Raw genomic sequence first — 57,671 nt, forward strand, 5'->3', positions numbered from 1 at the left:
TCCGAAAAACGGGCCGGGCGGCCAGGGCGGCCACATGGCGCCGACAGCCACTGCATCTCCGGATCAAACCAAATATCCAAAGAACCACGCCGCTTCAGCGCCGCGTTGTACGCGCTCCAGTTCGTCGTGCGATATTTTGGTGGGGTAGGCTTGGGCATCGCTGCCCCCTAACGCACTCGATTCGCCCAAGGAATCCCCCAAGCATAATTGCGCAACAAAGCCGCCTCCATGTCTGCATGGCCCGGATTGGACAGGACCGATTCGTAGCAACAACGCCGCCGGCTGCGGAACTTTCGGCCGGGCGAGGGCGCATCGCCGCGCCATTTATGCATACTTACAACGATTTTTTGTATATAAATTTCAGTCGGGTAGTGCCGTCCCAGCACCGCGCCGGGGGCACTTGTGTTTTTTCGCTGGATTATCCGAGGCATGGATATAACATATGCATAACCAAATGGATGGTTGGTAGTATCATTGGCCCCAATCATCCAAGCGGGAACAGTGAGGGCTGGGCCTGGACCGGCAAAATCTTCGGCGTGTTGGGCGCCGAACCATCGGGGGAAAACACATGACCTTGCGTCGCATTCTGTTGATTACCACTGCGGCAATCGCCGTGACGCCTGTCACGGCGCAGGCGCAGGATTCCATCTCCGGTACTGAGAGCAGTTCCGACATCGTGGTTACCGGTATCCGCGCCAGCTTGCGCGATGCAATCGAAGTCAAGCGCAAGGCGAACTCGATCGTCGACGTCATCAGCGCCGAAGATGTCGGCAAGTTCCCCGACGCGAACGTGGCCGACTCGCTGGCGCGCCTTCCGGGCGTGACGGTCGACCGCCAGTTCGGTGAAGGCGAGCAGCTTTCGATCGCCGGCGTCGAACCCGCGCTGAACCGCCTGACCATCGACGGCCACTCGGTCGCCTCGGCCGACTGGGGCGGCAACCCCTCCGACCGTTCAAGCCGCTCCTTCAACTACTCGCTGCTTTCGCCCGCGATCATCAGCCAGGCGATCGTCTACAAAAGCCCCGAAGCCCGTCTGCAAGAGGGCGCGATCGGCGCCAGCGTCGACGTCGTGACCCGCAAGCCGCTCGATCTCGACGCCAATACCATCCGCCTGAACCTGGGCGGCGAATACAACGACCGCGCCAACCGCGGCAGCGTTCGCGGCGCCGCGCTCTACAGCTGGAAGAACGAAGACGAAACGATCGGCTTCCTCGGCGCGGTGAACTACGACAAGGAACAGCTGAGCCGCGCTGGCGTCGCGGTCTACTGGTATCGCACCGGTCAGGCCCTCCTCGACAACGCTCCGACAACCGCGACGGTCAACGGCAAGGCGATCTCGGACCTGTCCTCCTCCGAACGTGCGGAATTCGCCAGTTCCCGCTTTGCCTCGTTCCTTGCGCGCGAATACTTTCAGCAGGAGCGCGAGCGCCTGGGCTTCAATGGCGCCTTGCAGTTCCGCCCCGCCGACAATCTGACCCTGACCGCCACCGCGCTGGTCATTCGGGGCAATTATGACAACGTCTCGAACTCGATGTACACTTATGGGTACGAAGGTTCGCGCTTGCAGTCGGCGACTTACGGCGATGGTCTCGTGACCAGCGCAACCTTCTCCGGCATCGCCGAAGGCAGCACCGGCTCGACCGGCCAGCTCGATACGCTCTATCGCCGCACCCGCGTGAAGAACGATACCTATTCGCTCGCTTACGAATGGAATCCGGATGGCTGGTTGATCACCGGCAACGCCGGCTATACCCGCGCTTCCGGCGGCAAGGATCCCGAATACCTGCTCGATTTCCGCACGCAGCAGGGCTTCACCTCCGGCGCCAACGGCAAGAGCACGACCGTCGATTGGGACAATCCGGCAAGCGACGCCAGCCAGTGGCTGAGCAACTACACCGCGAACGGCGGCGAGAACATCACCGCGACCGACGGCAGCACCTTCTTCGGCCGTCAGATCGGCGGCATTCCGGCCAAGTCGGGTTTCACGCTCGACAAGGAACGGTTCGGCGAAGCGAACTTCGCGCGCGATATCAATGCCGGCCCGTTCAAGCAGTTGCTGTTCGGCGCGCGTTTCACTGCGCATGAAAACAGCAACGTCTCCTACAGCAACGCGATCTACACCAACCAGAACTTCACCCTGGCCGATCTCGACTATACCGTTCGCAATGCAAGCCTCTACTCCGGTCTCGGCACCTCGGGCAACGGCGTGCCCTTCGTCGGCATGAACCAGGCAGGCATCATCGCCGCGCTCGAGCAGTATGGCGATTTCACCGACGATCGCGGTTTCGTGAAGAACGAGTACTGGCTGGTCAAGGAGAAGATCGCCGCCGGGTATATCCAGGCGAACTTCGAAATAGGCAAGGTGCGCGGCAACATCGGTGGCCGTTTCGTCAGCACCAAGACGGAATCGAACTTCTACCTGCAGAGCAACAGCCAGTACGTCCTCACCCAGGTCAACAAGACCGACAACCGCTTCCTGCCCTCGGTCAACGTGATCTACGACGCGGGCGAAGACGTGGTGCTGCGCGCTTCGGCAGCCAAGGTGATCGCGCGGCCGCGCTACTCCGACCTTGCCGGCTCGCTCACGCTCGACGATGCCTCGCTCAGCGGCAGTGGCGGCAACCCGGACCTCAAGCCCTACGCCGCAACCAACTTCGGTTTCTCGGCCGAATGGTACTTCGCGCCGGGCAGCTACCTGTCGGGTGAAGTGTTCTATCGTGACGTGTCGAACTATGTCGGCAACGAAGTAACCGATGGGGTCCAGTACACCAATCCGATCAGCGGCCAGACGCTCGAATACTCGATCTCGCGCCCGGTCAATGGCGGCAAGGCCAAAGTCACCGGGTTCTCGATCTCAGGCAACACCAACCTGGTGTGGGGCTTCGGCATCCAGGCGTCCTACACTTTCGCCGACGCGGATACCGGGTTCTCGACGGGCCTGCCCTTCCTGTCGCGCAACACGGTCCAGATCTCGCCCTATTACGAGAATGGTCCGTTCCAGGCGCGCGTCAGCTACAACCGACGCTCGAAGTACTTCTATCGCTATGGCCGCCAGCAGTCGCAGGACTACACCGACGCTTACCGCCAGCTTGACGCGCAGGCTTCCTATTCGATCAACGAGGCGATCCAGTTGACCGTGTCGGCTTCGAACCTGCTCGATGAGACATACTACCAGTACAGCTCGACCCCCTCCGCCCCGACCTCGATCTACAAGAACGGTCGTGTCTACTCGGCGTCGGTGACCGCACGCTTCTGACCACCACTCCCCTCCCTCCCAGACGTGGTGGTAGGCCCGCTCCCCGAAAGGGGGGCGGGCCTTTTCTTGTGCGGTAGCCATCCATAATTCGCGGCCGATAGGATCGGCTGCTGCCCGCAACCGGGCATGCCAAATCGTTTGGAGCGAGACTTAGACCAAGTCTCTTTGAGTGAGACTCATATCCTCCTTCTCTTCCTCTTCGACAATTGCGAGGCAGCGAAGCCGCCGAAGCATCAAACCGCTCTGGATTGCCGCGCCGCCTTCGGCGGCTCGCGGGCGATGAAGGCGGGCGACGAAGGGAAGGGGAACAGAAGTTCCGATCAATGAGTTTAGACGGCCCTGACGACCATCTTCTCCGCCGACTGCCAGTTCTCCCGGGCATGTCTCGTCCCAGCGCGGTGTCGCGCATGTCCGCTGATCCGGCGCCCGGCACGCGCGCGAAGGCGGGCCACGGCGTTCGGCCGGGCCCGCCTTCATGAGGTCCGAAGGATCAGACGGTCAGGTCTTGTCCGATCAGGTGGAAAGTGCGCGCGTCGATCGTGGCCACGCAGCGCAGGCCCTCGATGGCGGCGAGACCGGCCGGATCGATCGCCACGCGCAGCCTTACGCGGACACGCCCGGCCACCAGCGAGACCTGTTCCAGCGCATCGCTGCCACCAAGAGCGGCAAGCAGGTCCGCACGAAGCGTCACCGGGCCGGCGCTTGCGGTTGGCGCGGCCTGGAGCAACGGGCTTGCGGAAGACGGGGGCGGAGCGACCTTCGCCGCCTCCACCATTTCCGCGCAGATACGATCGGCGATCGGGCCGATGATGACCTGCACCGCATCCGGCGCGGGACGAAGCACGGCGACCGCGCCCAGCGCCTTGAGCGCGCCGTCATCGACTTGCGCGGGATCGCGCACGACAAGGCGCAGGCGCGTGGTGCAGGCGCCGATGCTCGAAAGATTTGCCGCACCGCCGAGCGCATCGAGATAGGCACCGCCGCGCGCGGGCACGCCGGCACCATCCCCCTCGCCATCGGCAGCAGCCTGGCGTCCGGGCGTGGCAAGATCGAAGCGGCGGATCGCAAAGCTGAACACCGCATAGTAGATCGCGAAATAGGCAAGGCCGACCGGTATCAACAGCAGCGGGCGGGTCGAGCGGCCGAAGTTCAGCACATAGTCGAACAGGCCCGCCGAAAAGCCGAAGCCCATCCTGACGCCGAGCAGATCCATCAGCACCATCGCTGCACCGGTAAGCAAGGCGTGGATGCCGTAGAGCACCGGGGCGAGGAACATGAAGCTGAACTCGATCGGTTCGGTCACGCCGGTCAGGAACGAGGTCAACGCGAGGCTGAGCAGCATGCCGGCAGTCGCCTTGCGCTGCTCGGGCCGGGCCGTGCGGTACATGGCAAGGCAGGCTGCGGGCAGGCCGAACATCATGACCGGGAAGAACCCGGACATGAAGACTCCCGCCCCTGGATCCCCGGCGAAGAAGCGCCTGAGATCACCGGTGGTGCCATTGAAATCGCCCAGCACGAACCACGCGATATTGTTCAGGATATGGTGCAGCCCGGTGACCAGCAGGAGGCGGTTGAGCACGCCGAAGGCGAACAGGCCAACCGGCCCAGCCGCGACCAGACCACGACCGGCATGGTCCAACCCGGCGTCAAGCACGGGGAACAGCAGGCCGACACCCGCTGCCAGCACCACGCCGACACCGCCCGCCACGATCGGCACGAAGCGGCGGCCGCCGAAGAACGCGAGGTAAGCGGGCACGGCGATCGTCGAAAAGCGGTTGTAGAGAGATCCGCCGAACAGGCCCGCAACGATGCCGACAGGCACGTCGAGCCGGGCGAAAGCCTTGCTCTTCCACGCCTCGCCAACGGTCTGCGCAAGGGAATCGGCAAGGCCGGCCGTCACTTCGGGCGGGACCGGAAGCAGCGCCTTGCCGCCATGCATCGTCACCAGATAGCAGACCACCCCGGCAAGGCTGGCGGCGCCATTGCCGTCGCGCGCGATGCCGGTGGCGACGCCGACCGCGAAGAGCAGCCCGAGGCTGGAAAACAGCGCGTCACCGGCGGCGGCGAGCAGGTTGATATCGAGCAGGTCCGGCTGGCCGAGACGAAGCAGCAGGCCCGCTACGGGCAGCACCGCGATCGGCAGCATCAGCGCCCGGCCGATCGGCTGGAGCAGGCCGAGAATGTTTCTCATGACGGCAATCCCTCCACGAACCGGCGCGACAAGGCGCGGACATCCCCGGCCGATTCCTGCACGATGGCCTGCATGGCGAGCGACTTGCACGCGCCGATCGACAGCCGCCGCACCAGCGCCTTGATATCGGGCAACTGCCGTGCGGGGGCGGAAAGCTCGGTCACGCCAAGGCCCAGCAGCACCGGCACGGCGAGGCGGTCGGCGGCCAGGCCGCCGCATACGCCGATCCAGCGTCCCGCCGCCTGCGCCCCGCGTGCGGCCTGGGCGATCATGGCGAGCACGGCCGGGTGCAGCCCGTCGATCCCGCCCGCGACCGCCGGATTGTCGCGGTCCATCGCCAGCACGTATTGCGTGAGATCGTTGGTGCCCACCGAGAAGAAATCGGCGTGCTGCGCCAGCATGGGTGCGGTGACGGCGGCCGCCGGCGTTTCCACCATGATCCCAAGTTCGACGGGTTCGGCGATGTCCAGTTCGGCGCGCAAAGCTTCGACCCGGCGGCGGACTTCCCGCAGTTCGGAAAGGCCCGTGACCATCGGCACCATGATCTTGAGCTGACCGCGCCCGCGCGCCGAGAGGATCGCGCGCAGTTGCTGGTCGAGCAGATCCGGCCGCGAAAGTCCGACGCGGATGCCGCGCAGGCCCAGCGCCGGATTTGGCTCGACCGGCATCGGCAGATAGGGCGCGGGCTTGTCACCGCCGATATCCATCAGGCGCACGATCAGCGGACGCCCTTCGAGCGTTTCGGCAATGGCGCCATAAAGTTCCGCCTGCTCTTCGACCGATGGCGCGGCCATGCGGTCGAGAAAGAGGAATTCGGTGCGCAGCAGGCCGCAACCCTCGGCGCCGAAGGTCATGGCTTCCACCGCATCGCCAAGCGAGCCGAGATTGACGAAAACCTCGATGCGCACGCCGTCGCGGCTGCGGCAGGGTTCGGCGGCGGCGGCAAGCATTCGCGCCCTTGCGGCGGCGCGCGCGGCGAGTTCGGCTTCGGCCTCGCCGATCTGCGCATCGCTCGGCGCGAGGCGGATGAAGCCGCGATCGGCGTCCACGACCGCCGTGACGCCATCGGCAACCGCCGCGAGATCCGGCCCGAGCGCGACGAGCATGGGAATTCCCATGCTGGCCGCGAGAATGGCGACATGCGAGGTCGGCCCGCCCTGCTCCAGCACGATCCCGACGACGTTGCCGTCAAGCTGCGTGACCTGCGACGGCAGCAGTTCCTCGGCAATCAGCACGGTGCCAGGCGGAAACGGCTCGATCTCTTCGGCGGCGCCGGTGATGACCGAGACAAGCTGGCGCCCAAGATCGAGCAGGTCATCGGCGCGCTCGGCAAAGCGGGCATCGCCGCTCTGGCGTAGAATCGCGGCGTTGCACCGGCATGCCTCACGCCAGGCGAGGGCCGCGCCCTGCCCCGCCGCGATGCCTGAGCGAGCCAGGCCGATAAGTTCCGGATCATCGAGCAAGGCGCGATGCGCCCGCAGGATCGCGGCGCCGGGCCCTTCAAGGGCGTCTGCCTCAAGCCGTGCGGAGAGCTTGGCCAACGCCGCGTCGAGACGCGCGTTTTCGGCATCCGGCCCGTCGCCCTCGGCCGGAAGTTCGGGTTCGGCCATGCGCAAGCGGCGGACGGTTCCGATGCAGAAACCCGGTGAAGCCAGGGTTCCACCCCATGTTCCCTCGGGCACTTCCGCCGCGCGGGGCGAAGCCGGCGGCGTGGCCGCATCGCGCGGCGCCTGGGCATCGGCATGCCGGGCCTCGCCCATGCCGCCGGCAATCAGCGCTTCGAGCGCCGCGACGGCGGCATCGGCATCGTCGCCGCTGGCCTCGATCACGATTTCGTCATCCAGCTTCACCGCAAGCCGGAGCAAGCCGATCGGGGACCGCGTGGAAGCCGCAAGCCCATCCTTGACGATCCGGGTGTCCGCCTGGAATCCGCGCGCAACTTCGCCGATGCGCGCGGCCGGCCGGGCGTGAATGCCATGGGCAAGCGGCACGCGCAGGGTGGTCCGCACGGCCGGGCCAGCAGCAGCGGCGGCGGGCGCGTCAGCAGCGAGCGGCTCGAGCCACAGCAAGTTGTCGCCCGGCGTGACCAGCCTATCAACCGTGCGGCGCACCAGCCTGAAGCGATTGCCGTTGGTGACGATCACCGGCGTCAGCAGCGAAGGCGCGGCACCCGCCACCGCATCGAGATCGAAACGCACCAGCGGCTGACCACGACCGACCCGGTCACCCGGCGCAACAAGGCTTTCAAAACCCCGACCGCCAAGGGCGACGGTATCGACGCCGATATGCATCAGCAGTTCCACCCCGCCCTCACCGCACAGGGTCACCGCGTGGCCCGCTGCATGGACGGTCAGGACTTCACCGTCGCAGGGCGCGTGCAGAACCCCGGACACCGGATCGATCGCAACGCCGTCGCCTAGCAGGCGCCCGGAAAATACGGCATCGGGCACCGTCTCGAGCCCGGACGCCCATCCCTTCAATGGTGCACTCAGGATGATCGAAGCCATGGTTTTCTTTCCTGCTCCCGGGCGCGTGCATCCGGGCTGAAGTTCTTGGCAAATCCTGTCGTCAGCAGACCCGCTGGCCGCCGATCCATGTCGCTTGCGGACGGAAATCGGCGTCCAGCCAGACGAAATCGGCGCGCTTGCCCACGGCAATCCGGCCATGGCTGGCCTCGATCCCGAGGAACCGGGCGGGATTGGTGGAGGCCATGGCAAATGCGCGATGAGGCGCGACGCCCAGTCGAACCGTGTTGCGCACGGCGGTCGCCATGTCGAGATCCGATCCCGCCAGCGTGCCGCGCGCGTTGACGCAGACGCCATCGCGAACGGTGATCTCCTCGCCGTTCAGCATGAAGCGCTTGCGCTCGCTGCCCACGGTCGGCATCGCATCGGTGACCAGCATGAAGCGGTCTTCCGGCCGGGCCGCCAGCGCGACACGGATGGCCGCCGGATGGACATGCGCTCCGTCGACGATCAGCCCGCACCACAACGAGCGATCTTCAAGGACCGCACCGGTCACCCCCGGATTGCGGTGATGGAACGGCGACATTGCGTTGAACAGGTGGGTGACGCCGCGCGCGCCGTTGGCGATCGCCAGGCGGACATCGGCATAAGTGGCGTTGCTGTGGCCGATGCTGACGATCACCCCGGCCTCGACCAGGGCGCGCACCGCCTCGGGCGAATTGCATTCCGGCGCCAGCGTGACCATGACCGCGCCGCGCCTGGGCTTCGTCAGCAGCGCGATCAGTTCCCCTTCCAGCGGACGGAACTGCCCGGCGTCGTGAATGCCCCGCCGCGCCTCGTTCAGGAAAGGGCCTTCGACATGAATGCCGACGACGCCGGGCACGCCGGTTTCGATGGCCTCGTCAACCGCATCGAGGGCGCGCGCGATGATATCGCGCGGCGCGCTGATGAGCGTGGGCAGAAGTGCGGTCGTGCCGAAACGGGCATGGGCGGCGCTGATCCGGGCGATACCGGCCACGTCGGGACAATCATTGAACAGCACGTCCCGGCCGCCGTTGACTTGCGTATCGACGAAGCCGGGCACCAGCCAGCCGCCCGCCAGATCGATCGAAGGGCCCGTCGCGCCCTCGACCCCAGCCCCGGCCCCGGCGTCGGACAGCACGGCTTCGATCCGGTCATCGCCGCTCTCGATCCGCACATTTTCGGCCATGCCATCTTCAAGCAGAATGCGCCCGTTGCGAAAGGCAAGCACGGTCATCGCGTTTCAGTGACCTTGCGCAGGAACGGGGGACTGTCAGGCTCCAGGCCGCGCGCGCGGGCAAGGCGTTCGGCCGCGCCGTAGAACGACTGGATCAGCACGATCGGCTCGATCACCGGATGCGCCGGGAAGGCAGGCAGCTGCCCCGCGCCGCCGCTGCAATCGGCCAGAATGACCCGCGCCCCGCGCCCGGCGAACTCGTCGGCAAGCGTGCGCACATCGTCGCCCGAATTGTCGGAAGTGGCCAGCGCCAGGACCGGAAAGTCCTTGCCGACGATGGCCATCGGCCCGTGCCGGACTTCCGCACTGCTGAAAGCCTCGGCATGAAGGCCGCAGGTCTCCTTGAGCTTCAGCGCGGCTTCCTGCGCAACGGCGAGACCGTAGCCGCGGCCCACCACCAGCAAGTTGCGCGCATCGACAAGGGCTTCGACCATGGCGCTCCAATCAAGGTCATGGGCACGATCGAGCAAAGCAGGCAGATCAGCCAGCGCAAGCTTCAGCGCGGCGTCGTCGGACCACCACGCGGTGATCGCCGCCAGCGCCGACAGCGAGACCACGAAGGACTTGGTTGCCGCAACCGAGAGTTCCGGCCCCGCGCACAGCGGCATGAAGCAATCGGCCAGCGCTTCCATCGGCGAATCCGGCTGGTTGACGATGGCCACGACGAAGGCCCCGGCCGCCTTGTAGCGTTCGACCGTGGCGACAAGATCGGGACTGCGCCCGGACTGCGAGACCGCGATGAGCAAAGCCCCGGTCTGGCGCATCTCGGACGAGAATACCGAGGCGACGGAGGGCGCGGCCGAGGATACCGGCACGCCAAGTCGCGTCTCGATCAGATATTTGCCGAAGGTTGCGGCGTGATCGGACGATCCCCGCGCGCAAGTGACCACCACATTCGGCGGCGAGGCGCGCAGGCGGTCCGCCAGTTGCTTCAGGTTTGCTTCGTTGTGCGCCAGGAAACGGATGACGGCCTTGCCGGCTTCCGCTGCTTCGCGCCGCATTGCCGATTGCCCGGCATGCAGCTCAACACTCGTCATCAGCCCTCCTTACGCACAGCCGAAACTCCTAGCTGGCGTTCAATTCAGCGACGAGATCGTAAGCATCGCCGCGATAGTACGATTGCGTGAACTCCACGGCCTCACCATCGGCGAGGAACCCGCGACGCTCGATAAACAGCCCCGCATGCCCCACCTCGACGCCAAGGCGCTTGGCCTGTTCAGCGGGGAAGTGCATCGCGCGAAGCCGCTGAAGCGCGCGGACCGGGCGATTGCCGACAGCTTCGAGCGCCGCGTAGAGCGAATCCCCGACCGCATCGATACCGGCCAGGCAATGGGCGGCGATGGTCGAATATTCGACCGCCATCGGCACCTGGTCGGCAAAGCGCAGGCGCTGAAACCGGTATACTTCACCGCCCGGCGAAAGGCCCAGCGAGAGCGATTCCTCGGGCGTGACCAGCCCGCGCGATTTCGACAGCCACTCGCTGCTCGGCGCACGCCCCCGGGCGATCATGTCTTCCGAGAACGAGGACAGCTTCGAAAAGCTCTTTTCGACGCGCGCGGCAACGAAAGTGCCGGAACCGCGCCGACGCACGACCAGTCCCTCTTGCGCCAGGCCGTCGATCGCCTTGCGCACGGTGATGCGGGAGACGCCGTATTCGACCGCAAGATCGCGCTCTGCGGGAATGATGTCGTCCTGCACCAGGACACGGCTTTCGATCGCCTGCCTGACCAGTTGCTGCAGTTGCAGGTACAGCGGTGTGCGCAGATCCTCACGCAAGGTCCCCACACGCTCGACAAAAGAGTCCATTTCTTCCCCTTCGAAAACCGAAGATGCGATTGCGTCGCAACGGTAGAGGACAGAGTCGGTCAACACAACTAGAGCCATAGGTTATATATTGGTTCTGTACAAGTCATGAGTTCCGCCGCTCATCGCAATCGGCTTTCGGCGCCCATCGGTGCTCGGCACACCGGGAGCGATCGAGGCGATGCGCAAACAGGCAAAGCCGAAGCCCCGAGAGTCCCCGACCAACCCAGATCAACTCGATCCATGCGATAAATTCACGGATTACCGCGACTTGAAGGCAATGACCGGGAAGCGCCAAACATGCATCGAGGCGCGTTCAGCCGCAAACTTTTCCTGCTCGTCCAGCAGTTTAGCCATGAAACGGAGGCGCGATTCCGGGCTTGGCACTTTTGTGTGGATTTTGGCGATTCTATATATAACATACTCCATACCAATTACGGAATTGGATATGGCAGAGCCGCGTGTATTCGCCGAACCGGATCGGTCTGGCGATTCGCATCCGGCTCGGGCCGATGTCCAGCCCCGGGGAGACACGATGAAGCGCCTACGCCCGATTTCCGCCGCGACGATTGCCGCGCTTGGCCTGCTCGGCATGCTTGCCAGCGGCGGCGCGGCGCAGGCGCGCCCTGCCGATGCCGCGCTTCTGCCGCTGATCCCGCAACCGGCGGAAGTGCGGCTAGAGCAAGGCGCGCTCGGCATCGCTGCGGGAGCCGCGATCGAAGTTCCCGGCGGTGACCACGCCGCCCGCGCGGCCGCGCAGTTCCTTGTCGACCGCGTCCGTGCCGAACGCGGCATCGCGCTGGTGGTCGGCGCGGGGGGGCGGGAGGGCGCGCGACCGCGCATCCGCTTTGTGCGAGAGGCCGGAATATCGGGCGACGAAGCCTACCGCCTGACGGTGACCGCCAAGGGAGCAACGGTCGCCGCAAGCGGCGATCGCGGCCTGATGTGGGGCGCGGCCACGCTGGCGCAGCTGCTTTCGCCCGATGCGCGCTTCGGCCAGCCCGTGCGCGTGCCCGCGCTGACCATCACCGACACCCCGCGCTTTTCGTGGCGGGGGTTGATGGTCGACGTGGCGCGGCACTTCCAGCCGATCGAGACGCTCTATCCCGTGGTAGACGCCATGGCGGCGCAGAAGCTCAACGTGCTCCACCTGCACCTGACCGACGACCAGGGCTGGCGCGTGGAGATCAAGCGCTATCCCAAGCTGACCGAAGTCGGCGGCTGGCGCGTGCCGCCCAGCGCGGGCGGGGCCCCGGCGGACAAGGTCGGGGGGTTCTACACGCAGGAACAGCTCAAGGCGCTGGTCGCCTATGCCGGCACGCGCGGGATCACCGTCGTGCCGGAGATCGATCTGCCCGGCCATGCGCAGGCCGCCGTTGCCGCCTATCCCGAAGAGCTCAGCGTACTGGGCGACCAGCCGCGGACCGGACACGACTGGGGCATCAACCCCTGGCTGTTCTCTCCCTCCGAACGCGGCATGACCTTCATCCGCAACGTGCTCGACGAACTGGTCGAGATATTCCCCTCGCCGGTGATCCACATCGGCGGTGACGAGGCGGTCAAGGACCAGTGGCAACGCTCGCCGCAAGTGCAGGCCCAGATGAAGGCGCTGGGCCTCAAGACCGAAAACCAGCTTCAGGGCTGGATGATCGCCGAACTGGGCAAGCACCTCGAAAGCAAGGGCCGTCGCCTGATGGGGTGGGACGAGATCCTCGAAGGCGACGTGCCGACGAGCGCCTCGGTCATGTCCTGGCGCGGCGAGAAGGGCGCGGTCGAAGCGGCCAACAAGGGGCACGACGTGGTGCTTTCCCCCGCGCCAGACCTCTATCTCGACAATCTTCAGTCCTTCCGCGCGGACGAGCCGCCAGGACGGTTGGCGGTCCGCACTCTGGAGCAGGTCTATCGCTACGAGCCCGCGCCGGCCGGCATCACCCCCGATGCCATGAAACACGTGCTGGGCGCGCAGGCCAATGCCTGGTCGGAATATCTCGCAACGGCGAAGCAGAAGGAACACGCCATCTTCCCGCGCCTGTCGGCGGTGGCGGAAATGACCTGGTCGGCGCCGCGACAGCGCGACTGGACCAGCTTCGTCACCCGGCTCGAACCGCAGATGCTGCGCTATGCGCGCGACGGCATCGCGGCGGCGGACAGCGCCTTCGCGATCAATTTCCACATGAAGGAAACCCGGGGCGAGGCCTTGCGCGGCGGCAGACTCACGCTGGCGATGGATACGCAGACTGGTGCGGGCACGATACGCTACGGCGCGCCTGGCAAGACCCGGACAGCCTATCACGCGCCGGTCTCGGTCAAGGTCGGCACCACGATAGAGGCGGCGGCCTTCCTTCCCGACGGGAGAACCACCGCCACGCCGCGCCGGTTCGACGCGGCGCGCACCGCGCTGCTCACCGCCACCGCTTCCGACCTGGCCGCCTGTCCCCAGGGCGCGCTCGGCCTGCGCGTGCCGCTGGTGGCCGGACAGCAGGCGGAGGCACCCGCCTTCAACGTCAACATCTTCGATACCTGCACGCAGTGGAACGACGCGCCCCTGGGCGAAGCGAAGTCGGCGACCTTCGAGGTCGCCCGCCTGCCGCGCGCCTATGGCCTCGCGCATGAAGCCTCGGCGCTGCGCGAGCACTATGCGGTGACCGAGCACGGCGAACTGGTTGTACGCGGCGGGGGATGCGACGGCACGCTCGTCGCCACGTTCCCGCTGCCCGATCCCAGGACCGCGCCCAATCGCATGCGCTTCACCGCGCCGCTCGATCCCGCAGCGGGCGACGGCGTGCTGTGCATGCAATTCACCTCGCCGCTGTCCGATCCGTTCTACGCGGTCGAGCGGGTCGTGCTGGAGGAGCACAAGTGATCCGCCCGTTCGTTGCCGGTCTGCTTGCCGCCCTCCCCACCGCCGCGCTGGCCGCGCCAAGGACCGACATCGTACTCGATCAGAACTGGCAGCTGCGGCTCGACCCCGCCGACACGGCGGCGGCGCGCGAACACCCCAAGGCCGCCAAGTGGCTGGCCGCGAGCGTGCCGGGCGCGGTCCAGGCCGATCTGGTCACGCACAAGATCATGCCCGATCCGTTCATCGGCCACAACGAGGCGGCGGTGCAATGGGCCGGGCGCAGCGACTGGGTCTATCGCCTGCCGCTCGATGCGACGCCTGAACTGCTCGCGCGCGGACATCTCGAACTCGTGTTCGACGGGCTCGATACTTTCGCGCAAGTGAGCGTCAACGGACGGGACGTGCTATCCGCCGACAACGCCCACCGCCGCTGGCGGGTGGACCTGCGCGGTCTTCTGAGGCCCGGCGCCAATGAAGTGCTGATCCGCTTCCGCTCGCCGCTCAAGGTACTCCAGCCCAAGATCCTGCCGCTCGAAAACCCGCTGCCCGGCGAATACGACAGCATGTTCGGCGACGAGCCCGAAGGCCGCCAGACCTCGCCCTATATTCGCAAGCCCAAATACCACTACGGCTGGGACTGGGGCCCGCGCATTCTCAACATCGGCCCCAACGGCCCGGTGAGGCTCGAAGCCTGGGACGAGGCCCGGATCGAGACCGTCCGCGTGGCGCAGGAGGCCGTATCTCCCGCCGAGGCCCGCCTTGCCGCCGAACTGGAGATCATGGCCGGCCGCGAAGGCATTGCCGAGATCGCCGCGAACGTCACCGGACCGGACGGTGCCGACGCTGCCAGCGCCGCGCGCACCGTCCACCTCAGCCCCGGTCTCAACCGCGTTTCGGTCCCGCTCACGCTCGCCGCGCCGCGCCTGTGGTTCCCGGCGGGCTATGGCGTGCAGCCGCTCTACACGGTGCGCGCGAGCATCAAGGTGGGCGGCGAGGAGGTCGACAGCGCCGCGCGCTCCACCGGGCTGCGCACGGTCGAACTGGTGCGCGAGGCCGATGCCGATGCCGATGCCGGTAAAAAGGGACGCGGCTTCCTACTGAAGATCAACGGCTTGCCGATCTTCATGAAGGGCGCGAACGTGATCCCCTTCGACAGCTTCCAGACCCGCGTTACGCCCGCGCGCATGGCCGCGATCCTCACCGACGCGCGCGACGCCAACATGAACATGGTCCGCGTCTGGGGCGGCGGACACTACATGCCCGATTCCTTCTATGACGCGGCGGACCGGCTGGGCCTGATGGTCTGGCAGGACTTCATGTTCGGCGGCGCGGTGACGCCCTATGACCGCGATTTCCGCGAAAGCGTGCGGATCGAGGCGGAAGAGCAGGTCGACCGGGTCCAGGCCCATCCTTCCATCGTGATCTGGTCGGGCAACAACGAAGTCCTGTCCGGCTGGGAGACGTGGAGCGACCGCGTCGCCTTCAAGAAGCGGGTCGGCCCCGACGAGCAGGAACGTGTCGGCGTGGGCATGGCGGTGCTGTTCAACCAGGTTCTGCGCGACGCGGCCGAGCGGCGCGATGCCGACGTGCCCTATTGGCCCGGCTCGCCCAGCACCAATTACGAAGGCAAGCCTGACGTCGATGGCGACGGCGACCGCCACTACTGGGACGTCTGGGGCGGCAAGAAGCCGGTGGAAAGCTATCTCGACTCCTGCCCGCGCTTCATGTCGGAATACGGGCTTCAGGCCATGCCGGTCATGCCGACGGTCCACGCCTACGCCGCGCCGCAAGATCTTTCGATCACATCGCCGGTGATGCGCGCGCACCAGAAGTTCATGAAGGGCGCGGGGCAGGAACGGCTGCTCTACTACATCGAGCAGCGCTACCGAACCCCTCGCGATTTCGCGGACTTCGCCTATCTTTCGCAGGCCATGCAGGCCGATGGCATCGCGCTTGGCGCGCTGCACCATCGCGCCTGCCGTCCGGTCACGTCGGGCTCGCTCTACTGGCAGCTCAACGATGTCTGGCCTGGTGCTTCGTGGTCGAGCCTGGACTATTACGGCCGTTGGAAGGCCCTGCACTATGCCGCGCGCCGCTTCTTCGCGCCGCTTGCCGTGGCGGCGGGGCGCCGGGCGGACGGCACGACCGAGGTAAGCCTGATCTCCGACGCCGCTGCGCCCGAACCCGTAAGCTGGCGGCTGCGCGTGGTCGGCGTCGACGGCAAGCAGCGGCTGGTCGGCGGCGGCGAGACCACGCTGGCGCCGCTTTCGGCCACGAAGATCGGCGCTTATGACGACGCCGCGCTGTTCGGCGATGACGACCGCCGCACCAGCTTCGCCGTGGCAGAGCTGATCGAGGGCGGCAAAGTCGTCTCGCGCGCGCTGCTCTCGGCGCTGCCCGAAAAGGCCATGGCGCTGCCCGATCCCGGCCTGAAGACCACCTGGACCACCGCGCCCGGCGGCAAGCCGCGCCTGACGGTTACCGCAACTCGCCTTGCACGCGGACTGTGGATCGGCTTCGGTGCCCTCGACGCGCAGGCCTCGGACAACTATCTCGACCTGCTGCCGGGCGAAAGCGCGAGCGTGGACATCACTTCCGCCGCGAGCCCGGCGGCGCTGCGCAAGGCGCTGGAACTGCGCCATCTGGGAGATACCGCCCCAGGGAGTATCGCCAGGTGAGCGCGCTTCTGCTTCTGCTGGCCGCCGGCGCGGCCCAGCCCGACGCCCGCCCCGAAGCCCGGGTCACCGCCGATATCGCCGCCAAGATCGCGGGGATGAGCGATGCGGAAAAGGCGGCGCAGCTGCAATCGGGCGCGGCCGCCAGCCCGCCCGAACTGCCCGCCTACGACTATTGGAACGAGGCGCTGCACGGCCTTGCCCGCAACGGCGTGGCGACGGTGTTTCCGCAGGCGATCGGCCTTGCGGCGACCTGGGACGCACCGCTGATCGAACGTGTCGGCACGGCCGTCTCGACCGAGGCCCGGGCCAAGTACAACGGCCTTACCGGCAAGGACCGCCGCCGCTACCAGGGGCTGACGATCTGGTCGCCCAACATCAACATCTTCCGCGATCCGCGCTGGGGACGCGGGCAGGAAACCTATGGCGAGGACCCGGTGCTGACCGGCGCCCTTGCGACCGCCTATGTGCGGGGCCTGCAGGGACCGGATCCGGCCCAGCCGCGCGTGATCGCAACGCCCAAGCATCTCGTCGCCCACAGCGGCCCCGAAGCCGGGCGCGACAGCTTCGACGTGCAGGCCAGCGCCTATGACTTGGAGGCGACCTACCTCCCCGCGTTCCGCAAGGTCCTGACCGACGGCAAGGCGCAATCCGTCATGTGCGCGTACAATGCGGTCCACGGCGTGCCCGTCTGCGGCGCCGAGTGGCTGCTCGACCAGCGGCTGCGCAAGGACTGGGGATTTGACGGACTGGTCGTTTCCGATTGCGACGCCGTCGGCAACATCAACCACTACCAGCGCTATCGCCGGACCAACGCCGCCGCCGCCGCCGCCGCGATCAACGCCGGGATGGATCTCAATTGCGGCCGCACTTATGCCGCGCTCGCCGAAGCGCTCGCCAAAGGCCTGACCGCGCCCGCGACGGTCGACCGCGCGCTTGCCCGCACGTTCACCGTCCGCAAGATGCTGGGCGACGCATTCGGCGCGAAAAGCCGCTGGGACGCGATTCCTCCCAGTGCCGTCGATACGCCCGGGAATCGCGCGCTGGCGCTCGAAGCGGCGCGCAAGTCGCTGGTCCTGCTCCAGAACAATGGCATCCTGCCGCTGCGTCGGGGCGCGCGCATCGCGGTCGTCGGCCCGAACGCCGACAGTCTCGATACGCTGGAGGCGAACTACCATGGCACCGCCGCGCGGCCGGTGACCCCGCTCGACGGGCTCTCCACCCGCTACGCGGTGCGCTATTCGCAAGGCGCGACCCTTGGTGAAGGCGTACCCGTGGTCATCCCGCGCACCGCGTTCGGCGCGGGCCTGAAGGCAGAATTCTTCGCCGATCCGGCGATGACCGGTGCACCGGTATCCACGCGGACGGATGCCAGGATCGATTTCGACTGGAACCGCACCTCGCCCGCCCCCGGCATTCCGGCCGGGCGCTATGGCGTGCGCTGGACCGGGACGCTGACCCCGGAAGGCCCCGGCGAGCATATGCTGCGCGTGGACGTGCCACGCTGCTTCGATTGCAATGGCCACGATGGGGTGCGCCTGTGGATCGACGACCAGCAAGTGATCGCCGATACCGGCGACAACACGGCGGTCGAAGCTGGCGTCACCTTCGCCGATACGCGGCCCAGGGCGATCCGGCTCGAGCTTGCCCATGCCAGCGAGGACGAAGGCATCCGCCTGACGTGGGTCGCTCCGCCCGGGCCCCAGCGCGAACGCGCGGCCGCCGCCGCGCGGGGCGCCGATGCGATCATCGCCTTCGTCGGCCTTTCCCCGGCGGTCGAGGGCGAGGCGTTGCAGGTGGAGGTCCCCGGCTTCTCCGGCGGCGACCGCACCGACATCGCCCTGCCGCGCCCGCAGCAGGAACTGCTCGAGGCGCTGAAGGCCACCGGCAAGCCGCTTGTCGTCGTCCTGCTGTCGGGCAGTGCGGTCGCCATGCCGTGGGTCAAGGACAATGCCGACGCCGTGATTGCCGCCTGGTATCCGGGCGAGGAAGGCGGCAATGCCATCGCCGACCTGATCGATGGCGGCTTCAGTCCCTCGGGCCGCCTGCCGGTGACATTCTATGCCCGCACGCGCGACCTGCCCGCCTTCGTCGACTACAACATGCGCGAGCGCACCTACCGCTACTTCCACGGGACGCCGCTGTGGGGGTTCGGCCATGGCATCGGCTATACCACTTTCGGTTATGACCAGGCCACGGCCCCGCAAAGGATCGCGGCGGGCACGTCGCTGACGGTCAGCGTCCGCGTCACCAACACCGGCGTCCGGCCCGGCGAGGAAGTGGTGCAGGCCTATCTCGTCCCGCCCGAGGGACTGCGCGGGATCGGCGATTTCAACGATCCCGTCCTGCGGCACTGCCTGATCGGCTTCCAGCGCGCCGCGATCGGCAAGGGCAAAAGCGCCACGGTATCGTTCAACTTCGATCCGCGCAGCCTCTCGACGGTGGACCGCGATGGTGTCCGCGCGGTGCGATCGGGGGACTACCGCCTGTTCATCGGCGGCGGACAGCCGGGCGCGGCACCTGGAACGGAAATCGCGTTCACCATCGAAGGAACCCTGGAGTTGCCGAAATGAGGGTCGACCGACGCGCGATCATCGCCGGATCGTTGACGCTGGGCGCCGGGATGATGCTCTCGCCATCGTCGGCGCTCGCCGCGCAAGGTCCCCGGCCGGGCACGCGCCCCGCCGCAGCGGACAGGCTTTTCGTCAGTCCTGCCGTGGAGCGCGAGATCGCGCGCGTTTCGGCGCTTATCGGCGATCCGGAACTGCGCCACCTGTTCGTAAACTGCTACCCCAATACGCTCGACACGACAGTGTTCATGGCGAAGATCGACGGGCGCAGCGACGCCTTCGTCATCACCGGCGACATCGCGTGCATGTGGCTGCGCGACAGTTCGGCACAGCTCAACCCCTACCTGCATCTGACCCGCGAGGATGCGGCCCTGCGCGAACTGTTTCGCGGGTTGATCGCGCGGCAGGCGCGCTCGATCCTGATCGATCCTTACGCCAACGCCTTCACGCGCGATCCCTCGGCGAGCACCGACCTGCCCTGGGCGCTCGCCGACGATACGGAGATGAAGCCCGGCGTCGCCGAGCGGAAGTGGGAAGTGGATTCGCTGTGCTATCCGATGCGGCTGGCGCACGATTACTGGAAGGCAAGCGGCGATACCGCGCCGTTCGACGCGCTGTGGGCGGAGGCGGCATGGGCCAGCATCCGCACCTTCCGCGAACAGCAGCGCAAGGACGGCCCGGGCCCCTACCGCTTCCTGCGCCGCGACAAGCTGGCCACCGAGACGCAGATCCTTGACGGTTATGGCGCGCCGACCCGCAAGGTCGGCATGATCCACAGCATGTACCGGCCCTCGGACGATGCCTGCCTGTTCCCGTTCCTGGTTCCCTCGAACCTGTTCGCGGTGGCGGCGCTGCGCAAGCTCGCGGCAGTTGCGGGCGGCGCGGCGGCGCAGGCGAAGCTTGCCAACACCGCGCTCGATCTGGCGCGCGAAGTGGAACTGGCGACATATGCCCACGGCACGATGATAGACCCCGCCAGCGGCCAACGGCTCTGGGCCTACGAAGTAGACGGCTTCGGCAACGGACATTTCATGGACGACGCCAACGTGCCCAGCCTGTCCTCGCTCGCCTATCTCGGCGCGGTGCCGGCGGACGACGTGCTGTTCCGGCGCACGGCGGCCGCGGCATGGAGCGCGCGCAACCCCTATTTCTTCGCGGGGACCGCCGCCGAAGGGATCGGCGGACCCCATGCCGGCCTGCGCATGATCTGGCCGATGGCGATCGTCATGCGCGCGCTGTCGAGCGACGATGACGCCACGATCCGCCAGTGCCTTGCCGCGCTCAAGGCCAGCCACGCGGGCACCGGCTTCATGCACGAAGCCTTCGACCAGGACGATCCCGCCAAATTCACGCGCAGCTGGTTCGCCTGGGCCAATGGCCTGTTCGGCGAGCTGATGATCGACCTGGCGCGGCGCAAGCCCGCGCTTCTTGGAGCAACCGCATGATCCGCCTGACCCGTCGCGGCTTGATCGCGGGCGCCGGCGCGCTCGGCGTGGCCGGCGCCCTCCCCGCGAGCGCCGCGTCGCGGATCGCGCCTGCCGCGCCCGACTTGTTCATCGGCACCGGCGGCGACGGCCATACCTTCCCCGGCGCCTCGCTGCCGTTCGGCATGGTCCAGCTTTCGCCCGATACCGATACCGCGCGCTGGGCGACCTGCTCGGGCTATCACCACGGCGATCCCTCGCTGCTCGGCTTCTCGCACACGCACCTGTCCGGCACCGGCATCGGCGACATGCTGGACGTGCTCGTCACCCCGTGCCGAGGGCCGGTCATGCTCCAGCCCGGGCCGCTGGAGCAACCGGACCAGGGCTACCGCCTGCGTTATTCCGACGAACTGGCCGAACCGGGCTATTACCGCGTCATGCTGGAAAACGGCGTGCTGGCCGAGTTGACCGTCACGCGCCGCACCGGCATTCACCGCTACAGCTTCCCGCAAGGCCCGGCGCACCTGCTGGTCGATCTTTCGCACCTTGTCATGGAAGGTCCGGGCGAGCCGGCCTTGATCGACGAGGCACGGCTGGCGCTGGAGACGGACGGCACGCTCACCGGGGCGCGCCGGGCCCACCGCTGGGCCAAGGGGCGGCGCTGCTTCTTCGCGATGCAGTTCTCGCGCCAGCCTGACCGGATCGAGTTCTTCGGCGACGACGATATCCCCGCCCCGGGCGAAGGGGTAAGCGGCAAGCGCCTGAAGGCCGCGCTCCACTATGACGATGCGGGCAGCGCACCGCTCGTCGTGCGCTGCGGCATCTCGGCGGTGGACGGCGCGGGTGCCCGCCGCAACGTATCCGCCGAGGCGCGTCACTGGGATTTCGATCGCTATCGCCGCGCCGCGACGCGCGCCTGGTCGCGCGAGCTTTCGCGCATCCGGGTCGCTGGCGGAACCGATCAGGAGCGCACCGTCATGGCCACCGCGCTCTATCACGCAAGCCTCGGGCCGACCTTGTTCTCGGACGTGGACGGGCGCTATGTCGGGCTCGACCGGCAAGTCCACAAGCTGGCGAAAGGCGAGGAATCCTACACCGCCTATTCGCTGTGGGACACTTATCGCGCATTCCATCCGCTGCAGACGGTGATCCGGCCCCGAATGGCCGAAACTTTCGCCGCCGATCTGGTCCGCCACACCGCGCAAAGCCCCTTCGGACCACCGGTCTGGCCGCTGCAGGGGGTGGAAACCGGCTGCATGATCGCCTGGCACGGCGTCGCGGTCATGGCCGAAGCGCGCGCCAAAGGCTTTCGCGCCGACTATGCCGCCGCCTGGCCCGGCGTGAAGCGCCGCCTGTTCGACTGGTCGACACCGAACCTCGACAACAGTCTCGGCCTTCCCGCCTACGATGAAACCGGCTTCATCCCCGCCGACCGGATCTTCGAAAGCGTATCGCGCGTGCTGGAATACAGTTACGACGACTACGCCGCCGCCGGGCTGGCCGATGCCGCCGGCGATACCGCCAGGGCGGCGTATCTGCGGCGGCGCAGCGGCAACTGGCGCAATGTGTTCGATCCCGCCACCGGCTTTGCCCGACCGCGCCTTGCCGACGGAACCTGGGCGGAGCCCTTCACCCCCAACGGCATCGGCCATTCGCCGCGCTGGCGCGACTTTACCGAAAGCAACAGCTGGCAGGCGACTTTCCTCAACCAGCACGACGTGCCCGGCCTGATCGCGGCGATGGGCGGAGACGCGGCGTTCGAGGCGAAGCTCGATGGACTGTTCACCGCCGATTCCACCCTGCCCGAAGGCGCCCCGCCCGATATCTCGGGCCTTGTCGGCCAGTACGCCCATGGCAACGAGCCGAGCCACCACGTCGCCTACCTCTATCCCTATTGCGGCGCGGCGTGGAAGACGCAGGCCATGGTCCGGCGCCTGATGGCTGAAATGTACCACGACCGCCCCGACGGCATCATCGGCAACGACGATTGCGGCCAGATGAGCGCGTGGTTCATCTTCTCCGCGCTCGGCTTCTACCCGGTCGATCCGGTCAGCGCGACATACGTGTTCGGCAGCCCGCTGTTCACCCGGGCCGAGGTCGACCTCGGCAACGGGCGGCGGCTCACGGTGGAAGCACCGGGCAACCGCCGCGACACGCCCTATGTCCGCGCGATCCGCTGGAACGACGCGCCTTGGAAAAAGGGCTGGATCGCCCACGCCGATCTCGTGCGCGGGGGCACGCTGCGCTTCGAGATGAGCGCAGCCCCCGACAAGAGCTTCGCCAGCCTGCCCGAGCATCGCCCGGGACGCCCGCCCTCCGCATGATCCATGCTACCGCCCTTGCGCCCAGCGTCGGCGGGCGCTGGCGCCAGATCGCCGAAGCATGGCTCGTTCCCGAACCGCCGGCCGGCACCAATCCTTCGATCCACACCGGAACCCTGCCATGACCATGCCCCAGACCAGTCCGATCTCCCGCCGCTGTCTCCTTGCAGGATCGCTGCTTGCCGGCGCTTCGGCCTGTGCGCCGCGCGTGGCCGGAATTGCCGCCGCGCCCGTTCTTCCAGCGCCGTGGGGCGCCGTGCCCTCGCAGCGCCAGCTCAAATGGCACGATCGGCGGATGTACGCCTTCGTCCATTTCTCCATGAACACCTTTACCGACAAGGAATGGGGCTTTGGCGATGAAGACCCGGGGCTGTTCAACCCCACCGATTTCGATGCCGACCAGATCGCCGCCGCGGCGGTCGCGGGCGGCCTTACCGGGCTGATCGTCACCGCCAAGCACCATGACGGCTTCTGCCTGTGGCCGACCATGCTGACCGAACATTGCCTGCGCAATTCGCCATGGCGCGGCGGCAAGGGCGACGTGGTGGGCGAACTCGAACAGGCCTGCCGCCGCGCGGGGATCGATTTCGGCGTCTACCTTTCGCCATGGGACCGCAACCACGCCGACTATGGCAGGCCGGCCTACGTCGAATACTACCGGGCGCAACTGACCGAACTGTGCACCCGTTACGGCGACCTGTTCGAAGTCTGGTTCGACGGCGCGAACGGCGGCGACGGCTATTACGGCGGCGCGCGCGAGACCCGGCAGATCGACGCACCCAGGTATTACAACTGGCCGAGCATCATCGAACTCGTGCACAAGCTGCAGCCCGGCGCCTGCACCTTCGATCCGCTGGGCGCCGATATCCGCTGGGTCGGCAACGAGGAAGGCCACGCGGGCGATCCGTGCTGGCCGACCATGCCCGACGCCGCTTACGAGCAGGACAAGGGCTATACCGGCGTGCGCGGCGCGAAACTGTGGTGGCCTGCGGAAACCGACGTCTCGATCCGTCCGGGCTGGTTCTATCACGCCGATGAAGACACCCAGGTGAAGACGCCGCAGAAGCTGATGGAAATGTTCGACCGGTCGGTCGGCAACGGCAGCAATTTCCTGCTCAACCTGCCACCCGATCGCCGTGGCCGCATTCCGGACCGCGATGTCGCCAGCCTCAAGGCGTTCGGCGATGCGATTCGGACGACCTTCGCCGCCGATTGCGCGCGCGGGGCCGTGGCCACCGCAAGCGCCGATATCGGCGGAACCGCCGCAAACGCGATCGACGGTGATCCGGGGACGTTCTGGTGCGCTCCCGCCGAAGCGCGCGACGCCACGCTTGCGCTTGACCTTGCCCCCGGTGCCCGGTTCGACACGATCCGCCTGCGCGAATGGCTGCCGCTCGGCCTGCGCACCACCACGTTCGCGATCGACATCGCCGACGACGGCGGCAACTGGCGCGAAGTAGCGCGCAAGGACATGGTCGGGCCGGAACGGCTGGTTCGCCTGCCCGCCCCGGTCTCGCCCCGCCGCGTGCGCTTCCGCGCGGTGGCCGCCGAAGCCGGGCCGACGCTGCGCGAATTCGCGCTGTTCCTTTCGACGCCGCCGGTGGAACTGCCGCCGGCCGTACCTTCGGACCCCAGCATCATTTCGCGCCGCGGCTGGAAGATCGTTTCCGCCAGCGCGCCGGGCGCCGAGGCCGTGCTCGACGAGGATCCGAAGACCGCGTGGAGTTCGCCCGCCCCGGCCATGCTCACCATTGATCTCGGCGCCGAGGAAACGCTTGCCGGCTTCACGCTGACGCCCACCCGCCACATCGATCCGCAGGCTGCCCCGCCCGCGCGCTGGCAGGTCGAAACCAGTCTGGACGGCAAGCACTGGTCGAAGGCCGAGGAGGGCGAGTTCCAGAACATCAACTATGCCCGCGCCACCCAGCGTATCGCCTTCAAGGGACCACGCGCGGCGCGTTTCCTGCGGCTGCGTTTCCCCCGGCCCGCCGTGCCCGCCCCGGCCATCGCCATGGCGACGATCGGGGCTTTCCGCTAGAGCCACCGCGCCCGCTTGAAGCGGACGTAAAGTCCCACGCACAACATGACGATCACGCCGAGCACGACGAAATAGCCATATTCGGTCCTGAGTTCGGGCATGTTCGTGAAGTTCATGCCGTAGATACCGGCTATCGCGGTCGGTACGGCGAGAATCGCGGCCCAGGCCGCGAGCTGGCGAGTGATCGCGCCTTGGCGCTGCGATTCGAGCAGATGGCTCACTTCCAGGACCGAGGTCAGCACTTCCCGCAGGTTCTCGACCATCACTTCGACCCGCCGGACGTGATCGAGCACATCCTGGAAATAGGGCCGCACCGCCGGATCGAGACAAGGCGCTTCCAGATGCGTGAGCCTGCTCGCCGCCTCCGACATCGGCCCCAGGATGCGCCGGAACCGGATCAGTTCGCGGCGCAGCGTGAAGATGCGCGTGACCTCGGCGCGTTCGAGGAATGCATCGAGCGCCCGGTTCTCCATCTGGAGCACCTCTTCCTCTATCGTCTCGACGATCGGCTGGTAGCCGTCGACGATGAAGTCGAGAATGGCGTGGAGCACATAGTCGACCCCGTGGCTGAGGAGCGACGGTGCCGCTTCGAGCTGCCTGCGAAGCGCCGTATGTGCCCGGGCCGAGCCGTGGCGAACGGTGATGATGTGGTTGCCGCCGACGAAGATCGCGGTCTCGCCATAGACGATGGTGTCATGATCGAGATGCGCGGTGCGTGCCACGACGAAGAGTTGATCGCCATAGACATCGACCTTGGGAAGCTGATGGGCCTTGAGAGCGTCCTCCACCGCCAGGGGATGAAGGCCGTAGTTCTCCTGCAGCGTTCGCAATTCCGCCTCGGACGGCTCGAACAATCCGATCCACACGAAGTCCGACGGGTCGATGATCGGCGGCCGCTGGTCAAGTGTCACTTGTTGTGCCGGCCGGCCCTTGCGATACAGATATGCGGCAATTACGCTCATGCTGGTCTCGAATTTCCTCTGGCGCAATGGTCTAACATGGTCGTCCGGCTGTATCGGACGTGAACGCAACGGCTTGGGTAGCCTCCAATATCCCTCGCGAAGCGGACGCGGCGCGATTTTCGCCGCACCGATGGATTTGCACGGTCCACGGTTCCCGGTTTGCATGTCCGGCATCCGCCGTCGAGATGGCTTTCGATGAAAACAGGAGACAGATGCGCGTGACGACCAAAAGACCCACCGGCTTGCTGACGATCGGGGCCAACCGGTTTCCGTTCAGTCGCGCGCGGTTTCGCGCGAAATGCGTTACCCTTGCGTTTGGCGCCATTCAATGGCCGTGGCTCCTGCGCAGCCTTTACGGCGGCACCCGGGCGGAGAAGCAGGCGCTGCTTCGCCGGATCGACCTTCCCCAGGATGCATTGCCGCACCTCGGCAGCTGGAAGGCGGATACGTTCTTCCTGCATCGCATCGTGGATACCATCGAAAGCCTCCGTCCCGAAGTGGTGGTCGAGCTGGGTTCCGGGGCGTCGTCGCTGATAATCGCCAGGGCGCTGGCACTGAACGGCGGCGGGCGGCTGGTCAGCTACGACCAGCATGCGCCTTTCGTCGCCGGCATGGCGCAGTGGCTTGCCGAGCACGATCTTGCCGCCGAATTTCGGCATGCCCCGCTGTCGATTTCCGCTCCGAAATGGGGTGCCGACTGGTATCGGCTTGCGGAATTGCCCGCGTCGATCGACTTGCTGGTGGTGGATGGTCCGCCATGGTCCGTTCACCCCTTCATTCGCGGAGCCGCCGAAAAGCTGTTTCCCCTGTTGTCGCCTCGCGGCGTGATCCTGCTCGACGATGCGGCGCGGCCGGGCGAACAGATCGTCGCCTCGCGGTGGCGGCGCGACTGGAAGGAATTCGCGTTCGAGTTCGAAGCCGGGGGCACGAAGGGGATGTTGCGGGGCACGCGCTCCGGCTCCGCCGCCAATGCCCGGGATGCAGTTTCGACTTGAGCCCGGGTTTACGTACTCCCTCGATCAAAGCGGCCAGATGCAAGGCAGGGCCAAGCTGGGTCCAAGGTAGGGCCGAGGTAGGGCCGAGGTAGGACAAGGGCCAGGCCCCGGGGGGGCGGCGGTGCTTCCCCCCCATGTCGAGCAGCCCGTGCCCGGTACTGCTTCACGCCTTTCCGGAAGGACAGCCGGAAAGGCGTGCGCACTTGCGCGGGATGCGTTGGCGACTGTAGGTCCTGATGCCAACTGCACCGCAACGAAGGAGAACGCCGGGAGTGAGCGACATGGAGGATGTGCCCGAGGACAAGGCCGCGGATGATGCGGGCGTCGCCACCGGGCGATACCGTGCCCCGGCTCTCGAGAAGGGGCTCGACGTGATCGGGCTGCTGGTCGATGTCGGTCGTCCCTTGACGATGACGGAGATCTGCCAGCGCCTGCGCCGCTCGCAGGGCGAGATGTTCCGCATGGTGCAGGTGCTGCAGGCTCGCGGTTTCGTCGAGCAGGACCGTGCCACCGATGCCTATTACCTGACCGACCTTCTGTTCACGATGGCGATGCGCCAGCCGCCCACGCAAAGCCTTGTCGAAGTCGCGCTGCCCCGGATGCGCAAGCTGGCGATGGACATCGGTCAGTCGTGCCACCTGGTGTTCCATACCCGCGGCGATATCGTGGTGGTCGCGCGGATGGAATCGGATGAACAGATCGGGTTTTCCGTCCGCATCGGCCACCGCCTGCCCTTGCCGAAATCGGTTTCCGGCGCGGCCCTGTTCGCCTTCCAGCCCGATGACATTCGCGCGAAGTGGCTGTCGATGCTTTCGGTGAAGGGTGATCCGGCCGAACTGCGGGGCCTCCTTACAAGGGCGCAAGAGGCGCAGGCCAAGGGCTTCGCCAGCGCCGAAAGCTCGTTTGTCAGCGGGATCATCGATATTTCCGCGCCGATCATGCGCGGGGATCGCGCCGCGGCGGCGCTGACGGTGCCGTTCATTCGCCACGCCAATCTGCGCCATACCATTGAATCGACGACGGAGCTCCTGATCGAAACCGCGCGGCAGATTTCCGGACTGCTTCCGCACGCCGACAGCCGCGTCTGACACCGGCGTCCCCTGTCGGCATGCCGTGGCCGGCGGCGGCAGATTTCAATTGCATATATGAAGTTTGTTTTTGTATATGACAAATGAAAGCGGGCGTGGGCCTTGCTGCAGTCTGGGGGTGTGGGCGTGAGGCTCGGGTTTGGCGGGGCAGCGCTTGGCAATCTGTACCGCGCCGTCGATGACCGCGTGGCCGAGCAGACCCTTGCAGCCGCGTGGGACGGCGGCATGCGCCTGTTCGACACGGCGCCCTATTACGGTCTCGGCCGATCCGAACAGCGCCTGGGGGCGTTCCTGGGCCGGCGTCCCCGCGACGCGTTTCGCATTTCCACCAAGGTCGGCCGCCTGCTCGAACCCGATGCCGCGCTTGCGGGCGCGGGCGAGCGCCATGGTTTCGTTGCGCCGTTGCCGTATCGGGTGCGTTTCGACTACAGTTACGATGGGGTCATGCGATCGCATGAAAGCAGCCTTGAACGGCTCGGGCTGGATCGCATCGACATCCTGCTTGTCCATGACATCGGCGTGGCCACGCATGGCGAGGATGCGGCGCGCCACTTCGCCGATCTGGCCGAGGGCGGCTATCGCGCGCTCGATGAACTGCGCCGCGCGGGCGATGTCGGGATGATCGGCCTTGGCGTCAACGAATGGCAGGCCTGCGTGGAGGCGATGACGATCGGCCAGTGGGACCGGTTCCTGCTGGCGGGACGCTACACCCTGCTGGAGCAGGAGCCGCTGCACGGATTCCTGCCGGGTTGCCTGGCGCACGGGGCGAAAATCATTCTTGGCGGCGTCTTCAACAGCGGTATCCTGGCGAGCGGCACGCGCACCGGCGGACCAATGCATTATAATTATCAGCCCGCACCGCCGGAGGTGATCGCGCGCGTCGGCGAGATCGAGGCGGTGTGTGATGCGCACGCGGTCGATCTCGCGGCCGCGGCGCTCCAGTTCCCCTTGGCGCATCCCGCGGTCGAAGCGGTTATTCCCGGGCTGGCGCGACCTGCCGAGGTCGATCGCGCGCTGACGCTTGCCGGGCGGGCCATCCCCGACGCTTTCTGGACCGATCTCGTCGCCCGGGGACTTGTCGATCCGGCGGCGCCGTTGCCGGTGTCGCCGGTGGATGTCGGCGGATGATCCTCGATGCGCACCAGCACTTCTGGGTCATGGCCAATCCCTTCACCGACTGGCCGACACCGGGGATGCAGCCGATCGATCGCGATTTCCTGCCGGCCGATCTCGCCGCCGAGGCGGCGGGCGCGGGCGTGACCGCGACGGTCCTGGTGCAAGCCGCGCCCTGCCTGGCCGAAACGCACTGGCTGCTCGACCTTGCCCGCGCCAACCCGCTGGTGCGCGGGGTGGTGGGCTGGGTCGATCTTGCGGCGCCCGATGCGGTCTACCGGGTGACCGCGCTGGCGCGGCAACTGCTGCTCAAAGGCCTGCGTCCGATGCTGCAGGACATCGCCGAGCCGGGCTGGGTCCTGCGGCCGGACGTGGAGCCGGCGATGCGCGCGATGTCGCAGCTCGGCCTGGGGTTCGACGCGCTGGTCAGGCACGGGCAGATCGCCGATATCGCCGAGCTTGCCCGCCGGCATCCCGACTTGCGGATCGTGCTGGATCACGGCGGCAAGCCCGACATCGCCGGGGGCGGGCTATCCCCCTGGGCGCGGGACATAGAGGCGCTGGCTGCCCATCCCAACGTCTGGTGCAAGCTCTCGGGGCTGTGGACCGAGGCGGGCGGGGACCGTTCCGACAAAGTGATCGCACCCTATGTCGACCAGATCATCGCCTGCTTTGGAGCGGGGCGCACGATCTGGGGCAGCGACTGGCCGGTCATCCGCCTGGCCGGCGAATATCGCGACTGGCTCGCGCAGTGCCGCCGTCTGCTCGACGGGATCGGCGCCGAAGGACGCAAGCGGGTCTTCGCTCTCAACGGAATGGAATTCTATGGGCTCGCCGCAAGCTGAGGAAGGGCGGGGCGCGTTCCTGCTGCTGGACCCGGCGGACAATGTCCTGATCTGCACGCGCGACGCGGCCGAAGGGGATACGGTGGCGATCGACGGTATCCGGGTGCGCCTGTCGCAGCCGATCCGGCTGGGCCACAAGATCGCCCGGCAGGCGCTGCGCACGGGCGAGAAGGTCCTGCGCTATGGCGCGCCGATCGGCAGCATGACCGCCGACGCCGCGATCGCCGAGCATGTGCATTCTCACAACCTCGCCAGCGACTACATTCCCGCCCACGGGCGCGGCGGCGACATCGAAGGGGCCAACATCTAGTGGACAGCAGCGGCCCTTCGTTTTCCGGCTATCTGCGCGCGGACGGGCGCAAGGGCATCCGCAACGCGGTGCTGGTCGCCTACCTGGTCGAATGCGCGCATCACGTGGCGCGCCGGATCGTCACGGCCTGCGACGATCCGGCGGTGCAGCTTGTCGGCTTTCCCGGGTGCTATCCCAACACATATGCCGCCGGGATGATGGAGGCGATCGCCACCCATTCCAACGTCGGCGGCGTGCTGATCGTCTCGCTTGGCTGCGAAGGGTTCGATCGCGGTTCGCTGGCGGCGAAAGTCGCCGCCAGCGGGCGGCCGGTCGAAACCCTCGTCATCCAGGAAGCGGGCGGCACGCTGGCGACGATCGCGGCGGGCGTGGCGGCGGCCAAGCGCATTCGTGCAGCCGCCGCGCAGGTCAGGCGCGTGCCGATGGCGCTTTCCGATCTTGTCGTCGGCACGATCTGCGGCGGATCGGACGGCACCAGCGGCATCACCGCCAACCCCGCCGTCGGGCGCTGCTTCGATGCGCTGGTGGCGGCGGGCGCGACATGCATTTTCGAGGAAACCGGCGAACTTATCGGGTGCGAGCAGGTCATGGCCAGCCGCGCGATCACGCCCGAGCTTGGCGAAGCGATCGAGGCCAGCGTGGCCAAGGCGGTGTGGTACTACACCACGCTCGGCTATGGCAGCTTCGCCCCCGGCAATGCCGACGGCGGGCTGACCACGCAGGAGGAAAAGTCGCTCGGGGCCTATTCCAAGTCGGGCGCCTCGCCGATTTCGGGCCTGATCCGCCCGGGCGAACAGGCTCCGGGCGCGGGCCTTTACCTGATGGACGTGGTGCCTGACGGCGAAGTGCGCTTTGGCTTTCCCAACATCTCCGACAATGCCGAGATCGTCGAGATGATCGCTTCGGGTTGCCACGTGATCCTGTTCACCACCGGACGCGGTTCGGTGGTGGGATCGGCGATCTCTCCCGTGATAAAGGTCTGCGCCAATCCCGAGACTTATGCGCGCCTTGCCGGGGACATGGATATCGACGCTGGCCGCGTCCTGCTCGGCCAGGCGACTCTCGACGGGGTCGGGGGCGAGATCCTAGACAAGGTGATCGCGGTCGCATCGGGCGAGGAAAGCCGGTCCGAGGCGCTTGGCCATCAGGAATTCATCCTCACCTACAAGCAATTCGAAGCGAGCGGCCCGACCTGCATGCCGCTGGCCGCGCACAGGAGCAATGCATGAGCAGGCCATTCGACCTTTCGGGCAAGCGCGCGCTGGTGACCGGCGCCGGGCAGGGCATCGGCCGCGCCAGCGCCGAAGCCTTCCGCGATGCCGGGGCCGATGTTCTTGCCGCCGATCGCAACCCCCAGGCGCTGGCCGGGCTCGAAGGTTGCCGCACCCTGGTGCTGGATGTGACCGATGCCGCCGCGATCGATGCGCTGGCGGGGACTGAGGACGGGTTCGACGTGCTGTTCAATTGCGCGGGCTGCGTGCACAACGGCACCATTCTGGAATGCAGCGAGGCGGACTGGGCATTTGCCTTCGATCTCAACGTCACGGCCATGTATCGCCTGACGCGGGCCTTGCTTCCCGCCATGATCGCGCGTGGCGGCGGATCGATCATCAACATGGCATCGGTCGCCAGTTCGGTGATCGGCGTGCCGAACCGCTTCGCCTACGGGGCCAGCAAGGCCGCCGTGATCGGGCTGACCAAGGCCGTCGCCGTCGATTTCGTGCAGCAGGGCATCCGCTGCAATGCGATCTGCCCGGGCACGGTGCATTCGCCCTCGCTGGAGCAGCGGCTTGCCGCGACCGGCGATTTCGACGCGGCCATGGCGGCCTTCACCGCGCGCCAGCCGATGGGGCGGATCGGCCGGCCGGAAGAGATCGCGGCGCTGGCGCTCTATCTTGCCAGCGACGCATCGTCTTTCACCACGGGGCAGTGCCACGTCATCGATGGCGGCTGGTCGAACAGTTGAAGACCGGGAAATAAATCCCGCAAGGAGGGGGTATGGCGCTGGCAGGGACGAGATTGGCCGATGATGGCGGCGGAAAGACCGGAGAGGGCCTGTTCGATCGGGCACTGCTGGTGCCCTTCGCGGTTGTCTGCAGCATGTTTTTCATGTGGGCGATCACCAACAATTTCAACGATATCCTGATTAAGCAGTTCCAGAAGGCGCTTGAGCTTTCGCGGATGCAATCGGGCCTGGTGCAGACCGCGTTCTATTTCGGCTACTTCACCGTGGCGCTGCCGGCGGGCTGGGTGATGACCCGGCTGGGCTATCGCAACGGCCTGCTGATCGGGCTGGGGCTCTATGCGGCGGGGGCGTTCCTGTTCTGGCCTGCCGCCGAAGTGCGCGTGTTCGGCTTCTTCCTTGCCGCGCTCTACATCATCGCCGCGGGCCTCGCGTTCCTGGAAACCGCGGCCAACCCGCTCATCACCGTGATGGGGCCGGCCGGCACGGCAGCGCAGCGGCTCAACTTTGCGCAGAGCTTCAACGGCTTCGGCGCGTTCATCGCTCCGTTCATCGGCGGGGCGATGATGTTCTCGGGCGTGGAGCACACCCCGGCGGAGCTCGCGGCGATGACGCCCGGCCAGGTCGATGCCTATCGTGCAACCGAAGCCCATGCGATTCAGATGCCCTACTTCGGGCTTGGCCTGCTGGTGCTCCTGCTGGCGCTGGTGGTATGGCTGACGCGCTTTCCCCCGATGGACGAGGAAACGGCTGGCGATGCTTCCGCCGCACCCGGCATTCCGGCCTCGTCGATGCTGCGCCGCGCGGTGATCGCGCAGTTCTTCTATATCGGCGCGCAAGTGGTGATCTGGAGCTACTTCATCAATTTCGCGCAGGATCTGGTCGGCGTCGGCGAAATGCGGGCCGCGCATCTCCTCGGCTACAGCCTGATGGCGTTCATGGCCGGGCGCTTTACCGGGACCGCGCTGATGCGCTTTGTCGAGCCGGCGCGGCTGCTGGTGATCTTCGGCTTGATCGCGGCGCTGCTGTGCGGCGTCGCGATGGCGGCGACCGGCTGGGCGGCGGTGATCGCGCTCGGCCTGACCAGTTTCTTCATGTCGATCATGTTCCCGACGATCTTCGCGCTGGGCATTGCCGGGCTGGGCGCGAAGACCAAGCTTGGTTCCTCGCTCATCATCATGGCCATCATCGGCGGCGCGGTGTTCCCGCCGCTGGTCGGGCTAATCGCGGACAAGGCGCATTCGCTCCAGCTCGGCATGGCGGTGCCGCTGGCCAGCTTCGTCGTGGTGGCGGCGTTCGGTCTTTCCGCCCTGGGCAAGTCGGAAACAGGCGCCTGACTATGCGAGAAGTGTTCCTGCTCGATCTATCGGACCAGGCGCTGGCGGCGGCTTACGAGGACTGGCACCGGCCGGGCCGGGTTCCGCCGCAGGTCATCGCCGATATCGCTGGATCGGGCGTGACGGCCATGGAAATCTACCGCGCCGGCGACCGGCTGGTGATGGTGTGCGAGACCGGCGGCGAGGCAACCGCGGCCGACCGCGTGACCAGCGAAGCCTCCGCCGAGTGGGAACGCCGAATGGACCCCTTCCAGAAACCGCTGCCCGCCGCGCCGCAGGGCGTGAAGTGGCTGCGCGCCGACCGCATTTTCGACCTGACCGACCATATCGAGACAAAGGACCTGACATGAAGCTGCTGCGCTATGGAAATGCCGCCGGGGAACGGCCGGGGCTGCTCGACGCGGGCGGCACGGTGCGCGATCTTTCCGGCGTGGTGCGCGATATCGATGGCGCGGCGCTTGCGCCCGACGTGCTCGACCGCATCCGTGCGATCGATCCGGAAAGCCTGCCTGCGGTCGCCGATCCGGGTCGCCTCGGCCCCTGCGTGACCGGTGTCGGCAAGTTCATTTGCATCGGCCTGAACTATTCCGACCATGCCGCCGAAACCGGCGCCACCGTGCCGGAGGAACCCATCGCCTTCATGAAGGCGACGAGCGCGATCTGCGGGCCGAACGATCCGATCATCAAGCCGCGCGGCAGCACCAAGCTCGATTGGGAAGTAGAGCTTGCCTTCGTGGTCGGCAGCCACGTCAGCTATGCCGACGAAGATACCGCGCGCGCCGCCATCGCCGGCTATTTCGTCTGCCACGACGTGTCCGAACGCGCTTTCCAGATCGAACGCCAGGGCCAGTGGATGAAGGGCAAGGGCTGCGACAGCTTCGGCCCGATCGGCCCGTGGATGGTAACCGCCGACGAAGTGGGCGATCCCGGCCAGCTGGCGATGTGGCTGGACGTGAACGGCCAGCGCCGACAGGACGGCTCGACCCGCACGATGGTCTACAAGCCGGCCTTCCTGCTCAGCTACATGTCGCAGTTCATGAGCTTTCAGCCGGGCGACATCATCACCACCGGCACGCCCGCGGGTGTCGGGATGGGCTTGAATCCTCAGGTTTTCCTCGATGTGGGCGACGTGGTCGAACTCGGCATTGAAAAGCTCGGGACCCAGCGCCAGGTCGTGGTGGCGGCGGCCTGATCCGGACGATGACTTTGCCAGGCCGGTGCTCGATGGCGAAGATCGGGGACGCCCTCTCGGCGAGATCGTCCCGCTCGCCCGTTCGTGAAGGTTGAGATCGTGGCCGAGTCCATTCTCCTCGAGATCTGCGTCGAAACGATCGATGATCTTCACGCCGCCATCGAAGGCGGCGCGGACCGGATCGAGCTTTGTTCCGCGCTTGCGGTCGGGGGGCTGACGCCGTCGGCCGGCCTTGCCGCAGAGGCGGTCCGCGCCGCGCGGGCAAGGGGCCTTGCCGTTCGCGCCATGGTGCGCCCCCGCGACGGCGATTTCGATTACGCGCAAGCCGACCTGGCCGTCGCCGAAGCCGAAGGCGCGGCCCTGCTGGCGCAAGGGGTGGACGGGCTGGTGTTCGGCATGGGCCGCGATGGCATGCTCGACCGCGCCGCGATGGCGCGCTGGGTGCAGGCCATGCGCGCCATCCGGCCGGACGCGGGGCTGACGCTGCACCGTGCCATCGACCTGGCGGACGATCCGCTTGCGGGCGTCGACCTCGCGGCGGACCTCGGCTTCGACTGCATCCTGTCTTCCGGAGGAGCCATCCGGGCAAGCGATGGCCTGGGCGTGCTGAAGGCCATGCGCGCGCGCGCCGGCAACCGCCTGACGATCATGCCTGGATCGGGCATCCGCGCCGGCAACGTCGCGCACGTGATCGCGGAAACAGGCGCGCGCGCGGTCCACGCATCGGCCGCCGAAACCGATGGGCAATCGCCCGATCCGCGCGTGATCGCACTGGGCTTCGCGAACGGTCCGCGCCGACGGACCGCCCGGGAAGAAGTGCGCGCCCTGCGCCGCGCGCTTGATGCGCTTGCCGTGGGATGACCGGGATGCGGCGACGGGAACTGCTGGGCGGCGCGCTTGCCGCCGGGGCGCTGCCCTTGCTGGATCCGGCCGCGTCGCTGGCGCGCGGTGCCGCCGCCGAACCGGAATCGCCTTTGCTGCATGGCCTTGGTCCGCGCGGCGATGCACCATGGTTCCTGCCGCAGCCCGATCCTTCGCGCTGGCTGCTGGACGAAGGCTGGCGCTTTCATGAAGGCGACATCGTCGTCCCGCCGCCGGCCAGCCATCACGAAACCTACCTGTCGGTGAAGGCCGGCAATGCGCGCGGCGCGGCGGCGGTCGACTGGGACGACAGCGACTGGCCGGTGCTGCGCTTGCCGCACGACTGGGCTTCGGCCCAACCCTTCGTGCGCGAGGCCAACGTTTCGCAAGGCTACCGCCCGCGCGGCAAGGGCTGGTATCGCCGAACCTTCCGGCTCGACCCGGCCGATCGCGGCAAGAAGCTGGAGCTGCAGTTCGGCGGCATCGCCACCGCCTGCACGATCTGGTTCAACGGCAGTATCGTCGCCCGCAACACTTCCGCCTACAACGCGGTGCTGGTCGATATCACCCCCTTCGCCCGTTTCGGCGATGCCGACAACGTGATCGCCGTGCGCGTCGATGCCGATGCCATGGAAGGCTGGTGGTACGAGGGCGCCGGGCTCTACCGGCATGTCTGGCTGGCGAAGCGCTCGCCTGTCTGCATCGCTACCGACGGCGTCCATTGCGATCCCCGGCTGGTCGACGGGCGCTGGCAGGTGCCGCTGGCGGTCACGCTGGAAAGCGTCGCCGGCGAAGCGCGCATCGTTTCGGTCGCCGCCGTGCTACGCGACGGCGAAGGGCGAGAGATCGCGCGCGGCGCGGTGCGGGTTTCGGTCGGACCGCTGGCGAGCGCCGAGGCGCGGTTCGTGCTTCCGGCTGGGGAGCCCCGGCTCTGGTCGGTGGTCGATCCCGCGCTTTACGAAGTCGAAGTGACGCTCGATGGCCCGGACGGCGCCGATGCAAGGCGAATTCCCATCGGCTTTCGCACCGTCCGCTTCGACGCGCAGCGCGGCTTCCTGCTCAATGGGCAGCCGGTGAAGCTGAAGGGCGTCTGCCTGCATCAGGACCACGCGGGGGTCGGCATCGGTGTGCCCGATGCGCTGCTCGCCTGGCGGCTGCTGCGGCTGAAGGATCTGGGCTGCAATGCGATCCGCTGCTCGCACAATGCCCAGGCGGAGGAATTCTACGCCCTGTGCGATCGCATGGGTTTCCTCGTCATGGACGAGAACCGCGTCTTCAATCCCGCGCCCGAGAACATGGCCCAGCTGGAATGGCTCGTGCGGGCGCATCGCAATCATCCGTGCGTGGTGCTGTGGTCGGTATTCAACGAAGAGCCGATGCAGGGTACGCCCGAAGGGGTGGAGATGGTCCGCCGCATGCGCGCCGCCGTCCGCGCACTTGACGATAGCCGCCCGGTGACAGCGGCGATGAACGGTGCGTTCCACGATCCGGTCAACGTGTCGCAGGTCGTCGATGTGGCGGGGTTCAACTACTATCCCGGCGACTACGATCGCTTTCACGCCGCTCACCCCGATCTGCCGCTCACCAGTTCGGAAGATACCAGCGCCTACATGACGCGCGGAGCCTATGCCGACGATCCCCAGCGCCATGTGATCTCGTCGATGGATCGCGAAGCGGCGGGCTGGGGTGCAACGCATCGCCAGGCCTGGCGCGAAATCGCGCGGCGGCCCTTCGTGGCCGGGGGCTTCGTCTGGACCGGCTTCGACTATCACGGCGAGCCGACGCCCTATGCCTGGCCGACCATCGCCAGCTTCTTCGGCATTCTCGACCTCTGCGGTTTCGCCAAGACCGCCTATGACATCCGCCGCGCGCAATGGATCGACGGGCAGCCAGTGGTCGGCATCGCTCCGCACTGGACCTGGCCGGGGCGGGAAGGCCAGGAAATCGACATTCTGGTCACTTCCAACGCCGAACAGGTGCGCCTGCGCATGAACGGCGAGGTCATTGGCGAGAAGCCCTGCGACCGGATCATGGGCGCGGAGTTCAAGGCGATCTACCGCCCCGGCGTGATCGCGGCCGAAGCGCTGCAGGGCGGAAAAGTGGTCGCCCGCGCGGTGCATCGCACGGCCGGGCCGGCGGTCGCCCTCCGGTTGACCGCGACGCGCCGCGACTTGCGCGGCGATGGCGAGGATGTGGCGGCGTTCACTGTCGACACCGTCGATGCAAAGGGGGTTCACGTGCCGCTGGCGGACGCCAGGGTGACATTCCGGACATGGGGCGGCACGCTGATCGGCGTGGGTAACGGCGATCCCAACTGCCACGAAAGCGAGAAGGCGCCGGAACGTTCCTTGTTCAATGGCCTCGCCCAGCTGATCGTCCGTGCGGACGCGCGCGAGGGGCAGGTGTTGATCGAAGCGCGCGCGGCGGGCCTTGTCCCGGCCCGCATCGCGGTGCCGGTTCGTGCCGCGATGCGCCCACCGGCCATCGCGCCGCAACCGCCGCGCGCGACGATTGCGGAGCTGCGGTGTTCGCCGGCCTATGTCGAACGGCCCGATCCCGCACTTCGTCCGGCCGATGGCGACAACAACCTGTGGTCGTTCGTTCGCACGCCCTGGACCGCCGCGCCCGAGCCCGAAGCGCGCTGGCGCATCTATCGAGCGGCGGTTCCTGCAAGGCGCGCGCTGGTGAGGCAGGGCGGACGCCTGCTGTTCGAACGTCTCGCCGGCGTGGCGGAACTTTGGGTCGATGGCGTGCTGCTGGCACGCAAGGCCGATGCCGCGCCGGCGCCGCTGGCCGCCCCGCTGCCGCCCGGCGCGCGGGAAATCGCGCTGCTGGTTCGGTCCAGCCCCGGCGTACCGTCCGGCATCGCCGGGGCGGTGCTGGCCGAAGTCTAGCGCGGGGATTGTCGCCGGCACGGAGCATGGCACCCCAGAGCCTGATCGAGGCCCGCTCGCCTTTCGTCGAAGGTGCGGCGCCGCCGGGCCGGCGCGGACCAGGGCTTGGTGACGCGCGGCCCGGAGGGCAAAGCCTTGGCGGGCCTCAGGCCAGCGCGGCTTTCTTCTTCAAGCGCCAGGCATGGAGCAGCGGCTCGGTGTAGCCGTTGGGCTGCTCGACACCCTTGAACACGAGGTCGCAGGCGGCCTGGAAGGCGAAGCTGGTGTCCCAGTTGCCTGCCATCGGTTCGTAGAGCGGATCACCGGCGTTCTGCGCGTCGACCTTGGCGGCCATGCGCTGGAGCGAATCGAGCACCTGCTCGCGCGTGCAGACGCCGTGGAACAGCCAGTTCGCCATGTGCTGGCTGGAAATCCGCAAGGTCGCGCGGTCTTCCATCAGGCCGACGTCGTTGATGTCCGGCACCTTGGAGCAGCCGACGCCCTGGTCGATCCAGCGCACCACGTAGCCGAGCAGGCCCTGCGCGTTGTTGTCCAGTTCCTCGCGCACTTCCTGCTCGGACCAGTTGGCGCCGGCCGCCAGGGGGATCTCCAGCAACTGGTCGAGGCCCGGCACCGGCTGCGCGGAGATCTCCTCCCGCAGGCCGAACACGTTGACTTCGTGGTAGTGCATCGCGTGCAGCGTCGCGGCGGTGGGCGAAGGAACCCAGGCGGTGTTGGCGCCGGTCTTCGGGTGGCCGATCTTCTGTTCCATCATGTCGTGCATCTTGTCGGGCGCGGCCCACATGCCCTTGCCGATCTGGGCGACGCCCGAGAGACCGTGCGCAAGGCCGATGGCGACATTGCGCTTTTCATAGGCGGCGATCCAGGTGCTGCCCTTGATGTCGTTCTTGCGGATCACCGGCCCGGCGCGCATCGAGGTGTGGATCTCGTCGCCGGTGCGATCGAGGAAGCCGGTGTTGATGAAGACGATGCGGTCCTTCACCGCGTGGATGCAGGCGGCAAGGTTGGCCGAGGTGCGGCGCTCCTCGTCCATCACGCCCACTTTGACCGTGTTGCGCGCCAGCCCCAGCAGATCCTCCACCGCATCGAACAAATCGTTGGTGAAGGCGCATTCCTCCGGGCCGTGCATCTTCGGCTTGACGATGTAGATGCTGCCTTCGCGGCTGTTGCCGTAGCGGGTCAGGCCTTTCACGTCCTGGGTGCTGATGGCACTGGTGATGACCGCGTCCATGATCCCTTCGGGTATCTCGCCGCCATCGGGCAGGAGAATGGCCGGGTTGGTCATGAGGTGGCCGACATTGCGCACGAACAGCAGCGAGCGGCCGGGCAGCACGCCTTCCTCGCCCTTCGCGGTGGTCACCGTCTTGTTGCCGGCGAGTTGGCGGGTCATCGTCTGCCCGCCCTTCTCGAAAGTATCGGTCAGGTCACCGCGAATGACGCCCAGCCAGTTGGCATAGGCCTGGACCTTGTCCTCGGCGTCCACCGCCGCCACCGAATCCTCGAGATCGACGATCGTGGTCAGCGCCGCTTCCAGGACGATGTCGGCAATGCCCATCCGGTCGGTCTTGCCCACCGGATGCTCGTCGTCGAACACAACCTCGATGCCGAGGCCGTTGCTGGAGAACAGCAGCCCCTTCGCGGTCTCGCCCAGGTATTGCCGCTCGTTCGCGAGTTCGAGCACTTCGGGATCGTCAAGCTCCGCCCACGAGCCGGACTTGAGCGGCACCGCGCGGTCAAGGAACGCACGGCCCGCCGCGATCACCGCGGCGCCGCGAACCGGATCATAGCCCTTCCCCTGCGCCGGCGCCGCATCGAGCGCGTCGGTGCCGTACCAGGCATCGTAGAGGCTGCCCCAGCGGGCATTGGCGGCGTTGAGCAGGAAGCGCGCGTTGAGCACCGGCACCACCAGCTGCGGGCCGGCCATCGTCGCGATTTCGGGGTCGACGCCGCTGGTGCCGATGGTGAAGGCGCCGGGTTCGGGAACCAGATAGCCGATCTCGCGCAGGAAAGCCTGGTATTCGGCTTGGTCGATCGGCTTGCCGGCATGCTGAACGTGCCAGGCGTCGATGCGCGCCTGCAGGGCATCGCGCTTTTCCAGGAGCGCGCGGTTGCGAGGGGCGAAATCGCCCAGCAGCCCGGCCAGACCCTGCCAGAACGCGGCCGGCTCCTGCCCGATCGGCGCCAGCACCTGCTCATCGACGAACTTCGCCAAACCGGCGTCAACCTGGAGGCCGGAACGTTCAACCCTGTCTGTCATCTTTCCTCGCACTGTTCCAAACGCGCATGCCGCACCTTGGGCACGCAGCGCACATGACGATCACCAAAACTGCCCTGGGGAAGGATCGCGAGCCCTATGGCGCATGGGTATGCGAATGGCAACAGCGGGCAGGACCGGAATATCGGCGCGCCATATCGGCGCGGCTTACACCGCGCGTCGAAATGGCTTACATTCAAGCCATTGTTAAGGATCGGATTCGGCGGGAACGCGCGATTGGCACGAACGTTGCTGAAGGGGGACGACGACAAGAGGACTGGAATGCTTCGGAAAATCAGCCGCCTGTTCACGATCAAGACGCGCTGGGAAGCGTACATGATTATCTATGCGCTGGCGCTGGGCGCGGTGGAGCGCGGCAGCGTCTACCTGACGCGGTTTCCGGGATTCGGCGGCAAACTGCTGTTTCTCGCCTGCACCGGCGCGGTATTCATGGCCGGCGCCAAGATCCTCGATTGCATCCGGTACGAACGGGCGCAGCGGGCGCCGGACGAAGCCCCGCCCACCCCCGCGGAGATCACCCCTGCCGAGATAACGCGGGAAGCCGCCTGAACGGCCGCCATCCTGGCAAATCCAGGATTGCCGCACGCAACCCGCCGCCTCGCGACAACGAAGGGAGAAGGTGAGCCTCGCCGCACGAGACTTGATCCCGTCGAAAGGCTTCGCCGCGCGGCCCAGGCCGGAAGCGGCAAGGAAAGTGGGGTGATTCTGTTGCCAGGCTCACCCCGGGCCCCTGGAATCCGCTTCTGTTGACCGGTGGGTCCAACCGCGTTCTAGCTTTGTAACTTCAGGCCGCTAGGCCCTAGAATTACGCGGCGAGAGCAAGTGCTTCGTTGTCGTTGGCACTTATGAGTTTTGAGCCTTTAACGGGTTACTCAGCCCGGACGAAAACACCGCTTTTCAACACACGTCGATCCTAGTTCGGCCCCGTCATCAACACCGCCGCCTCCCTGTCGTGGAGCGCGGTGATGGTGGTGGAGCCGCCGGGTACCGCCCCCGGGTCCGCTGCGTCTATTGTACGGCGCAGTTTATCGTCATAGCCGGCACATGTCCGGCAGGTGCCCATATAGAGGATCGCGCCTGAATGTGAAGTGAGCGATCAGCCTTTCTTGAGCGCGTCGCGAATCTCCGCGAGCAGTTCGATCTCGGTCGGCCCGGGGGGAGCGGCGGGCGCTTCCGGCTTGGGAGCGGCCAGGAGCTTATTGGCCTGCCGCACGATCAGGAAGATGATGAAGGCCAGCAGCAGGAAGTTGATGGCGGCGGTCAGGAACGCGCCGTAGCCCAGCATCGCCACCCCGGCCGCCTTGAGCGCCGCATAAGTCATCTCGCCATGGTAGCCGGCCGGGATATCGCCAAGCACGATGAACTTGTTGGAAAAGTCGTTGCCGCCGGTGAACAGGCCGACGAACGGCATGATGACGTCGTCGGTCAACGATGTAACGATCTTGCCGAAGGCGGCGCCGATGATGACGCCGACGGCAAGGTCAAGCACGTTGCCGCGCATGACGAAGGTCTTGAACTCCTGGAACATGGGTTCGTGGTCCCCTTTTTCTCGATGGCCGCCACTGCTTGGGCCGGCATCGCGTTCCTGCCACAGACACCATGACGTCACAATCTTGCGAAGGATGACGGCGAAGGATCGGCTGTCCTTGATCCGACACCGGGGAACGCTATCTAACGCACGACGCCGGCGACGCCGGTGCCAAGAGGAGGATCGTATCCCATGAGCCTTTCGCACGCCGCCCGTAAGGGCCGCGCCCTGATCGTATTGATGGCAGCGCTTTCATTGGCCGCCTGCGGCTTCAACTCGGTGCCCACCAAGCAGGAAGCCGCCGCGGCCAAGTGGGCCGACGTTCAGGCCGCCTTCCAGGAACGCGCCAACCTGGTCCCCAACCTCGCCGCCGTCGCCAAGGGCGCGGCGGAGCAGGAGAAGGCGATCCTTACCGGCGTCATGGAAGCGCGCGCCAAGGCCACTTCGATCCAGATCAATGCGGAGGATCTGAAAGATCCGGCCAAGATGGAACAGTATGCCGCTGCCCAGGGCCAGCTTTCGCAGGGCCTCGGCCGCCTTCTCGCCAGCGTGGAAGCCTATCCGGACCTCAAGTCGATCACCAATTACCAGATGCTGCAAAGCCAGCTGGAAGGCCAGGAAAACCGCATCCGCATCACCATCCGGGACTACAACGCGGCGGTGCAGGACTATAACACCGAAGTGCGCACCTTTCCGACGATGATCGGCGCCCGCCTGCGCGGCGCGGAGCCGCTGGTCCCCTACAAGGCGGTGACGCCGGGCGCCGAAGTCGCCCCGAACCTCGAAGGCAAGATCTGAGCCGGTGATGCGTATCGGGGCCGCGCTGGCGGCCATCCTGGCGGTCTTCTGCGCCGTTCTCGTCCCCCAGGCGGGGATGGCGCAGGAGTTTCCGAAGCTGACGGGGCGCGTCGTCGATGCCGCCAACATCATCCCCGATGCGGAGGAAGCCCGCCTGACGCAGAAGCTCGCGGCGCTGGAGCAGCAATCGCGCCGCCAGCTGGTGGTGGCGACGATCCCGGACCTGCAAGGCTACGAGATTGCCGACTACGGCTATCAACTCGGCCGCAATTGGGGGATCGGCCAGAAGGGTGACGACAACGGCGCCCTGCTGATCGTCGCCCCGAACGAGCGCAAGGTCCGCATCGAGGTGGGGTACGGCCTGGAGCCGGTGCTGACCGACGGGATGAGCTTCCTCATCATCAACAAGGCCATCGTCCCGCGCTTCAAGCAGGATGACATGGCCGGCGGGATCGAGGCGGGAACCGACGCGATCATCAAGCAATTGACCCTGCCGCCCGAAGAAGCCCAGAAAATCGCGGCGGAAGCCGACCAGCAGCGCCAGCAAGGCGGGGGCTTCCCGTTCGGCGCGGTGGTCTTCATCGCCGTGATCCTGATCTTCTTCGTCATCCCGATGATCCGCGAGGCGCGCGGCGGCGGTCGGCGGCGGTTCGGCGGCGGGCCGATCATCTGGGCGCCCGGCCTCTTCGGCCATGACGACGACCATCGCGGCGGAGGCGGCTGGGGTGGAGGCGGCTTCGGCGGCGGCGGATTCTCCGGCGGCGGCGGCAGCTTCGGCGGCGGCGGATCGAGCGGCAGCTGGTAGAGGAGATCGGACATGCCCTCCCCCATCAACCACCTTTCCGAAAACGACCGTGCCCGCGTCAGCAAGGCGGTGGCAGACGCGGAAGGGCTCAGTTCGGGCGAGATCGTCACGATCATCGCGGAACGTTCCGACGGCTATACCGACGTCGCGCTGAGCTGGTCGGCGGCGGCGGCCTTGCTGGCCCTGGCGGCGCTGGCGATCGCGCCCGACTTCTACCTGGGCCTCTACGACCGCCTGCTGGCCGACTGGGGCCACGAATGGACGCCGCGCGCGATTCTGACGCTGGCGGCGGGGGTCGCCACGATCAAGTTCGGCGCGATGATGCTGCTCCAGCTCTGGCGGCCGCTCAAGTTCTGGCTGGTCCCCGCGCCGATCAAGACCATGCGCGTGCACGACCGCGCGATCCGCGCCTTCCGCATCGGCGCCGAACGTCGCACCACCGGGCGCACCGGCGTGCTCGTCTATCTCTCGATGCGCGAGCACCGCGCCGAAATCGTCGCCGACCAGGCCATCGCCACCAAGGTCGATCCCGAAGTCTGGGGCGACGCCATGCAGGCCATGCTCACCCATGTGCGCGAGGGACGCGTGGCCGACGGCATGATCGCCGCCATCGAGAAAGTCGGCGCGATCGTGGCCCCCCACTTCCCCCGCGCCGACGACGACGTGAACGAACTTCCCGACAGGCTGATCGAAGTATGACCTTCTCCGACCATCATGACGCCGACAAGCCCGAGGAAGTCATGTGGGAAGGCCGCTTCATCACCGCCAAGCGACGGGGCCGGTGGGAATACGTCGGCCGCGCGCGCGGCATCCATGCGGCGGTGATCCTTGCGATCGATACCGCTGGAAACGATGGAGAGCACGTGATCCTGGTCGATCAATACCGGGTTCCGCTGGGCAGTCGCTGCATCGAGCTGCCCGCCGGCCTCGTCGGCGATCACGACGATTGCGCCGGCGAAGATGCCGCCGTGGCCGCCGCGCGGGAACTGGAAGAGGAGACCGGCTACCGCGCGGGCCGCATGGATACGATCGGCGAATTCCATTCCTCGCCCGGCATGGTCAGCGAAAGCTTCACGCTGTTCCGCGCGCACGACCTGGAAAAGGTCGGCAACGGCGGCGGCGTCGACCACGAGGACATCGTCGTCCACCGCGTGCCGCTCTCCGGCATCGGGCAGGCGATCGACGGCTGGCGGACGCAAGGCTATGCCATCGACGTGAAGATGCTGACGCTGCTGGGCGCGCGGCTGCTGGGCTGAAGCCGGGACCCGCCATGCGCACCCGGCTCAGCATATGCAGAAGGAAAGCCCGGTTCGCGAGCGAGGCGGACGCGCTCCGGGTCGCCGAACAGGCCGCTTATCCCCTGCGCCCCTATCGCTGCGACCGCTGCTTTCTATTCCACCTCACCGGCCGGACCAAGGGCAAGCGCATACCGCGCTTCGCCCTGGACCGGGGGAATATCACAGCGTCGTGAAGATCGCGCCGAAGTCCTTGCCGCCGTTGCCGGCCTCCACGAAAGCCTCGTAGATCGCCTTGGCGTGCTCGCCCATCGGCACCGAGGCGCCGGCGGTGCTCGCGCCCTCCATGGCAAGGCGCAAGTCCTTGAGCATCAGCGCCGAGGCGAAGCCGCCGGCATAGCCGTTGTCCGCCGGACTGGCGGCACCGACACCCGGGGCCGGGGTGTAGTCGTTCAGGGACCAGCAGTAGCCCGTGGACTTCGAGCTGATCTCATAGAACTTCTGCGGATCGAGCCCCGCCTTTTCGGCCAGCGCCAGTGCCTCGCAGGTGCCGATCATATGGATCGCCAGCAGCATGTTGTTGCACATCTTGGCGACCTGGCCGCTGCCGATGGCGCCGGCATGGATCACCGCCTTGGCCATCGGATCGAGCACGGCCCGGGCCTTCTCGAACGCTTGCTCGGTGCCGCCGACCATGAACGTCAGCGTGCCGCCGTTGGCGGCCGCGATGCCGCCCGATACCGGCGCATCGACCATCTGGTATCCCGCCGCCTCGGCCAGCGCCGCGACTTCGCGCGCGGTGGCGAGATCGATCGTCGAGCAATCGAGGAACAGCGCGCCCTGGGGCGCCTTGCCGATCACGTCGGCGGTATAGACGCTCTTCACGATGGCGCCGTTGGGCAGCATGGTCACGACCGCGTCGACATCCGCGACCGCATCGGGAACGGCGGTGAAAGTCGCGCAGCCGTGCTCCTTCGCCTTGGCCAGCGCCTCCCCGGAAAGATCGAAGGCATGCACCTCATGCCCCGCCTTGACGAGATTCGCGGCCATGCCGCCGCCCATGTTGCCAAGACCGATGAATGCGATCTTCACGTTGTCTTCTCCTTCATCGTCTTATTTTCCCTTCCAGGCGCCCGGACGCTTCTCGACGAAGGCCGCCATGCCCTCGGCCTTGTCCTCGGTCGCGGTCAGCACCTGGAACATGCGGCGCTCCATGACGAGGCCGGTGTCCAGCGTCGTCTCGAACGCGATGTTGACCATCTCCTTGTTCATCATGGCCGCGAGCGGCGGCATCGCCGCGATCGTCTCAGCCGACTTCAGTGCCACTTCAAGGAGCTTCTCGGCCGGCACGACCTGGCTCACCAGGCCCGCGCGCTCGGCCTCGGCGGCATCCATCATGCGCCCGGTAAGGCACATGTCCATCGCCTTCGACTTGCCGACCGCGCGAGTCAGGCGCTGCGAGCCGCCCATGCCCGGTGCGACGCCCAGCTTGATTTCGGGCTGGCCGAACCTGGCGTTTTCCGAAGCGATGATGAAGTCCGCCATCATCGCCAGCTCGCAGCCGCCGCCCAGCGCGAAGCCGTTGACAGCGGCGATCCAGGGCTTGCGCGTGGTCTTGACGATCTGGCTGGTCCAGCCGGCGAAGAAATCCTCGGAATAGAACTCCGCGCTCGGCTTGTCGGACATCTCCTTGATGTCGGCACCGGCGGCGAAGGCCTTGTCGCCCGAACCGGTGATGACCGCGCAGCCCTGCGACTTGTCGCCCTCGAACTTGGCGAAAGCATCAATCAGTTCCACCAGCACCTGCGAATTGAGCGCATTGAGCGACTTGGGGCGGTTGAGCGTGATGAGGGTGACGGCACCCTTCCGTTCGACCAGGATCATTTCGTAGCTCATAGGGGCTTCCATTCCTCTTCCACGGGGAGCGGCGCGAAGATCGCGTCCAGCAAGTCGTCGGTCACGCCTTCGGGCGTGGCAGGCCGCCACTTCGGCGCCTGATCCTTGTCGACGATCACGGCCCGCACGCCTTCGGCGAAATCAGGCAGCGTGAGCGTGCGCGAACCGATGCGATACTCCATCGCCATGTTCTCGGCGAAACTGGCCAGCCTGGCGGATTCGGCCAGTTGGCGCAGCGATACCTTGCAGGCCTGCGGGCTCTTGGTCCGCAGCGCGGCCAGTTCCTTCGCCGCCCATTCGCTGTCGTCGCCTTCCAGCGAGGCGAACACGTCCTCCAGCCTGTCGAACGCGAAATGCTTGCGGATCGCGGCGGCGTGGGACGCGATCTTCGGTTCGGGCGGCGTCACCGCCAGCGCCGCGAGCACGCCGCCGATCTCGTGCCCGGCGGCGATGCGCGCCTTGGCCTCGGGCAGCGTTTCGGACGGCAGGTAATGCGTGGCCAGCCCGGCCCAGAGGCATTCCGAACCGTCGAGCCGGGCACCGGTGATCGCCAGGAACTGCCCGACGCGGCCTTCAAGGCGCGAAAGATACCAGCCGCCGCCGACATCCGGAAACAGGCCGATCCCGGTTTCGGGCATCGCGAAACGGGTGTTCTCGGTCGCCACCCGGTACTTGGCCGGTTGCGAGATGCCCACGCCCCCGCCCATCGTGATGCCGTCCATGAAGGCGACGACGGGCTTTTGATACGTGAAGATCTGGTGGTTGAGGCGATATTCGTCGAAAAAGAACTTGCGGCCGGCCGCGCCCCCGTCCTCCAGCGCGGACTGGCGCAGCAGGTTGATGTCCCCGCCGGAGCAGAAGCCCCTGCCTTCGGCATGATCGAGGATCACCGCCTTGACCTGTGGGTCATGCGCCCATTCGGCCAGGATCGCCGTCATCGCCTGGCACATGCCGAGCGTCAGCGCGTGGATCGCCTTGGGCCGGTTGAGCGAGATGTGCCCGGCGACCCCATCGCGCCGGGTGAGCAGTTCGTCGGTCATCACTTCAGCAGGTCCCGGCCGATAATCATGCGCATGACTTCATTGGTGCCCTCAAGGATGCGGTGAACGCGAAGGTCGCGCCAGAAACGTTCGATCGGATAGTCCTTGAGGTAGCCGTAACCACCGAACAACTGCAAGGCGCGGTCAACCACCGAGGAGCCGGTGTCGGAGGCGATCATCTTGGCCATGGCGGCGAAGCGGGTCTTGTCGGGCGCGCCGGCGGTCACCTTGGTGGCGGCAAGGTACAGCAGCGCGCGCGCCGCCTCCAGTTCGGCGGCCATCTGCGCGAGCGTGAACTGGGTGTTCTGGAACTCGGCGATCGGCTGGTCGAACTGCTTGCGATCCTTGACGTACTGGACCGCCTCGTCAAGGCAGCGCTGCGCGCCGCCCAGCGAACAGGCGCCGATGTTGAGGCGGCCGCCGTCGAGGCCGGCCATCGCGAACTTGAAGCCGTCTCCCTCGGCACCGACCCGGTTTTCGGCCGGGATCCGGGCATCCTCGAAGACCACTTGCGCGGTGGGCGAGGAATTCCAGCCCAGTTTCTTTTCCGGCGCGCCGAAGCTGACGCCCGGCGTGTCCTTGTCGACCACGAAGCAGGATATCCCGCGCGACTTGTGCTCGCCGGTACGGGCCATGACGAGATAGACGTCGTTGACGCCGCCGCCGGAGATGAACTGCTTGGTGCCGTTGACCACGTAGTGATCGCCGTCGAGCCGCGCCGAAGTCTTCAGCGCCGCCGCGTCCGATCCAGATCCGGGCTCGGTAAGGCAATAGCTGGCGATCTTCTCCATCGTCACCAGTTCGGGCAGGTAACGGTCCTTGAGCTGCTGGTCGCCGAAGCGGTCGATCATCCAGGCGCCCATGTTGTGGATGGAGATATAGGCCGACGTCGCCGGGCAGCCATAGGACATGGCCTCCATGATAAGCGCCGCGTCAAGGCGGCCAAGGCCGATGCCGCCGCTCTCCTCCGAAACGTAGATCGCCCCGAAGCCCAATTCGCCGGCGGCCTTCCAGACGTCCACCGGATAGTGGTGCCGTTCGTCCCACTCGGCCGCGAACGGCGTGATCCTGTCCGCGGTGAACTTGCGCGCGGTCTCCTGGATCGCGACCTGGTCCTCCGTCAGCCCAAACTGTTCGATCATTGCTGCCCCTGTTCTTGTCATCGGCCTATGATGGGCACTTCGTATAAGTAAGCGGTCCGGGCATGGCGTCCGGCCCGGAATCCCTGCGAACGAGAGTCTTGCCTCCATCGGGCGACGACAGCGCGACATCGAGAAGCCAGGTCTGCCCTTCGCCTGAAAATGCGTAGGAGGCGGCCACGCGGTCCGCTTCGGCTGCCTTGACCTGCCCCAGTTCGGCGACCGATTCGTAGAACGTCAGCTTGTCGGCGCTCACCGTCATCAAGCCCTTGGCGTCGCCCTTGGTGCTGGTACAATCGGCGGGAACCAGGCCCCAGCGGCCGCGCAGGACCTCCGGTATGGTTCCAGCGGCGGTCGCGACCGCCTCGCTCGTCGCTTCCGGCGCGGCGGCCTCGCTGGAGGGTGCCTTCTCGGACGCCTCCTCCGACGCCTCTTCGGACGATTGTCTGGGCGCCTCGCCGCCGCCCGAGCAGGCGGACAGCGCCAGGGCGAGCGCGGCGGCGGGGATCAACGCGGTCTTGGTCATCGGACTTTCTCCTTCGCGGGTTCCGGAATGGACCGGGAACGCATCCCGGTCCCTCCGGTTGCCGCAAGAGCGTCAGCCGACCAGTTCGATCACGTCCTTGCCGAACAGTTGCTCGTCGCTCGGCAGCGTCTTGGGCGTCGGCAACGGCTTGGAGACCCAGGTCTCGTTGATGAGGTCGCGCCACGAAACGTTGCTGTTGGTCGCGTTGCCGCCCCAAGAACCGCAACCCAGCGAGAAAGTCTGGCGCATGCCGTTCCACAGGTTGCCCGAATTCGAGGCGGCCTGCGGCTGGTTCACCATGACACGGCTGGTCTTGGTATGCATCGCCAGCTTCATGATGTTCTCGTCCGAGGTCGAGTAGATGCCGCAGGAATGCCCCTGGCCCTGGTAGGACTGGATCGCGTTGGTCAGCGCGATCGCCTCATCGATGTCCTTGGCGCGGTAGAGCGCCATGGTGACCGTCATCTTTTCGCCAGAGAACGGATGCTGCTTGCCGTAGCCGACTTCCGGCACGATGAAGAACTGGGTGCCTTCCGGGATCTCGAAGCCGGCGTAATCGGCGATGAACTGCGGCGATTGGGCAACGACCTTGGCATTGATGTGCTCGCCGTCTTCCCAGATCGCGTTCTGCAGCTTGCCCTTCTGTACCTCGTTCAGGACGAAGCCGCCCTTCTCCTTCAGCTTGCCAAGCATCGTGTCGTAGATCGCGTCGAGCAGGATCACGGCGTTGTCCGAAGAGCAGGACGCCGCGTAGTCGAGCGTCTTCGACAGCAGGATCTTCTCGGCCGCGTCGTCAAGGTCGGCGGTTTCGTCCACGGTGATGACGGCATTGCCCACGCCCACGCCAAGCGCCGGCGTGCCCGAACTGTAGGCCGCCTGCACCATCGGGCTGCCGCCGGTGGCGAGAATGCGGTCGCACTGCTTCATGACCTCGTTGGTCTTCTCGACCGAGGGAGTCTCGATCGGGATCACGAGATCGGCCGGAGCGCCCAGCGCGACGAGCGCGGCCCGCATCTTGTCGCAGATGATCTTGTTGGTGATCTTGGCGCGCGGGTGCGGGCAGATGATGATCGCGTTGCGGCCCTTCACCGCATGGATCGACTTGATGACCGGGGTCGCCTCCGGGTTCGTGGAAGGCGAAAGCGCGCCGATCACGCCGATCGGCTTGGCGATCTTGACGATGTTGCGTTCGGGCAGTTCGTCGATCACGCCGACGGACTTGTCGTCGATGATGTCCATCAGCGCCGCGCGGGTCTTGACCGAGATCTTGAGGAATTTGCCCCGGTAGTTGCCCAGCTGCGTCTCATCGACGGTGTGCTGGGCGATCTCCTCCGCCACGCCGGGCTTGGCGACCGCCCAGACCATGCCGCGGATCAGGCGATCCACCTGCTCCTGGGTGTAGTTCTCGATCTGCGCCTGCGCGGCCCGCGACCGTGCAACGAGCTCGGCAACCTCGGTGGAAACGGGAGTATCGGCGATGAGTTCTGCGGTAGCCATGTGCATCTTCCCTTGACTTTCCGCGTGCCGGTCATGCCGGGACACGCGGGGCAAATGGTCCCGGATCGACCGGCGCGAGCGCGCCGTGACCATCCGCTACGGCTTCATCCCCTGCACTTTTGACAAGGCGAGCGCAAGCTGATTAAGCGCGCGATTAAACCGGCTCCAGTTGCAATAATCGGGACTGCGATGGACGAATTTGCAAGTGCAGGGCGTTTCCAGCAGGGCAATCGCATATGGGCCAAACTCGTCCTTCATCGTCACCCTGAATCTGTTCAGCTGCGCTGGCCTGCGGCTCATGCCAAGTCTCATTGATCGGAACTCTCGTTTGCCTTCCCTTGCGAACCGCCGAAGGCGGTGCGGCAATCCAAGGCGGATGGCGCCGCCCTGGATTGCTTCGACGGCTTCGCCGCCTCGCGGGCGACGAGGGGGAGATGAGTCTCCGTCCAAGAGACCTGCAATTCACCATTCAGAGCGACAGTTTGAGCGGCAAAATGGATGCTGAAACAAGTTCAGCATGACGAACTTGGAGAGAGAGAATCTCCAATATGGCTCCATATGCGATTGCCCTGGCGTTTCCGGGCACGGCCCTTGTCCGGCAATGGTCGAACGGGCAAAACATCCGCCGGCCGGCCCCCGGCCGGAAAGATCTGCAGGCAGCGAGGAACAATGACGCGTGAGTGAGACAACCATCGACCCGGCCGCATTCCGCAAGGTTCTGAGCAGTTACCCCACCGGCGTATGCGTCATCACCGCGCTCGACGCAGGCCGCCCGGCCGGCATGGTCGTCGGCAGCTTCACGTCGGTTTCGCTCGACCCGCCGCTGGTCGGCTTCTTTCCCGACAAGTTCTCTTCATCCTGGCCGCTGATCGAGAAGGCCGGCCATTTCTGCGTCAACGTGCTCGGCAGCGACCAGCGGGACGTCTGCCGCGCGGTGACGGCCAAGGGGGAAGCGAAGTTCGTGGGCGTCGAATACGTCATCTCCGACCACGACCTGCCGGTGATCGCCAATTCGATCGCCAGCATCGAATGCCGCCTCTATTCGGTGACGGAAGCGGGCGACCACTGGTTCGTCCTGGGCGAAGTGCTGCGCATGGAAACCGTGCGAGAGGACGATCCGATGCTGTTCCATCGCGGCCGCTACGGCGGATTCGCGGAGCGCATGTAGCCGCGCGCGGCCGTCCTCGGTATTCGTCCCCAGTATTCGGCCCCCGGTATTGGCCCTCAGTATTCCGAGGCCGGCGCCACCGTGACTTCGAGCCCATCCAGTTCCGGCGACATCCTGACCTGGCAACCCAGGCGCGAGTTGTCCTTCATCACGTCCGCCACCATGTCCAGCATCGCGAACTCGATATCGTCGGGCTTGCCGACTTTGTCCGACCAGCCCTCGCCGACATAGATGTGGCAGGTCGCGCAGGCGCAGGCACCGCCGCAGTCGCCCATGATCCCGGCGACCCCGTGCAGCTTCCCCAGTTCCAAAAGGGTGGTGCCTTCCGCGACGTCGTCGAAGGTTCGCGTCAGACCGTCGACATCGGTCATGGTTACTTTAAGGTTACCCATTCTTGCGCGTTCCTCTCGATCTTCCAGCCTTGGCCATCGCCGCGGCGCCTGCGGATTCGACTTCCCCATGCCTCACGGCGGGGCCATTTGCAAAGCCTCCTGCGGGAACGGGTCAGGTGGCCGAAGATGCCAGCGCGCGATCCTCGCACGCCGGTTTGTGCGCCGACTTGCGGCGCTTGAGGCCGATCAGCGGGCGCAGCGGGCCGATTTCCCGGCCGACGAGGTAGAACAGCCAGGACCCCGCCAGGACCGAGACGCATAGAACCAGGAATTCCGGAAATGCCGTCAGCCCCTTGTCGCGCAGCCAGTAGCTGGCCAGCACCATCACCGTCTGGTGCGCGATGTAGATCGGGAACACCGCCTCGACGAGGGTGGCGCGCCAGCGCGCGTCATGGTTCCAATATCGGTCGGCGATGCCGAACAGCGCGATCACCATGCCCCAGCTCTGCACGGACTTGGCGAAGGACAGCGGCTGATACCACGCATGCGGCGTCGGCACGTTGCCGGGATAGTACCACGCCTCGAGGGCCACGAAGGCGTAGCCCAGCAGGCCAAGCGCCAACGCCAGCTTCCACTGCCGCGCGATCGTCTGGCGCAGGGCCTGCGATCCGCGCAACACGAAGCCGAACAGGAACATCGCGCCAAAGTGCAGGTGCGCCGCGCGGTCGACGAACAGGCTGTGCATGTCGGTCCAGCCGTAGACCAGCGAGCGGATCGCGAAGACCCCGGCGATACCCAGCGGCAGCAGCGCCGGTCCTGCCAGGATCCGCTCGCTCCACCGGGCGAGCGCCGTCCGCCACGAAGCGGGAAGCACCATCAGGGCGCCGCACAAGATCAGCGTATAGACCAGCAGGTAGATCACGAACCACAAGTGCATGACCGCTGGCAGGCTCTCGTAGCGCACCTTGTGGAAACTGAACGCGTCGTGCAGCAGGAAGTAGCCGTAGCCGTGTTCGTAGCCGCTGTTGACAAGGCCCATGTACGGCTGCGGCGGCACCACCACGGTCAGCCCGAACAGCAGCGGGATGCCGAGCCGCAGCAGCCGGCTCTTGACGAACGCCCCGGTGCTGGCATCCTTGGCGAGCAGCGCCGCGCTGGCATAGCCGGAAATCGCGAAGAGCAGCGGCAGGCGCCAGGCGCTGAGGCTCAGCAACGGGATTTCCGCCCAGCCCACGACCCCGCGCGAAGGCGTCTGGAAGCCCCACGGCGTGAAGGAAAAGCCGACATGGTAGAAGATCAGCATCACGAAGGCGCCAATGCGCAGCCAATCCATCCCGTAATGGCGTTGCGTTGGAACGGGCTTCATCACCTTACCTGTTTCATCGGCCAGCTTCATTGACCAGTTTCATTGGCGGACCGGAGGTCCCTTAGGCACGTTGCCGGCGCTCTGCAATCGCACGGTTGTATCAGCGCGGCGACGATATTGTGCCAAAACATTCCCCGTCAGGGCCGTGCCGATCGGCTCGAAATGCGCCCTGCCGCATGGAGAGAGCTTGAAATGTTGACATGTTCCCGCCCCGGACTCCTTATGACGGCCTGTTCCCATTCAAACCTCGAAGGTCCCGCATTGAGCATGGACCGCTGAAGGATCGCTCGATGAAGGCCCCGTCCGCGCGCATCACCATAACCGAGATCGCCCAGCTCGCCGGGGTCTCCAAGAAGACGGTCAGCCGCTACTTCAACCACGCCGAACTGCTGGGCGAGGAGACCCGCGCCCGGGTGCAAGCGGTAATCGCCGAAACCGGCTTCGTGCCCAACGCCCAGGCGCGCGCGCTGGCGCTGCGGCGTAATTTCCTTGTCGCGCTCATTCATGACGGATCGGATCGCGGCGTCCTCGAACTCGTGGAAACGGGCATGGCAGAGGCCCTGGAGGGCGGCGAGCTGGCGCTGGTGCTGCAACCGATCGCCCAGGCGGCCACATCGGCGGACGCGGCGGTGCGGCTGCGCGCCTTCCTCGATCGGCTCCGCCCGACCGGTGTCGTCCTGCTGCCGCCATTGTCCGAACGCGAGGATCTTGCCGCCCTTTGCGGCGAAGCCGGCGTGCGCTGCGTGCGGCTCGGCTGGGTGCGGGGCGAGCATGGCCTTGCCTGCGACGAACGCGGCGCCATGGCCGGGCTGGTCCGCTGGCTGGTGGAACAGGGGCACCGGCGGATCGGCCTCGTCAGTGGTCCGGAGACATCGCTTACCGCGCAGCAGCGCGAGCTGGGATACCTCGACGCCATGGCCGACCATGGGCTCGATCGCGGCCCTTCGCTGATCGTCGCGGGGGACAACAGCTTCGAATCGGGCATTTCGGCGGGGCGCCTGCTGCTGGAAGTCAGCCCTCGGCCCAGCGCGATCGTGGCCTGCAACGACGAGATGGCCGCCGGCGTGCTCCACGCGGCGGCCCAGGCATCGGTGCCGGTGCCCTCCGCGCTTTCGGTGGTCGGCTTCGACGATGCCCTCCTCGCCGCCAGGACATGGCCGCCGCTCACCTCGCTACGCGTGCCCTGGAAGCGCATGGCGCGCGAGGCCGTCGCCCGCATCACCGCAGAGACCGCGCAGCAGGCCTATGTCCCGTTCACCGCGGAACTGGTGATCCGCGATTCGGTCCGGCCACTCGCCGCCGTTCCGAGCGGCACGCCGGGGTCGCTGCTCCAGCCCGGATAGCCGCGACCCCGGCAATCAAGGCTTCAGAAAGCCTCTTCCGCCAGCGCCATCATCGAAGCCTTGCCCGACTTGATCGCCAGGAACGCGGCGGTCGCCTGGGACAGGATGCGGTCGAAATAGAACCGCGCGGTGGCGAGCTTGGCCTGGTAGAACGCGGCTTCCCCGGTGCCTTCCGCCAGCCTGCCCTGCGCGATCATCGCCGCCTTCGCGAAGCAGTAGCCCATGGCGACCAGGCCGGTAAGGCGCAGGTAGTCCGTGGCGGCGGCGGCGCCTTCCTCGGGATCTGCCATGCCCTTCTGGGCAATGGTCGCGGTCGAGAGCTGGAGCGCCCCGAAGGCCTTTTCCAGCGCCTCTATCATCGGCTTGAACGCCTCGTTCTCCTTGTTCGCCTCGATGAACCGCGAGACCGGATGGAAGAACGAACGCAAGTTGCGGCCCATGTGCGCGGGCAGCTTGCGGCCGACAAGGTCGAGCGCCTGGATGCCGTTGGTGCCTTCGTAGATCATCGCGATACGCGCATCGCGCACATATTGCTCCACGCCGCTTTCGGCGATGTAGCCGTGGCCGCCATAGACCTGCACCGCCAGGTTGGCGCTCTCGAAGCCTAGGTCGGTGAACAGCGCCTTCACCACCGGCGTCATCAGCGCGACGAAATCGGACGCGCGCTGCTTCACTTCGGGGTCGGCCGAATGCTTCTCCGCGTCGAGGGCGCGGCTGACCCAGGCGGAGATGGCGCGGCAGCCTTCGTTGTAGGCGCGCATGGTCATGAGCATGCGGCGGACATCGGGATGGACGATGATCGGATCCGCCGGCCCCTTGGGGTTCTTCACGCCCGAAAGCGAGCGGCCCTGCAAGCGCTCCCGGGCATACCACACCGCCGACTGGTAGGCGGCTTCGCCCACGCCGAGCCCCTGGATGCCGACCGAGACGCGCTCGGTGTTCATCATCTTGAACATCGCCTCCATGCCCTTGTTCGGATTGCCGACCAGCCAGCCGGTCGAATCCTCGAAATTGAGCTGGCAGGTGGCCGAGGCCTTGAGGCCCATCTTGTGCTCGATCGCGGCGACCGAGACGCCGTTCGCGGGACCGGGCGTGCCGTCCTCCTTCGGCAGGTACTTGGGCACCAGGAACAGGCTGATGCCCTTCACCCCCTCGGGGGCGCCGGCTAGGCGGGCAAGGACGAGGTGGACGATGTTCTCGGTCAGGTCATGCTCGCCCGCCGAAATGAAGATCTTGCCGCCGGTGATCCTGTAGCTGCCATCCTCCTGCGGCACCGCCTTGGTGCGCAGCATGCCAAGGTCGGTGCCGCAATGCGCCTCGGTGAGGCACATGGTGCCCGACCAGGTGCCTTCGACCATCTTCGGCAGATAGAGCTTCTTGAGCTCGTCGCTGGCATAACCCTCGATCGCGGTCGTCCCGCCGTGCGTGAGGCCGGGATAGAGGCTGAACGCGAGATTGGTCGAGCAGATCATTTCCTCGGTCATCTTGTTGACCGATTCCGGCAGCCCCTGCCCGCCCCACTCGGGATCGGAAGCGAGCGCGCACCAGCCGCCCTCGCGGAACAGGTCATAGGCTTCCTTGAAGCCGGACGGCGTGCGCACGACACCGTTCTCCAGCGTGCAGCCCTCGATATCGCCGCCGCGGTTGAGCGGCAGGAGCACTTCCTGCGCCACCTTGGCCGCTTCCTCGAGCACGGCGTCGACAAGGTCGGGCGTGAATTCCGCCAGTGCCTCGAGATTGCCGAAACCGTCATCCTGGTGAAGCTCGTGCAGCACGAACTTCATGTCGCGCAAAGGTGCTTCGTAGACTTGCATGTCACTCTCCTCACGGGCGACCGAGGCCGATCCTGCCGTTCTCCATCTCGCCATCAACCCGGGAAGCGCGCACCTGTTCGGCGCGGGCCTTTGCGATGACGATGGAGTGGTGGTCTTCGCGGCGCGCCCTTTCGTGCCTGTTCAATCCATCAATTCCGCAGCGGCTTGCCCGTTTCCAGCATGTGCTCGACCCGGGCGATCGAACGCGGTTCGCGCACCAGCCGCATGAAGGTCTCGCGCTCCAGCTTGAGCAGTTCCTGCTCGCTCACTGTATCCACCAGGTCCGCCTCGCCGCCGCTGAGCACCGTGGCCAGCGCGTCCGAGACGACCATGTCGTAGTCCGTCGCCAGGCCGCGCTTGCGAAAACCCTGCGCCGCCATGTTCAGGGCGACGTGACCGCCATCGCCCGGCAGCCTGAATTCCGGCGCTTCCGGCGGGGCATAGCCCTCGACCAGCGACAGCGCCTTCTGCTTGGCGTCATACAGCAGGCGATCGCGGTTCATCGT

General features: G+C 66.6%; 46 protein-coding genes, 1 other RNA gene and 1 pseudogene (1 of these 48 running past the window's edge). 27 read left to right on the plus strand and 21 right to left on the minus strand.

The genetic code is table 11. The features are described from left to right. Positions 1 to 158: pseudogene (locus BM052_RS19290) on the minus strand (IS5/IS1182 family transposase); the annotation flags it as partial. 410 nt (positions 159 to 568) lie between these two features. Here BM052_RS19290 and BM052_RS00005 point away from each other — a divergent pair. Further along, the gene (locus BM052_RS00005; RefSeq protein WP_091141874.1) at positions 569 to 3,256 is read left to right on the plus strand and encodes a TonB-dependent receptor; all 2,688 of its coding nucleotides are present in this window, start codon (positions 569 to 571) and stop codon (positions 3,254 to 3,256) included. A gap of 490 nt (positions 3,257 to 3,746) precedes the next feature. Here the strand turns inward: BM052_RS00005 and nagE are convergent, their stop codons facing one another. From nagE to BM052_RS00035, 5 genes are all read right to left on the minus strand, one after another. Beyond that, the gene (nagE, locus tag BM052_RS00015) at positions 3,747 to 5,447 is read right to left on the minus strand and encodes an N-acetylglucosamine-specific PTS transporter subunit IIBC (protein WP_091141878.1); all 1,701 of its coding nucleotides are present in this window, start codon (positions 5,445 to 5,447) and stop codon (positions 3,747 to 3,749) included. Then, positions 5,444 to 7,954, minus strand: coding sequence for a phosphoenolpyruvate--protein phosphotransferase (gene ptsP, locus BM052_RS00020; RefSeq protein WP_091141880.1), 2,511 nt, complete (start codon positions 7,952 to 7,954; stop codon positions 5,444 to 5,446). The genes nagE and ptsP overlap by 4 nt, the downstream gene beginning before the upstream one ends. A 61-nt stretch (positions 7,955 to 8,015) precedes the next feature. Next, complete coding sequence (gene nagA / locus BM052_RS00025) at positions 8,016 to 9,170, minus strand: N-acetylglucosamine-6-phosphate deacetylase (RefSeq protein ID WP_091141881.1); 1,155 nt, start codon at positions 9,168 to 9,170, stop codon at positions 8,016 to 8,018. Next, positions 9,167 to 10,207: an SIS domain-containing protein gene (locus tag BM052_RS00030; protein WP_091141883.1), complete on the minus strand. Its 1,041-nt coding sequence runs from the start codon at positions 10,205 to 10,207 to the stop codon at positions 9,167 to 9,169. The genes nagA and BM052_RS00030 overlap by 4 nt, the downstream gene beginning before the upstream one ends. A gap of 28 nt (positions 10,208 to 10,235) precedes the next feature. Next, positions 10,236 to 10,976, minus strand: coding sequence for a GntR family transcriptional regulator (locus BM052_RS00035; protein WP_091141884.1), 741 nt, complete (start codon positions 10,974 to 10,976; stop codon positions 10,236 to 10,238). A gap of 532 nt (positions 10,977 to 11,508) precedes the next feature. On the opposite strand from BM052_RS00035, the gene BM052_RS00040 reads away from it, so the two are divergent. Genes BM052_RS00040 through BM052_RS00065 form a run of 7 tightly spaced genes read left to right on the plus strand, consistent with a single transcriptional unit; the run spans position 11,509 to position 24,843 of the window. Continuing rightward, positions 11,509 to 13,836: a beta-N-acetylhexosaminidase gene (locus BM052_RS00040; protein ID WP_255405857.1), complete on the plus strand. Its 2,328-nt coding sequence runs from the start codon at positions 11,509 to 11,511 to the stop codon at positions 13,834 to 13,836. Continuing rightward, on the plus strand, positions 13,833 to 16,493 hold the full coding sequence (locus BM052_RS00045; protein ID WP_091141887.1) for a beta-mannosidase: 2,661 nt from the start codon (positions 13,833 to 13,835) through the stop codon (positions 16,491 to 16,493). Before BM052_RS00040 ends, BM052_RS00045 begins: the two co-directional genes overlap by 4 nt. Then, positions 16,490 to 19,063, plus strand: a complete 2,574-nt coding sequence (locus tag BM052_RS00050; RefSeq protein WP_091141888.1) for a glycoside hydrolase family 3 C-terminal domain-containing protein — start codon at positions 16,490 to 16,492, stop codon at positions 19,061 to 19,063. The genes BM052_RS00045 and BM052_RS00050 overlap by 4 nt, the downstream gene beginning before the upstream one ends. Further along, entirely contained in the window at positions 19,060 to 20,505 is a 1,446-nt protein-coding gene (locus BM052_RS00055) for a glycoside hydrolase family 125 protein (protein WP_091141890.1), read from the plus strand. The genes BM052_RS00050 and BM052_RS00055 overlap by 4 nt, the downstream gene beginning before the upstream one ends. Continuing rightward, positions 20,502 to 22,808, plus strand: a complete 2,307-nt coding sequence (locus BM052_RS00060; protein WP_091141891.1) for a GH92 family glycosyl hydrolase — start codon at positions 20,502 to 20,504, stop codon at positions 22,806 to 22,808. Before BM052_RS00055 ends, BM052_RS00060 begins: the two co-directional genes overlap by 4 nt. Then, positions 22,805 to 22,930: a hypothetical protein gene (locus BM052_RS20145; protein ID WP_255405858.1), complete on the plus strand. Its 126-nt coding sequence runs from the start codon at positions 22,805 to 22,807 to the stop codon at positions 22,928 to 22,930. The genes BM052_RS00060 and BM052_RS20145 overlap by 4 nt, the downstream gene beginning before the upstream one ends. Continuing rightward, entirely contained in the window at positions 22,927 to 24,843 is a 1,917-nt protein-coding gene (locus BM052_RS00065; RefSeq protein ID WP_091141893.1) for an alpha-L-fucosidase, read from the plus strand. The genes BM052_RS20145 and BM052_RS00065 overlap by 4 nt, the downstream gene beginning before the upstream one ends. Here BM052_RS00065 and corA read toward each other — a convergent pair. Further along, positions 24,840 to 25,805, minus strand: a complete 966-nt coding sequence (gene corA / locus BM052_RS00070) for a magnesium/cobalt transporter CorA (protein ID WP_091141894.1) — start codon at positions 25,803 to 25,805, stop codon at positions 24,840 to 24,842. The genes BM052_RS00065 and corA overlap by 4 nt on opposite strands. A 218-nt stretch (positions 25,806 to 26,023) precedes the next feature. Here corA and BM052_RS00075 point away from each other — a divergent pair, with 218 nt between their 5' ends. The 12 genes from BM052_RS00075 (at position 26,024) to galA (ending at position 38,403) form a co-directional block, all read left to right on the plus strand. Then, complete coding sequence (locus tag BM052_RS00075) at positions 26,024 to 26,800, plus strand: class I SAM-dependent methyltransferase (protein WP_255405859.1); 777 nt, start codon at positions 26,024 to 26,026, stop codon at positions 26,798 to 26,800. 281 nt (positions 26,801 to 27,081) lie between these two features. Further along, positions 27,082 to 27,888 carry an IclR family transcriptional regulator gene (locus tag BM052_RS00080; protein WP_255405904.1) on the plus strand — a complete coding sequence of 269 codons (807 nt, stop codon included), beginning with the start codon at positions 27,082 to 27,084 and terminating at the stop codon, positions 27,886 to 27,888. A gap of 126 nt (positions 27,889 to 28,014) precedes the next feature. Beyond that, positions 28,015 to 29,016 carry an aldo/keto reductase gene (locus BM052_RS00085; RefSeq protein ID WP_177198259.1) on the plus strand — a complete coding sequence of 334 codons (1,002 nt, stop codon included), beginning with the start codon at positions 28,015 to 28,017 and terminating at the stop codon, positions 29,014 to 29,016. Beyond that, positions 29,013 to 29,846, plus strand: coding sequence for an amidohydrolase family protein (locus BM052_RS00090; protein ID WP_091141897.1), 834 nt, complete (start codon positions 29,013 to 29,015; stop codon positions 29,844 to 29,846). The genes BM052_RS00085 and BM052_RS00090 overlap by 4 nt, the downstream gene beginning before the upstream one ends. After that, a complete protein-coding gene (locus tag BM052_RS00095) occupies positions 29,827 to 30,156 on the plus strand; it encodes a UxaA family hydrolase (protein ID WP_091141899.1) in 330 nt (109 codons plus the stop codon). The genes BM052_RS00090 and BM052_RS00095 overlap by 20 nt, the downstream gene beginning before the upstream one ends. After that, entirely contained in the window at positions 30,156 to 31,385 is a 1,230-nt protein-coding gene (locus BM052_RS00100; RefSeq protein ID WP_091141901.1) for a UxaA family hydrolase, read from the plus strand. The genes BM052_RS00095 and BM052_RS00100 overlap by 1 nt, the downstream gene beginning before the upstream one ends. Next, positions 31,382 to 32,122 carry an SDR family oxidoreductase gene (locus tag BM052_RS00105; RefSeq protein WP_091141902.1) on the plus strand — a complete coding sequence of 247 codons (741 nt, stop codon included), beginning with the start codon at positions 31,382 to 31,384 and terminating at the stop codon, positions 32,120 to 32,122. Before BM052_RS00100 ends, BM052_RS00105 begins: the two co-directional genes overlap by 4 nt. Positions 32,123 to 32,154: 32 nt before the next feature. Further along, positions 32,155 to 33,456, plus strand: coding sequence for an L-fucose:H+ symporter permease (gene fucP / locus BM052_RS00110; protein ID WP_091141904.1), 1,302 nt, complete (start codon positions 32,155 to 32,157; stop codon positions 33,454 to 33,456). Positions 33,457 to 33,458: 2 nt separating this feature from the next. After that, the gene (locus BM052_RS00115) at positions 33,459 to 33,806 is read left to right on the plus strand and encodes an L-rhamnose mutarotase (RefSeq protein WP_091141906.1); all 348 of its coding nucleotides are present in this window, start codon (positions 33,459 to 33,461) and stop codon (positions 33,804 to 33,806) included. Further along, entirely contained in the window at positions 33,803 to 34,648 is an 846-nt protein-coding gene (locus BM052_RS00120; RefSeq protein ID WP_091141907.1) for a fumarylacetoacetate hydrolase family protein, read from the plus strand. The genes BM052_RS00115 and BM052_RS00120 overlap by 4 nt, the downstream gene beginning before the upstream one ends. 99 nt (positions 34,649 to 34,747) lie before the next feature. Next, positions 34,748 to 35,509 carry a copper homeostasis protein CutC gene (locus tag BM052_RS00125; RefSeq protein ID WP_091142947.1) on the plus strand — a complete coding sequence of 254 codons (762 nt, stop codon included), beginning with the start codon at positions 34,748 to 34,750 and terminating at the stop codon, positions 35,507 to 35,509. Further along, the gene (gene galA, locus BM052_RS00130) at positions 35,506 to 38,403 is read left to right on the plus strand and encodes a beta-galactosidase GalA (protein WP_091141909.1); all 2,898 of its coding nucleotides are present in this window, start codon (positions 35,506 to 35,508) and stop codon (positions 38,401 to 38,403) included. The genes BM052_RS00125 and galA overlap by 4 nt, the downstream gene beginning before the upstream one ends. A 145-nt stretch (positions 38,404 to 38,548) precedes the next feature. On the opposite strand, the gene BM052_RS00135 is transcribed toward galA, so the two are convergent. Next, entirely contained in the window at positions 38,549 to 40,660 is a 2,112-nt protein-coding gene (locus tag BM052_RS00135; RefSeq protein WP_091141911.1) for a malate synthase G, read from the minus strand. A 279-nt stretch (positions 40,661 to 40,939) separates the two neighbouring features. Between BM052_RS00135 and BM052_RS00140 the strand changes: the two genes are divergently transcribed. Further along, a complete protein-coding gene (locus BM052_RS00140) occupies positions 40,940 to 41,227 on the plus strand; it encodes a hypothetical protein (RefSeq protein ID WP_255405860.1) in 288 nt (95 codons plus the stop codon). Between the two features lie 144 nt (positions 41,228 to 41,371). Here the strand turns inward: BM052_RS00140 and ssrA are convergent. Both ssrA and mscL read right to left on the minus strand, forming a co-directional pair. Continuing rightward, positions 41,372 to 41,770, minus strand: a transfer-messenger RNA (tmRNA) gene (ssrA, locus tag BM052_RS00145). A 4-nt stretch (positions 41,771 to 41,774) separates the two neighbouring features. After that, positions 41,775 to 42,206 carry a large conductance mechanosensitive channel protein MscL gene (gene mscL, locus BM052_RS00150; protein ID WP_091141913.1) on the minus strand — a complete coding sequence of 144 codons (432 nt, stop codon included), beginning with the start codon at positions 42,204 to 42,206 and terminating at the stop codon, positions 41,775 to 41,777. A gap of 192 nt (positions 42,207 to 42,398) precedes the next feature. Here mscL and BM052_RS00155 point away from each other — a divergent pair, with 192 nt between their 5' ends. From BM052_RS00155 to BM052_RS00170, 4 genes are read left to right on the plus strand one after another with little or no spacing between them, the layout of a single operon-like run. Beyond that, positions 42,399 to 43,004 carry a LemA family protein gene (locus BM052_RS00155; protein ID WP_091141914.1) on the plus strand — a complete coding sequence of 202 codons (606 nt, stop codon included), beginning with the start codon at positions 42,399 to 42,401 and terminating at the stop codon, positions 43,002 to 43,004. A gap of 7 nt (positions 43,005 to 43,011) precedes the next feature. After that, positions 43,012 to 43,809: a TPM domain-containing protein gene (locus BM052_RS00160; protein WP_091141916.1), complete on the plus strand. Its 798-nt coding sequence runs from the start codon at positions 43,012 to 43,014 to the stop codon at positions 43,807 to 43,809. 12 nt (positions 43,810 to 43,821) lie between these two features. After that, positions 43,822 to 44,508, plus strand: a complete 687-nt coding sequence (locus tag BM052_RS00165; RefSeq protein ID WP_091141917.1) for a TPM domain-containing protein — start codon at positions 43,822 to 43,824, stop codon at positions 44,506 to 44,508. Beyond that, on the plus strand, positions 44,505 to 45,065 hold the full coding sequence (locus BM052_RS00170) for an NUDIX hydrolase (RefSeq protein ID WP_091141919.1): 561 nt from the start codon (positions 44,505 to 44,507) through the stop codon (positions 45,063 to 45,065). The genes BM052_RS00165 and BM052_RS00170 overlap by 4 nt, the downstream gene beginning before the upstream one ends. Before the next feature lie 201 nt (positions 45,066 to 45,266). Here BM052_RS00170 and mmsB read toward each other — a convergent pair whose 3' ends face one another. The 7 genes from mmsB to BM052_RS00210 all read right to left on the minus strand — a co-directional run bounded on the left by mmsB (position 45,267) and on the right by BM052_RS00210 (position 51,442). Continuing rightward, a complete protein-coding gene (gene mmsB / locus BM052_RS00180) occupies positions 45,267 to 46,136 on the minus strand; it encodes a 3-hydroxyisobutyrate dehydrogenase (protein WP_091141923.1) in 870 nt (289 codons plus the stop codon). 21 nt (positions 46,137 to 46,157) lie between these two features. Beyond that, entirely contained in the window at positions 46,158 to 46,940 is a 783-nt protein-coding gene (locus tag BM052_RS00185; RefSeq protein ID WP_091141925.1) for an enoyl-CoA hydratase-related protein, read from the minus strand. After that, on the minus strand, positions 46,937 to 47,980 hold the full coding sequence (locus tag BM052_RS00190) for an enoyl-CoA hydratase/isomerase family protein (RefSeq protein WP_091141927.1): 1,044 nt from the start codon (positions 47,978 to 47,980) through the stop codon (positions 46,937 to 46,939). Before BM052_RS00190 ends, BM052_RS00185 begins: the two co-directional genes overlap by 4 nt. Next, on the minus strand, positions 47,980 to 49,122 hold the full coding sequence (locus tag BM052_RS00195) for an acyl-CoA dehydrogenase family protein (RefSeq protein WP_091141929.1): 1,143 nt from the start codon (positions 49,120 to 49,122) through the stop codon (positions 47,980 to 47,982). The genes BM052_RS00190 and BM052_RS00195 overlap by 1 nt, the downstream gene beginning before the upstream one ends. 25 nt (positions 49,123 to 49,147) lie before the next feature. Next, positions 49,148 to 49,645 (minus strand): hypothetical protein, encoded by a 498-nt coding sequence (locus BM052_RS00200; protein ID WP_091141930.1) that lies wholly within the window; start codon positions 49,643 to 49,645, stop codon positions 49,148 to 49,150. A 72-nt stretch (positions 49,646 to 49,717) separates the two neighbouring features. Beyond that, positions 49,718 to 51,142: an aldehyde dehydrogenase family protein gene (locus tag BM052_RS00205; protein WP_091141931.1), complete on the minus strand. Its 1,425-nt coding sequence runs from the start codon at positions 51,140 to 51,142 to the stop codon at positions 49,718 to 49,720. Positions 51,143 to 51,238: 96 nt separating this feature from the next. After that, complete coding sequence (locus BM052_RS00210; RefSeq protein WP_143084713.1) at positions 51,239 to 51,442, minus strand: hypothetical protein; 204 nt, start codon at positions 51,440 to 51,442, stop codon at positions 51,239 to 51,241. 376 nt (positions 51,443 to 51,818) lie between these two features. Between BM052_RS00210 and BM052_RS00215 the strand changes: the two genes are divergently transcribed. Then, positions 51,819 to 52,310, plus strand: a complete 492-nt coding sequence (locus tag BM052_RS00215; protein WP_091141934.1) for a flavin reductase family protein — start codon at positions 51,819 to 51,821, stop codon at positions 52,308 to 52,310. A 56-nt stretch (positions 52,311 to 52,366) separates the two neighbouring features. On the opposite strand, the gene BM052_RS00220 is transcribed toward BM052_RS00215, so the two are convergent. Both BM052_RS00220 and BM052_RS00225 read right to left on the minus strand, forming a co-directional pair. Beyond that, positions 52,367 to 52,702 (minus strand): 2Fe-2S iron-sulfur cluster-binding protein, encoded by a 336-nt coding sequence (locus tag BM052_RS00220; RefSeq protein WP_091141936.1) that lies wholly within the window; start codon positions 52,700 to 52,702, stop codon positions 52,367 to 52,369. Between the two features lie 112 nt (positions 52,703 to 52,814). Continuing rightward, complete coding sequence (locus BM052_RS00225) at positions 52,815 to 54,038, minus strand: acyltransferase family protein (protein ID WP_255405861.1); 1,224 nt, start codon at positions 54,036 to 54,038, stop codon at positions 52,815 to 52,817. A gap of 260 nt (positions 54,039 to 54,298) precedes the next feature. Here BM052_RS00225 and BM052_RS00230 point away from each other — a divergent pair, with 260 nt between their 5' ends. Further along, a complete protein-coding gene (locus BM052_RS00230) occupies positions 54,299 to 55,351 on the plus strand; it encodes a LacI family DNA-binding transcriptional regulator (RefSeq protein WP_091141937.1) in 1,053 nt (350 codons plus the stop codon). Between the two features lie 23 nt (positions 55,352 to 55,374). Here BM052_RS00230 and BM052_RS00235 read toward each other — a convergent pair whose 3' ends face one another. Both BM052_RS00235 and BM052_RS00240 read right to left on the minus strand, forming a co-directional pair. Then, complete coding sequence (locus BM052_RS00235; RefSeq protein WP_091141939.1) at positions 55,375 to 57,165, minus strand: acyl-CoA dehydrogenase C-terminal domain-containing protein; 1,791 nt, start codon at positions 57,163 to 57,165, stop codon at positions 55,375 to 55,377. Between the two features lie 149 nt (positions 57,166 to 57,314). After that, on the minus strand, positions 57,315 to 57,671 hold the 3' portion of the coding sequence (locus BM052_RS00240) for a 3-hydroxyacyl-CoA dehydrogenase/enoyl-CoA hydratase family protein (protein WP_091141941.1). Its footprint extends 1,968 nt past the window's final position; the window shows 357 of its 2,325 coding nt (coding positions 1,969-2,325); its start codon lies off the right edge, out of view — the gene reads right to left on this strand; it ends in the stop codon at positions 57,315 to 57,317.

The organism is Novosphingobium sp. CF614 (assembly GCF_900113255.1).
Classification (GTDB): domain Bacteria; phylum Pseudomonadota; class Alphaproteobacteria; order Sphingomonadales; family Sphingomonadaceae; genus Novosphingobium.

Excerpts from the sequence above, each read along its gene's own strand:
- BM052_RS00190 (WP_091141927.1), bottom strand. The coding sequence starts at position 47,980 with ATGACCGACGAACTGCTCACCCGGCGCGATGGGGTCGCCGGGCACATC.
- BM052_RS00090 (WP_091141897.1), top strand. The coding sequence starts at position 29,013 with ATGATCCTCGATGCGCACCAGCACTTCTGGGTCATGGCCAATCCCTTC.
- BM052_RS00230 (WP_091141937.1), top strand. The coding sequence starts at position 54,299 with ATGAAGGCCCCGTCCGCGCGCATCACCATAACCGAGATCGCCCAGCTC.
- BM052_RS00035 (WP_091141884.1), bottom strand. The coding sequence starts at position 10,976 with ATGGACTCTTTTGTCGAGCGTGTGGGGACCTTGCGTGAGGATCTGCGC.
- BM052_RS00170 (WP_091141919.1), top strand. The coding sequence starts at position 44,505 with ATGACCTTCTCCGACCATCATGACGCCGACAAGCCCGAGGAAGTCATG.
- BM052_RS00040 (WP_255405857.1), top strand. The coding sequence starts at position 11,509 with ATGAAGCGCCTACGCCCGATTTCCGCCGCGACGATTGCCGCGCTTGGC.
- BM052_RS00095 (WP_091141899.1), top strand. The coding sequence starts at position 29,827 with ATGGGCTCGCCGCAAGCTGAGGAAGGGCGGGGCGCGTTCCTGCTGCTG.
- BM052_RS00140 (WP_255405860.1), top strand. The coding sequence starts at position 40,940 with ATGCTTCGGAAAATCAGCCGCCTGTTCACGATCAAGACGCGCTGGGAA.
- nagE (WP_091141878.1), bottom strand. The coding sequence starts at position 5,447 with ATGAGAAACATTCTCGGCCTGCTCCAGCCGATCGGCCGGGCGCTGATG.
- BM052_RS00185 (WP_091141925.1), bottom strand. The coding sequence starts at position 46,940 with ATGAGCTACGAAATGATCCTGGTCGAACGGAAGGGTGCCGTCACCCTC.
- BM052_RS00080 (WP_255405904.1), top strand. The coding sequence starts at position 27,082 with ATGGAGGATGTGCCCGAGGACAAGGCCGCGGATGATGCGGGCGTCGCC.
- nagA (WP_091141881.1), bottom strand. The coding sequence starts at position 9,170 with ATGACCGTGCTTGCCTTTCGCAACGGGCGCATTCTGCTTGAAGATGGC.
- BM052_RS00030 (WP_091141883.1), bottom strand. The coding sequence starts at position 10,207 with ATGACGAGTGTTGAGCTGCATGCCGGGCAATCGGCAATGCGGCGCGAA.
- BM052_RS20145 (WP_255405858.1), top strand. The coding sequence starts at position 22,805 with ATGATCCATGCTACCGCCCTTGCGCCCAGCGTCGGCGGGCGCTGGCGC.
- BM052_RS00160 (WP_091141916.1), top strand. The coding sequence starts at position 43,012 with ATGCGTATCGGGGCCGCGCTGGCGGCCATCCTGGCGGTCTTCTGCGCC.
- BM052_RS00060 (WP_091141891.1), top strand. The coding sequence starts at position 20,502 with ATGATCCGCCTGACCCGTCGCGGCTTGATCGCGGGCGCCGGCGCGCTC.
- BM052_RS00220 (WP_091141936.1), bottom strand. The coding sequence starts at position 52,702 with ATGGGTAACCTTAAAGTAACCATGACCGATGTCGACGGTCTGACGCGA.
- BM052_RS00005 (WP_091141874.1), top strand. The coding sequence starts at position 569 with ATGACCTTGCGTCGCATTCTGTTGATTACCACTGCGGCAATCGCCGTG.
- ptsP (WP_091141880.1), bottom strand. The coding sequence starts at position 7,954 with ATGGCTTCGATCATCCTGAGTGCACCATTGAAGGGATGGGCGTCCGGG.
- galA (WP_091141909.1), top strand. The coding sequence starts at position 35,506 with ATGACCGGGATGCGGCGACGGGAACTGCTGGGCGGCGCGCTTGCCGCC.
- BM052_RS00115 (WP_091141906.1), top strand. The coding sequence starts at position 33,459 with ATGCGAGAAGTGTTCCTGCTCGATCTATCGGACCAGGCGCTGGCGGCG.
- BM052_RS00065 (WP_091141893.1), top strand. The coding sequence starts at position 22,927 with ATGACCATGCCCCAGACCAGTCCGATCTCCCGCCGCTGTCTCCTTGCA.
- BM052_RS00120 (WP_091141907.1), top strand. The coding sequence starts at position 33,803 with ATGAAGCTGCTGCGCTATGGAAATGCCGCCGGGGAACGGCCGGGGCTG.
- BM052_RS00195 (WP_091141929.1), bottom strand. The coding sequence starts at position 49,122 with ATGATCGAACAGTTTGGGCTGACGGAGGACCAGGTCGCGATCCAGGAG.
- BM052_RS00055 (WP_091141890.1), top strand. The coding sequence starts at position 19,060 with ATGAGGGTCGACCGACGCGCGATCATCGCCGGATCGTTGACGCTGGGC.
- BM052_RS00155 (WP_091141914.1), top strand. The coding sequence starts at position 42,399 with ATGAGCCTTTCGCACGCCGCCCGTAAGGGCCGCGCCCTGATCGTATTG.
- fucP (WP_091141904.1), top strand. The coding sequence starts at position 32,155 with ATGGCGCTGGCAGGGACGAGATTGGCCGATGATGGCGGCGGAAAGACC.
- BM052_RS00235 (WP_091141939.1), bottom strand. The coding sequence starts at position 57,165 with ATGCAAGTCTACGAAGCACCTTTGCGCGACATGAAGTTCGTGCTGCAC.
- BM052_RS00205 (WP_091141931.1), bottom strand. The coding sequence starts at position 51,142 with ATGGCTACCGCAGAACTCATCGCCGATACTCCCGTTTCCACCGAGGTT.
- BM052_RS00105 (WP_091141902.1), top strand. The coding sequence starts at position 31,382 with ATGAGCAGGCCATTCGACCTTTCGGGCAAGCGCGCGCTGGTGACCGGC.
- BM052_RS00165 (WP_091141917.1), top strand. The coding sequence starts at position 43,822 with ATGCCCTCCCCCATCAACCACCTTTCCGAAAACGACCGTGCCCGCGTC.
- BM052_RS00200 (WP_091141930.1), bottom strand. The coding sequence starts at position 49,645 with ATGACCAAGACCGCGTTGATCCCCGCCGCCGCGCTCGCCCTGGCGCTG.
- BM052_RS00135 (WP_091141911.1), bottom strand. The coding sequence starts at position 40,660 with ATGACAGACAGGGTTGAACGTTCCGGCCTCCAGGTTGACGCCGGTTTG.
- mscL (WP_091141913.1), bottom strand. The coding sequence starts at position 42,206 with ATGTTCCAGGAGTTCAAGACCTTCGTCATGCGCGGCAACGTGCTTGAC.
- BM052_RS00210 (WP_143084713.1), bottom strand. The coding sequence starts at position 51,442 with ATGAGCCGCAGGCCAGCGCAGCTGAACAGATTCAGGGTGACGATGAAG.
- corA (WP_091141894.1), bottom strand. The coding sequence starts at position 25,805 with ATGAGCGTAATTGCCGCATATCTGTATCGCAAGGGCCGGCCGGCACAA.
- BM052_RS00225 (WP_255405861.1), bottom strand. The coding sequence starts at position 54,038 with ATGAAGCTGGCCGATGAAACAGGTAAGGTGATGAAGCCCGTTCCAACG.